Origin of the sequence: Bacillus sp. J14TS2 (genome assembly GCF_018333015.1) — a bacterium.
GTDB lineage: Bacteria > Bacillota > Bacilli > Bacillales > Bacillaceae_C > Lederbergia.
Genome location: NZ_BORE01000010.1, coordinates 173015 through 230685 on the forward strand (window position 1 = coordinate 173015; position 57671 = coordinate 230685).

The 57671-nt window shown below is 37.5% G+C and carries 66 protein-coding genes and 1 riboswitch (2 of these 67 running past the window's edge); of the genes, 16 read left to right on the forward strand and 50 right to left on the reverse strand.

Annotated features, from left to right (window positions below; genetic code table 11):
* The 4 genes from bla to KI375_RS16550 form a co-directional block, all read right to left on the reverse strand.
* Positions 1-464, reverse strand: partial view of a class A beta-lactamase gene (gene bla / locus KI375_RS16535; RefSeq protein WP_212974644.1) — the start only. Its footprint begins 466 nt before the window's first position; only the first 464 of its 930 coding nucleotides appear in the window; it begins with the start codon at positions 462-464; its stop codon lies beyond the left edge, outside the window.
* A 207-nt stretch (positions 465-671) separates the two neighbouring features.
* A complete protein-coding gene (locus KI375_RS16540) occupies positions 672-1505 on the reverse strand; it encodes a TrmH family RNA methyltransferase (RefSeq protein ID WP_212974566.1) in 834 nt (277 codons plus the stop codon).
* A gap of 139 nt (positions 1506-1644) precedes the next feature.
* Positions 1645-1911, reverse strand: coding sequence for a CD3324 family protein (locus tag KI375_RS16545; protein WP_207449082.1), 267 nt, complete (start codon positions 1909-1911; stop codon positions 1645-1647).
* A 531-nt stretch (positions 1912-2442) separates the two neighbouring features.
* A complete protein-coding gene (locus KI375_RS16550; RefSeq protein ID WP_212974567.1) occupies positions 2443-3219 on the reverse strand; it encodes a GNAT family N-acetyltransferase in 777 nt (258 codons plus the stop codon).
* 257 nt (positions 3220-3476) lie between these two features.
* Here KI375_RS16550 and KI375_RS16555 point away from each other — a divergent pair, with 257 nt between their 5' ends.
* The 7 genes from KI375_RS16555 (at position 3477) to KI375_RS16585 (ending at position 9060) form a co-directional block, all read left to right on the forward strand.
* The gene (locus tag KI375_RS16555) at positions 3477-4370 is read left to right on the forward strand and encodes a hypothetical protein (protein ID WP_212974568.1); all 894 of its coding nucleotides are present in this window, start codon (positions 3477-3479) and stop codon (positions 4368-4370) included.
* Positions 4371-4373: 3 nt separating this feature from the next.
* Positions 4374-4769 carry a GntR family transcriptional regulator gene (locus KI375_RS16560; protein WP_212974569.1) on the forward strand — a complete coding sequence of 132 codons (396 nt, stop codon included), beginning with the start codon at positions 4374-4376 and terminating at the stop codon, positions 4767-4769.
* Positions 4759-5490 carry an ABC transporter ATP-binding protein gene (locus KI375_RS16565; protein ID WP_244852761.1) on the forward strand — a complete coding sequence of 244 codons (732 nt, stop codon included), beginning with the start codon at positions 4759-4761 and terminating at the stop codon, positions 5488-5490. The genes KI375_RS16560 and KI375_RS16565 overlap by 11 nt, the downstream gene beginning before the upstream one ends.
* Before the next feature lie 488 nt (positions 5491-5978).
* Complete coding sequence (locus KI375_RS16570; protein ID WP_212974570.1) at positions 5979-6386, forward strand: DUF6220 domain-containing protein; 408 nt, start codon at positions 5979-5981, stop codon at positions 6384-6386.
* A 179-nt stretch (positions 6387-6565) separates the two neighbouring features.
* On the forward strand, positions 6566-7402 hold the full coding sequence (locus KI375_RS16575) for an SGNH/GDSL hydrolase family protein (protein WP_212974571.1): 837 nt from the start codon (positions 6566-6568) through the stop codon (positions 7400-7402).
* A gap of 118 nt (positions 7403-7520) precedes the next feature.
* Complete coding sequence (locus KI375_RS16580) at positions 7521-8285, forward strand: SDR family oxidoreductase (protein WP_212974572.1); 765 nt, start codon at positions 7521-7523, stop codon at positions 8283-8285.
* A gap of 133 nt (positions 8286-8418) precedes the next feature.
* The gene (locus KI375_RS16585) at positions 8419-9060 is read left to right on the forward strand and encodes a DUF2306 domain-containing protein (RefSeq protein WP_212974573.1); all 642 of its coding nucleotides are present in this window, start codon (positions 8419-8421) and stop codon (positions 9058-9060) included.
* Between the two features lie 289 nt (positions 9061-9349).
* Here KI375_RS16585 and KI375_RS16590 read toward each other — a convergent pair whose 3' ends face one another.
* Positions 9350-10822: an ATP-binding cassette domain-containing protein gene (locus KI375_RS16590; RefSeq protein ID WP_212974574.1), complete on the reverse strand. Its 1473-nt coding sequence runs from the start codon at positions 10820-10822 to the stop codon at positions 9350-9352.
* A 362-nt stretch (positions 10823-11184) separates the two neighbouring features.
* Between KI375_RS16590 and KI375_RS16595 the strand changes: the two genes are divergently transcribed.
* A complete protein-coding gene (locus KI375_RS16595) occupies positions 11185-12177 on the forward strand; it encodes an NAD-dependent epimerase/dehydratase family protein (RefSeq protein ID WP_212974575.1) in 993 nt (330 codons plus the stop codon).
* 205 nt (positions 12178-12382) lie between these two features.
* Here KI375_RS16595 and KI375_RS16600 read toward each other — a convergent pair whose 3' ends face one another.
* From KI375_RS16600 to KI375_RS16625, 6 genes are all read right to left on the reverse strand, one after another.
* On the reverse strand, positions 12383-13216 hold the full coding sequence (locus tag KI375_RS16600) for an alpha/beta fold hydrolase (protein ID WP_374706859.1): 834 nt from the start codon (positions 13214-13216) through the stop codon (positions 12383-12385).
* 142 nt (positions 13217-13358) lie between these two features.
* Positions 13359-13622 carry a CD3324 family protein gene (locus tag KI375_RS16605; RefSeq protein WP_212974576.1) on the reverse strand — a complete coding sequence of 88 codons (264 nt, stop codon included), beginning with the start codon at positions 13620-13622 and terminating at the stop codon, positions 13359-13361.
* Positions 13623-14036: 414 nt separating this feature from the next.
* Positions 14037-15218, reverse strand: coding sequence for a macrolide family glycosyltransferase (locus KI375_RS16610; protein ID WP_212974577.1), 1182 nt, complete (start codon positions 15216-15218; stop codon positions 14037-14039).
* Positions 15215-15655 (reverse strand): helix-turn-helix transcriptional regulator, encoded by a 441-nt coding sequence (locus KI375_RS16615; RefSeq protein WP_212974578.1) that lies wholly within the window; start codon positions 15653-15655, stop codon positions 15215-15217. Before KI375_RS16615 ends, KI375_RS16610 begins: the two co-directional genes overlap by 4 nt.
* Positions 15656-15791: 136 nt before the next feature.
* Positions 15792-16388, reverse strand: coding sequence for a TetR/AcrR family transcriptional regulator (locus tag KI375_RS16620; RefSeq protein WP_212974579.1), 597 nt, complete (start codon positions 16386-16388; stop codon positions 15792-15794).
* 21 nt (positions 16389-16409) lie between these two features.
* Entirely contained in the window at positions 16410-16874 is a 465-nt protein-coding gene (locus KI375_RS16625; protein ID WP_212974580.1) for a hypothetical protein, read from the reverse strand.
* 235 nt (positions 16875-17109) lie between these two features.
* Between KI375_RS16625 and KI375_RS16630 the strand changes: the two genes are divergently transcribed.
* The gene (locus tag KI375_RS16630) at positions 17110-18270 is read left to right on the forward strand and encodes a DUF418 domain-containing protein (protein ID WP_212974581.1); all 1161 of its coding nucleotides are present in this window, start codon (positions 17110-17112) and stop codon (positions 18268-18270) included.
* Positions 18271-18718: 448 nt separating this feature from the next.
* On the opposite strand, the gene abc-f is transcribed toward KI375_RS16630, so the two are convergent.
* The 4 genes from abc-f to KI375_RS16650 form a co-directional block, all read right to left on the reverse strand.
* Positions 18719-20359: a ribosomal protection-like ABC-F family protein gene (gene abc-f / locus KI375_RS16635; RefSeq protein WP_212974647.1), complete on the reverse strand. Its 1641-nt coding sequence runs from the start codon at positions 20357-20359 to the stop codon at positions 18719-18721.
* A gap of 274 nt (positions 20360-20633) precedes the next feature.
* Positions 20634-20987 (reverse strand): VOC family protein, encoded by a 354-nt coding sequence (locus KI375_RS16640; RefSeq protein ID WP_212974582.1) that lies wholly within the window; start codon positions 20985-20987, stop codon positions 20634-20636.
* Positions 20988-21172: 185 nt separating this feature from the next.
* Positions 21173-21814 (reverse strand): GNAT family N-acetyltransferase, encoded by a 642-nt coding sequence (locus KI375_RS16645; RefSeq protein WP_212974583.1) that lies wholly within the window; start codon positions 21812-21814, stop codon positions 21173-21175.
* Positions 21815-21989: 175 nt separating this feature from the next.
* Entirely contained in the window at positions 21990-22289 is a 300-nt protein-coding gene (locus tag KI375_RS16650) for a hypothetical protein (protein WP_212974584.1), read from the reverse strand.
* 207 nt (positions 22290-22496) lie between these two features.
* Positions 22497-22593: riboswitch (guanidine-I (ykkC/yxkD leader) on the forward strand.
* Positions 22594-22655: 62 nt separating this feature from the next.
* Between KI375_RS16650 and KI375_RS16655 the strand changes: the two genes are divergently transcribed.
* From KI375_RS16655 to KI375_RS16665, 3 genes are all read left to right on the forward strand, one after another.
* Entirely contained in the window at positions 22656-22997 is a 342-nt protein-coding gene (locus KI375_RS16655) for a DMT family transporter (RefSeq protein ID WP_212974585.1), read from the forward strand.
* Complete coding sequence (locus KI375_RS16660) at positions 22997-23311, forward strand: DMT family transporter (protein WP_212974586.1); 315 nt, start codon at positions 22997-22999, stop codon at positions 23309-23311. Before KI375_RS16655 ends, KI375_RS16660 begins: the two co-directional genes overlap by 1 nt.
* A 137-nt stretch (positions 23312-23448) precedes the next feature.
* The gene (locus KI375_RS16665; protein WP_212974587.1) at positions 23449-24441 is read left to right on the forward strand and encodes an arsenic resistance protein; all 993 of its coding nucleotides are present in this window, start codon (positions 23449-23451) and stop codon (positions 24439-24441) included.
* 162 nt (positions 24442-24603) lie between these two features.
* Here KI375_RS16665 and KI375_RS16670 read toward each other — a convergent pair whose 3' ends face one another.
* The 14 genes from KI375_RS16670 to KI375_RS16735 all read right to left on the reverse strand — a co-directional run bounded on the left by KI375_RS16670 (position 24604) and on the right by KI375_RS16735 (position 38622).
* Positions 24604-24930 (reverse strand): AzlD domain-containing protein, encoded by a 327-nt coding sequence (locus tag KI375_RS16670; protein WP_212974588.1) that lies wholly within the window; start codon positions 24928-24930, stop codon positions 24604-24606.
* A complete protein-coding gene (locus tag KI375_RS16675; protein ID WP_212974589.1) occupies positions 24927-25652 on the reverse strand; it encodes an AzlC family ABC transporter permease in 726 nt (241 codons plus the stop codon). Before KI375_RS16675 ends, KI375_RS16670 begins: the two co-directional genes overlap by 4 nt.
* Positions 25653-25899: 247 nt before the next feature.
* Entirely contained in the window at positions 25900-26727 is an 828-nt protein-coding gene (locus KI375_RS16680) for a dihydrodipicolinate synthase family protein (protein ID WP_212974590.1), read from the reverse strand.
* A gap of 623 nt (positions 26728-27350) precedes the next feature.
* A complete protein-coding gene (locus KI375_RS16685) occupies positions 27351-27689 on the reverse strand; it encodes a hypothetical protein (protein WP_212974591.1) in 339 nt (112 codons plus the stop codon).
* Between the two features lie 142 nt (positions 27690-27831).
* Positions 27832-28701 (reverse strand): arginase family protein, encoded by an 870-nt coding sequence (locus KI375_RS16690; protein WP_212974592.1) that lies wholly within the window; start codon positions 28699-28701, stop codon positions 27832-27834.
* Positions 28702-28950: 249 nt separating this feature from the next.
* Positions 28951-29115, reverse strand: coding sequence for a helix-turn-helix domain-containing protein (locus tag KI375_RS16695; protein ID WP_212974593.1), 165 nt, complete (start codon positions 29113-29115; stop codon positions 28951-28953).
* Between the two features lie 295 nt (positions 29116-29410).
* Positions 29411-30031, reverse strand: a complete 621-nt coding sequence (locus KI375_RS16700) for a sugar phosphate isomerase/epimerase family protein (protein WP_212974594.1) — start codon at positions 30029-30031, stop codon at positions 29411-29413.
* A 126-nt stretch (positions 30032-30157) separates the two neighbouring features.
* Entirely contained in the window at positions 30158-30955 is a 798-nt protein-coding gene (locus KI375_RS16705; protein ID WP_212974595.1) for an HAD family hydrolase, read from the reverse strand.
* Positions 30956-31009: 54 nt separating this feature from the next.
* Positions 31010-32245 (reverse strand): MFS transporter, encoded by a 1236-nt coding sequence (locus KI375_RS16710; protein ID WP_212974596.1) that lies wholly within the window; start codon positions 32243-32245, stop codon positions 31010-31012.
* Between the two features lie 249 nt (positions 32246-32494).
* Positions 32495-33502, reverse strand: a complete 1008-nt coding sequence (locus KI375_RS16715) for an ROK family protein (protein ID WP_212974597.1) — start codon at positions 33500-33502, stop codon at positions 32495-32497.
* Between the two features lie 452 nt (positions 33503-33954).
* Positions 33955-34992 carry a sensor histidine kinase gene (locus KI375_RS16720; RefSeq protein ID WP_212974598.1) on the reverse strand — a complete coding sequence of 346 codons (1038 nt, stop codon included), beginning with the start codon at positions 34990-34992 and terminating at the stop codon, positions 33955-33957.
* Entirely contained in the window at positions 34989-35666 is a 678-nt protein-coding gene (locus KI375_RS16725; RefSeq protein ID WP_212974599.1) for a response regulator transcription factor, read from the reverse strand. Before KI375_RS16725 ends, KI375_RS16720 begins: the two co-directional genes overlap by 4 nt.
* Before the next feature lie 21 nt (positions 35667-35687).
* A complete protein-coding gene (locus KI375_RS16730; protein WP_212974600.1) occupies positions 35688-37853 on the reverse strand; it encodes an ABC transporter permease in 2166 nt (721 codons plus the stop codon).
* Positions 37843-38622, reverse strand: a complete 780-nt coding sequence (locus KI375_RS16735; protein WP_212974601.1) for an ABC transporter ATP-binding protein — start codon at positions 38620-38622, stop codon at positions 37843-37845. The genes KI375_RS16730 and KI375_RS16735 overlap by 11 nt, the downstream gene beginning before the upstream one ends.
* A 475-nt stretch (positions 38623-39097) precedes the next feature.
* On the opposite strand from KI375_RS16735, the gene KI375_RS16740 reads away from it, so the two are divergent.
* Positions 39098-39763: a hypothetical protein gene (locus tag KI375_RS16740; RefSeq protein ID WP_212974602.1), complete on the forward strand. Its 666-nt coding sequence runs from the start codon at positions 39098-39100 to the stop codon at positions 39761-39763.
* Between the two features lie 89 nt (positions 39764-39852).
* Here the strand turns inward: KI375_RS16740 and KI375_RS16745 are convergent, their stop codons facing one another.
* The 7 genes from KI375_RS16745 to KI375_RS16775 form a co-directional block, all read right to left on the reverse strand.
* On the reverse strand, positions 39853-40209 hold the full coding sequence (locus KI375_RS16745; protein WP_212974603.1) for a cupin domain-containing protein: 357 nt from the start codon (positions 40207-40209) through the stop codon (positions 39853-39855).
* An 87-nt stretch (positions 40210-40296) separates the two neighbouring features.
* Positions 40297-41352 carry a DNA glycosylase AlkZ-like family protein gene (locus tag KI375_RS16750; protein ID WP_212974604.1) on the reverse strand — a complete coding sequence of 352 codons (1056 nt, stop codon included), beginning with the start codon at positions 41350-41352 and terminating at the stop codon, positions 40297-40299.
* A 35-nt stretch (positions 41353-41387) separates the two neighbouring features.
* Positions 41388-41876 (reverse strand): DinB family protein, encoded by a 489-nt coding sequence (locus tag KI375_RS16755; RefSeq protein WP_212974605.1) that lies wholly within the window; start codon positions 41874-41876, stop codon positions 41388-41390.
* 94 nt (positions 41877-41970) lie between these two features.
* Complete coding sequence (locus KI375_RS16760; RefSeq protein WP_212974606.1) at positions 41971-42918, reverse strand: helix-turn-helix transcriptional regulator; 948 nt, start codon at positions 42916-42918, stop codon at positions 41971-41973.
* A gap of 442 nt (positions 42919-43360) precedes the next feature.
* Positions 43361-44047, reverse strand: coding sequence for a hypothetical protein (locus KI375_RS16765; protein ID WP_212974607.1), 687 nt, complete (start codon positions 44045-44047; stop codon positions 43361-43363).
* A gap of 156 nt (positions 44048-44203) precedes the next feature.
* Entirely contained in the window at positions 44204-44656 is a 453-nt protein-coding gene (locus KI375_RS16770; RefSeq protein WP_212974608.1) for a DUF5946 family protein, read from the reverse strand.
* A gap of 184 nt (positions 44657-44840) precedes the next feature.
* The gene (locus KI375_RS16775) at positions 44841-45536 is read right to left on the reverse strand and encodes a CPBP family intramembrane glutamic endopeptidase (RefSeq protein WP_212974609.1); all 696 of its coding nucleotides are present in this window, start codon (positions 45534-45536) and stop codon (positions 44841-44843) included.
* Positions 45537-45622: 86 nt separating this feature from the next.
* Between KI375_RS16775 and KI375_RS16780 the strand changes: the two genes are divergently transcribed.
* Positions 45623-46357 (forward strand): MerR family transcriptional regulator, encoded by a 735-nt coding sequence (locus KI375_RS16780; RefSeq protein ID WP_212974610.1) that lies wholly within the window; start codon positions 45623-45625, stop codon positions 46355-46357.
* A gap of 202 nt (positions 46358-46559) precedes the next feature.
* On the opposite strand, the gene hxlR is transcribed toward KI375_RS16780, so the two are convergent.
* Complete coding sequence (gene hxlR / locus KI375_RS16785; protein ID WP_212974611.1) at positions 46560-46925, reverse strand: transcriptional activator HxlR; 366 nt, start codon at positions 46923-46925, stop codon at positions 46560-46562.
* A gap of 205 nt (positions 46926-47130) precedes the next feature.
* Here hxlR and hxlA point away from each other — a divergent pair, with 205 nt between their 5' ends.
* Together hxlA and hxlB are read left to right on the forward strand one after the other, a co-directional pair.
* Positions 47131-47763 (forward strand): 3-hexulose-6-phosphate synthase, encoded by a 633-nt coding sequence (gene hxlA, locus KI375_RS16790; protein ID WP_212974612.1) that lies wholly within the window; start codon positions 47131-47133, stop codon positions 47761-47763.
* A gap of 10 nt (positions 47764-47773) precedes the next feature.
* Entirely contained in the window at positions 47774-48331 is a 558-nt protein-coding gene (gene hxlB, locus KI375_RS16795; protein ID WP_212974613.1) for a 6-phospho-3-hexuloisomerase, read from the forward strand.
* 219 nt (positions 48332-48550) lie between these two features.
* Here hxlB and KI375_RS16800 read toward each other — a convergent pair whose 3' ends face one another.
* The 13 genes from KI375_RS16800 to KI375_RS16855 form a co-directional block, all read right to left on the reverse strand.
* Positions 48551-48961, reverse strand: a complete 411-nt coding sequence (locus KI375_RS16800) for a DUF3021 family protein (protein ID WP_212974614.1) — start codon at positions 48959-48961, stop codon at positions 48551-48553.
* 1 nt (position 48962) lies between these two features.
* Positions 48963-49412, reverse strand: coding sequence for a LytTR family DNA-binding domain-containing protein (locus KI375_RS16805; RefSeq protein WP_212974615.1), 450 nt, complete (start codon positions 49410-49412; stop codon positions 48963-48965).
* Between the two features lie 31 nt (positions 49413-49443).
* The gene (locus tag KI375_RS16810) at positions 49444-50190 is read right to left on the reverse strand and encodes an ABC transporter permease (RefSeq protein ID WP_212974616.1); all 747 of its coding nucleotides are present in this window, start codon (positions 50188-50190) and stop codon (positions 49444-49446) included.
* A gap of 16 nt (positions 50191-50206) precedes the next feature.
* Positions 50207-51106, reverse strand: coding sequence for an ABC transporter ATP-binding protein (locus tag KI375_RS16815; RefSeq protein WP_212974617.1), 900 nt, complete (start codon positions 51104-51106; stop codon positions 50207-50209).
* A 531-nt stretch (positions 51107-51637) separates the two neighbouring features.
* The gene (locus tag KI375_RS16820) at positions 51638-52102 is read right to left on the reverse strand and encodes a DUF3995 domain-containing protein (protein WP_244852764.1); all 465 of its coding nucleotides are present in this window, start codon (positions 52100-52102) and stop codon (positions 51638-51640) included.
* A gap of 640 nt (positions 52103-52742) precedes the next feature.
* Positions 52743-53144: a pentapeptide repeat-containing protein gene (locus KI375_RS16825; protein ID WP_244852766.1), complete on the reverse strand. Its 402-nt coding sequence runs from the start codon at positions 53142-53144 to the stop codon at positions 52743-52745.
* A gap of 25 nt (positions 53145-53169) precedes the next feature.
* The gene (locus KI375_RS16830) at positions 53170-54048 is read right to left on the reverse strand and encodes an RNA-guided endonuclease InsQ/TnpB family protein (protein ID WP_306419832.1); all 879 of its coding nucleotides are present in this window, start codon (positions 54046-54048) and stop codon (positions 53170-53172) included.
* Entirely contained in the window at positions 54014-54328 is a 315-nt protein-coding gene (locus KI375_RS27815; protein ID WP_306419836.1) for a helix-turn-helix domain-containing protein, read from the reverse strand. Before KI375_RS27815 ends, KI375_RS16830 begins: the two co-directional genes overlap by 35 nt.
* Before the next feature lie 132 nt (positions 54329-54460).
* A complete protein-coding gene (locus KI375_RS16835; RefSeq protein WP_212974618.1) occupies positions 54461-54808 on the reverse strand; it encodes a permease prefix domain 1-containing protein in 348 nt (115 codons plus the stop codon).
* Between the two features lie 15 nt (positions 54809-54823).
* Positions 54824-55153, reverse strand: coding sequence for a PadR family transcriptional regulator (locus tag KI375_RS16840; protein ID WP_212974649.1), 330 nt, complete (start codon positions 55151-55153; stop codon positions 54824-54826).
* A gap of 304 nt (positions 55154-55457) precedes the next feature.
* Positions 55458-56060, reverse strand: a complete 603-nt coding sequence (locus KI375_RS16845) for a class I SAM-dependent methyltransferase (protein WP_212974619.1) — start codon at positions 56058-56060, stop codon at positions 55458-55460.
* A gap of 107 nt (positions 56061-56167) precedes the next feature.
* Positions 56168-56791: a TetR/AcrR family transcriptional regulator gene (locus KI375_RS16850; protein ID WP_212974620.1), complete on the reverse strand. Its 624-nt coding sequence runs from the start codon at positions 56789-56791 to the stop codon at positions 56168-56170.
* Between the two features lie 173 nt (positions 56792-56964).
* Positions 56965-57671: the 3' portion of a DUF899 domain-containing protein gene (locus tag KI375_RS16855; protein WP_212974621.1), read on the reverse strand. The gene runs 100 nt beyond the window's last position; the window shows 707 of its 807 coding nt (coding positions 101-807); its start codon lies off the right edge, out of view — the gene reads right to left on this strand; it ends in the stop codon at positions 56965-56967.

Here is a 57671-nt window from a genome sequence, read left to right on the forward strand (position 1 = left end):
TTTCCTGCCGTATTGTCGCTATAACGAATGGCGGCATCACCAATTTCTAATAACGTCATTCCTGTGTCTACATGCTTCTCTGTAATTGGTGAATATGTAACCAAGTCATCTTCTGTATACATAATGGTTTCGTTTAACTTTTCAATTGAGTTTTGCTGTAGCACTACTCCCGCTGCTAACGGTTTGAACGTGGATGCAAAAGCAAATCGTTCATCAGATTGATAAGCAACAATTTGATTCGAACCCGTGTCAATCGCATAGACACCAAGCCTAGAGTCATATTTGTTCTCCAGTTGAGCAAAGTCTTTTTCTATCGTCTGTTTCAATTCTGAATTACTCGCTTTGACCGCAGACTCATTTGGGGTATCTGCTTTCGCACATCCAACCAGAGTGACGAATGCAATTAGATAAACCAATACCAAGAATTTACCCTTCCTAATACTATTGTTTTCTTTCTTCAAAATTTAACCTCCCATATAAATTGAACTTGTCGACAACCTTAATACTACAATTGTAGTATTAAGGTTGTCAACTACTTTTAATAAACTTTAAGTTGGAAGAGAGATATTGACACAACGAAAAGGGTTGGAACCCAGTTGATTCCAACCCAACAAATATTCTTATAACTTCCTTTTCGACTTGCTGCATTATGTCATATCAAGAGTATTCGTTCACCGCTTCATACATATTTCATAGATACATATTGACGTTGCGGTACCAACATTTAACGAGTCGCAAACACCAAGCATTGGAATAACCAGTTTTTGAGTTTCAGTACTATACCATTTGTCTGAAACGCCATATTTTTCACTTCCTACGACAAGAGCTGATCTCCCTTTGTATTCAAACTCCTTAAAGGTCTTAGTTGACCTGGTATCGGCCAGATAGATATTGAAATGATATTTTTTTAACCACGAAATACAGGCAGCTGTACTGGAAAATTCAATGATTGGGATAACAAAAACTGCTCCCATGCTACTTTTTATAAGTTTGGGATTGGTCATTCGCGCCCGTCTATTACATATAAAAATGGCATCCACTCCAGCACCATCACAGGTTCGCAAAATGGTTCCTATATTTCCTGGATTCTCTAAACCATCTAATATAAGAATGACAGCGTCATCTTTTAGTTCCAAATCTTCCTTCTTATAAAAAGGAATCATCCCAACAGATAGCAAACCGTCTGGCTTATCCCTTTCACTCAGTCGCTCAAAGACACTTCTAGAAACAGCATAAACATCTGCATCTTTTTCAGTAAATGTCTTCACTAATTGAGTGGCTTCATCGCTATAAATACATTCAGGACAAAGTATAAATGATTTTATCTCAATCTGGGTATTCACCAGCCTTTGATGTGCCCAAATCCCCTCAGCCACAAAAAGCCTTTCAGAATCCGGATAATTTCCCTTTATCAAACGCTTAATTTCGGTAATCTTATCGTTTTTCGCACCGATCCATTTTATATTAGTTTTCTCCATAATGCGCTTCATGTCCAGGTTACCCATGTTAATCATCCCATTTCTTATTCCTTATAGGCCTGATTATAGGGACGATATCACTTGAATAATATATAAAGAACAATTGCCAACCATACTATACACAAAACTGGCTCACAGCTTAGACAGCTGCGAGCCAGTTGATTCATTATTTTTTAGAGTACACAATTTTTTTGATACTATCAGGGGAAAGACAAAAGAGATCTGAAAGTTGGTAGATAGTCATTCCCTCAGAAAAATTCTTACGAATCTCTTTGTTTCTTTGGTCTAGATATTGCCTGCTTCCGGAATTCTCTCCCCACTTTTTTCGTTCCCCTTCTAGGCTTGGAATATAAATGGTTTCACCATGTACATACTTCTGTATTTCCCTTAATAATTCTTTTGGAAAAATAACATCAGCTTTAATATAGCTCATTCTAACTCCGCTCCTTAAAATTAATACTTTTAAGGGAGCAAAGCCTTACATTAGAATGAAAGCTGGCTTTTATTTATTCGGCTCCATGCAAACAACCAGCTCTGTTTATAATGCAGACTTTGCATGGAGCTTGCCTAGTAAGATATATACATCCCATACCATTAGATACATAGGATCCTCTCCTTCACCATTTTTTCAGAACAAACTTGTATGAAGAATAGCAATACTTCTCGGAATTGTCAATATAATCAATTTCTTTTATTGAAATGCAGTGCGAAAATACCCTTCCTTCACTATCGTTCATTGATACATTTTTTGTCATTCAGTGGTAAAAACTTAAACCTTCTTCCACAATACCTCAGGAAAATCATTAAAAGGTTCATACCCAACTGTTGCTTCTAAATCTGAGTATAAAGAAGCTATTGAAAACCCGGAAGATTCATTATGGTGGGAAACAGAAAAAAAAGAGGATTAAAGCTATCAGTGGGGATTTTCTTCATCCCCACAAATGGTTAGCATGGTATCGGGGTCTTACGAAGGGTTGCACTCGATAAAATAAGTATCATATGATTCTTTAAATATGTACCCCAGCTTTTTGGCTAATTCAACAGACTGAAGATTCGCTGCATCCCAATTAGGGTACTTCCCTCTATCCAAACAATCTAAGATCAGGGCCGAGGCCGTTATAGTCGCTAAACCCTTTCTTCTATATTGGGGATGTGTAGCAATTTCAATCTCTATCCCATCATTGTATACACTAAAAGATGTCGCTGCAGAAACAACTTTTCCATCATGTACAATTGCATATCCTACACCCCTATCAATAAAATCATCAATAGAATCAAATTGACTGACAAAGTCTTCCGAAAGCTCATGGAAAGATGGGTCATTTGCTATATGATGATCAACTTTCTTAATTTCGTAGTCTTCTGGCAATGAAGACAAAAGGTTCAGTAAATGTGGTCTATTTAAATGATTTATATCCTTTTCAAATCTATATCGTTGAAACTTCTCAATCGCACCACTATGAACGGATTCTATACGAGATTTCCATTCATCAGAATGCACAATGGCGAGCGTAAATTCAGGTAAATTATTAAGTAATTCCTCAGCTTCCTTTGTATGTGCATCTCCAGCAAAATACGCAAAAATTCCAACCGTTATCTGTGCAACGCTTGGATTCTCAAGATCATCGACATAAGCCGTTCCCATATGTCCTTGGAGACATGAAAGAATAATAGTGCTATCAATATTTTCAAACATTGGTGCTATTTTTTTCCTTACTTTGTTATTCGCATTATAGATCATTCAATTCCTACTTTCCTATAAGTATTAATACATCTCTTCTATTTTATCATAATTAACGCACTAATACAGCGGAGCTCCATTAGTGTGGGGAGATTCTTCATCCCCAACTGATCAAATATTGATTTCCACTAGCCCCCTCATTCTTTGAATCGAGATATAAAAGCATACCATGAGCAACTTTCAGAAACACGGAAATGGCCCATTCCGTTGAAGACCTCGCCGAGAAAAAATCTAGTATTCTAGCAGTTATCATAAATATGATCATTCGTCTTGACATTATCAATGAGCCAGTGTACTATCTAGATATCACACCGATACAGGAAAGGAACATGTTTATGAATGCGTGGTGGATCTTATTTAAAAAGGAATTTCGGTTAACACAATCTTTTTGGGCAATAGCTGCTCTGGTCGTAATCATTGCCGAGATGATTGGAGCGTATTTTGCCCTTCAATTTCATTCCGGAATTCCGAGTTTGGTATTATTTATGCTAATGTTTTTTCAGTCTTTCTTTTTGCTCCTATATTTGCTTGTAAGTTTTCAAATGGAAAAAAGTCATACTCCTATTTGGATTCAGTCCCCACAATCCGGGGCTTTCTTGCTTTCCGTAAAGCTTGCGGCCGGCTTTGTTTTAATGTCACTGTCGCTTATTTTAAACCTAATACTCTGGTTATGGGTTGTGAAACTCGATTTTCAAAGCAGCCTATATCAAGGCGGAGAGTATTTTCAGTCATTGCTAGCGATTGAAGGACTAATCAAACAACACTGGTTTTTGTCGTTTATTGTTTTTGGTCAACGAGCACTTTTTCTCGCTGCGTTAGGGATGCTGATTTATTTTCTCATCGATTTACTCAAGTATGCCATCAAAGGATGGCGTTGGATCATAGGTCTAATGTTATTTTTTGCCGGAATCCTTGTCATTATATGGTTCAGTCATACCGGGCTGTTTGCTCTAATCTTCCATTGGGGGAAGTTGGATCTTTCCGATTTTTCAGCACTTCCAACCCTCGGTTCCGTTCCCGGACCTCCTGTAACCGTGATTTTTCAGCGTTTTTTCCCAGTTTATGCTGGAGACATCGTATTTAAATTTCTGTTTGCGACTGCCGTTTTTTTCATTTCGGCCTGGCTATTGGATCGGAAAGTAGAGGTGTAGGCTGTGGTAGATGAATTTACTGGGAAAGCTCCGATTTATTATCAAATTGTACAAAAAATATGTAATCAAATCGTTCGTGGCGAAATCAACCCAGGTGATAAGCTTCCTTCTGTAAGGGAATTGGCTGTCCAGTATGGAGTCAATCCGAATACGGTAAAAAGAGTCTATATGGAACTCGACCAAATGGAAATATCAAAAGTACAGCGCGGACAAGGAACATTTGTCACTGAAAATCAAAAGCGACTGGATGAACTTCGGGAACAACTCAAACAGGATAAAATTGAAACATTTGTGTCGGATATGAAAGAAATGGGATTTGACGCCGACGAAATTGCAAAGGGAATACAGCTCTATTTAAACAATGCAAAAAAGAAGGAAGGAAAGATGGATGAATCATAAAATAATTCAATTTGAACATGTTTCGAAAAATTTCCCAGGAAAAATGGCGCTCGATGATGTCAGCTTTGAACTTCCAGCAGGGAAAATAATTGGAGTCATAGGGCCCAACGGAGCCGGAAAATCCACTTTACTCAAACTCATTGCCGGTCTGCTCCGTCCAACAGCAGGAAAAGTGATTGTGAATGGTAAACCGGCACAACGACGTATATCAGCGGAAGTAGCCTATTTGTCCGAACAGGAAGGAAGTTACCCCTTTTATACGGTTGCGGAAACTTTGAACTTTTATAATACCGTATTTAGCGATTTTGACAGTAGCAAAGCAGAAGAAATGATTGATTTTATGGAGCTGGATAGAAATCAGAAGGTCCATGCCTTGTCCAAAGGGGGTAAGGCACGCTTAAAAATGATTGCAGTACTCTCGAGACGCGCCCCGGTTGTGTTACTGGATGAGCCTTTGGCCGGGTTAGATCCGATGATCCGAGATTCTGTCATTAAAGGGCTTGTTGCCTTCGTCGATCCTTCAGAACAGACGGTAGTGATGACAACACATGAAGTATCCGAAATCGAACCAGCCCTAGATATGGTTGTCGCCATAAAAGATGGGGGGATTGTCAAGCTCGATGAGGTGGAGAATATTCGTGCCATGTATGAAGACGGCCTTGTCAGTTGGATGATGGAAACCTTCGGGTCCACTCGTTTTTCCTTTAAAGCTTTGGAATAGATTGAGTTGATTAGAACAAAAGCGCAAGCGCCTTGATCAGCCCCGACAAGCAAATGTTCCTGAACCTAGGAAGGGGCTTTTTCCCTTCATAGGTTCAGGGTTATTTGACCTCGAGGGGCTAGGCGCTGGAGCTGGATGACAAAACTCAAAATTATAACTTATCCACAAGCCAAGAATTTTATAGTTTCCTTAACAACAAGAAAAGCGCAAGGCGCCCGCCTATCGGCGACAAGCAAATGTTCTGAGACAAAGAAAGGCGTTCTTTGCCTTTCATTGGCTCAGGTTATTATGCAGAACATCGGCTAAGTTCGCGCCGTCCTGGCAGCAGACTCAAACGCGACGTCCTGTCGCTTCGTCTGCACTAGTAGATCCTGTACATCGCAACGCCGTTCTGACCAACATGCAAATGTTCTTCTAGACTGGGGAATGTCCGAAATCGTAAAGACAAATAGGAGGCTTTAAATCAAATTAACTTGGAGGCGAAAAAAATGGAACAAAGAAATGTGGCAACTGGCGTGCAAATTTCACGTTACGCTTACACAATTTTGGCAATGATTTTTGCAGCTTGTCTGTTAATTCAAGTGTTTTTATCCGGTATGGCAATTTTCTGGAATGCAACAAACTGGCAGTTACACATAGCGTTCGTCAATTTTTTTCAGTACATCCCGATTATTTTGCTGATTCTGGCATTTACCGGGAAGATCAAAGGAGGACTCCGTTGGATGCCGGTTGGGTTAATTGTGTTGGTCGTGATTCAATACGCTACTGTGAATATGACTAATTATATCGCTGCTATTCATCCGGTGACCGGCATGGGAATGTTTGTGTTAGCGATCAACACTGCCCAGGCTTCATGGGGACTCTCTTTTCAGCGTACCCATGAGCAAGTTTCTTAAGATATGAGCTCTCTTGACACAAGTTTAGCAAAACGGAGGTGTTGTTAACACAAGAAGATTTAGCTGCATTTCTTCGAATACTGGTATCTATCAGAAGATTGGTAGCGTTAACCTTAAGGACAGTTGGACTGGTTTAAAACACGTTCATTCATAAATGACCATAACGAGGAGATGATGATATGGAGAAAGATCAGATGAAAATGCAATGGAAAAAGATGATTCAGATGCAGCATCCAGAAAAGCTTCTAAAGTTCGCCCGTCAGCTTGATGAAGAAACATTAGCAACTCTATACGGTATGGACTTGGAAACATATATAGACATAAAGAGTCAATTAGAGCAAGAAACAAAAGAAGCTGCAGACCAATTGCTTGCAAATCCTGAATTTGCTGACAGGGTCAATCGTCTGCCGTTCAAAGTAGGGCAAACTGTGATTGGAGTTGGCGAAAGCACAACGGATGATCTCCTCTCATGGTTCGAGATTTTGCGCCGTTTGCTAGAAAGACAAAGACCTCAGGATAATATTCGTATGATTAACGAAGGGATTTCAGGAGATACCTCCACTCAACTCCTTGGACGATTCAACGGTGTTGTCGCTCAAGAACCCGATTGGATTATCTGTATGATTGGAGGCAATGATGTCCTTCGGTTTGGTCCAGAGCCTACAAAAACACAAGTTAGTGCAGAGGAAACCGCTAGGAATATTTCCGAAATTAGACGGATCTCTACAGTAAATAGCGCTGCCCAGTGGGTATGGATCACGCCAACACCTATTAATGATGAAAGAATGGCCGCTTTCCCATACTTTCGGCAGCTACGTTGTCGGAATGAAGATATTCATGTTGTAAGTGATATGATTCATCGTCTATCTGATCCTGTTATTGATACACAAACGAGATTTGGAATGCCTGCTTCACCAGAGTGGATGGAAGTGGACGGACTGCACCCATCAATCTCTGGTCATAAAGCAATAGTGACTTGGTTGGTTGAAGAACTTACGAGAGAAACTGGAATGTAACTCGTTATATTTTTGCGTTATGAGTAAGTTCTACTGTCAAAATCAGCTCATAAAGTGAAACTTCAATCAGTGGGGGTTTTACAGCCAGTTAATGCGGGATAAACTCAGGAGGGGAAAAATGAAACCATTAGAGGGAAAGATTGCTGTAGTGACGGGAGCAAGCAGAGGAATAGGTCGTGCAATTGCATTGCGCTTAGCAAAGGATGGGGCTCTGGTAAGTGTTCATTACGCCAAGAATGAAGAGGCTGCAAATGAAACGGTGCAAGAAATTGAAGCAACGGGTGGTCAAGCATTTGCCATTCAGTACCCCTTCGAATTAGCAAGTAACATGCAAGCATTTTTTGAAAAGCTGGATTCGAAATTGCAGGCAATAACTGGGAATACCACCTTTGATATTTTGGTCAATAACGCCGGTATCTCTTATATGGGAACCATTGAAGATATTTCAGAAGAAGCGTTCGATCAAGTAATGGCTGTTAATCTAAAATCACCATTTTTTTTAACTCAACTGGCTCTTAATCGGTTACGGAATGAAGGTCGAATCATCAATATTTCTTCTGCTTCAACTCAAAATAATTTTCCGGGGACCCTCATTTACAATTTAAGCAAAGCGGGACTGAACACATTAACACAAAATTTAGCGAAGCAGCTGGGTACTCGTGGAATTACAGTCAATGCCCTTTTGCCTGGGGTTGTTGAAACTGAAATAAATGCCGAAAGATTAAAAAATCCAGAAGATAAAAAATATGCAGCACAATCTTCGGTTTTTAACCGCCTGGGGCAGGTGGAGGATATTGCAGATGTTGTAGCATTTTTCGCGTCTCCCGACAGCCGCTGGGTAACCGGCCAAATTGTTGATACTTCTGGAGGCGGAACTTTATAAAGCGATAGGGGTGTTAGCGTCCGTTATTCCCTACTTGGTCTTCTTGAAAGATTCATAGTCTTGAAGTGCTGGAGTTACGGACGGTTGCACCTAGATAATTAAGCTAATTTAAGGATCGAAGGAGTATGAAATAATGGTAAAACACAAAAAGAGCTGGTGGATTTTAATTATTGTGTCAATCGGGGTAATGCTGCCTTTTATGTATCCTTACTTGACTCTTGATCCCGCCAAAAGTCGTGTGGCGATTACATCCACCACTATTCAATATCCGGTACTGGTCACGCATATTGCATTAGCTTTTATCGCCTTGGTGGCAGGTTTTCTTCAATTTGTCGATCGTATTCGTCTTAAAAACCCCAGGCTTCATCGCAATATCGGCAGAACTTATATCGTAAGTGTCTTTATAAGTGGACTTCTGGCTTTTGTGTTGTATTTTTATGACGAAAATTTCACAAAAGCGTTGGCCTTTCTTGTATTGGCTATTGCATGGCTGTTTACAACCTTGAAAGCCTATCGTAAAGCTATACAAAGACATTATGACGAACATCGGAAATGGATGATCCGCAGCTTTGCTCTAACATTAGTAGCTGTCAGTGCACGAATACTAGTACCGGTTATTCTGTTTAGTTATGTTATTTTTCATGGTTTCACTCTTCCAGGGGGGAGAATGCAGATGATTGAAGAAGCTTTAAAGGTGAACATTTGGGTAGGGCTTATTTTGAACATTACGATTGTTGAGTGGATAATTTTAAAGCGGCCCCTTAAAAAGCTTTAATTTTTGTTTTCTATTAACTTCTGAAAAAAACTATAAATAACAGGAAGATAAAAAGAATAGCCTTCTCCGGTCTGATTCATGGCGAACTTCAAAAGCTAACATAAAGCGAAACTTCATACAGTTAATTTAATCCCCACTGATTTGGGTGAGCAAAATCCCGTTGGAAGTATCAGACAGCAAGATCCTTGTCGCTTAAACGGTACTGGCTGGTAATCCCCCACCTACGCTTCTCCATATCCTTTCATGCGTTGAGCTGGGGGATGATTGTTCCTTAATGTGGGAAAAACAACTAAAAAAAAGAAGTTAATTCAATTTTTTTAGTAGCGACAGAATTAACATAATATTCATTGTGGTCTACAGCGATCATAGTCGGCTGGTATTTCTTTACCGCATCTATTAGTTGATTAATCACGAACATATCTAAATAATTGGTCACCTCATCCCAAATGAATAACTGATTGCTTCCTAATAATGCATTGGCTAAAAATACTTTTTTCTGTTCACCCGAACTCCAGCTTTTACTTGATTTATCAGAAAAACTGGCACGCTCAATCCCTAATTGGTATAAAAGATGCCAATATTCTTCTTTTTCCTCTTTCGCAGCCTTTTTATTTAGCAATGAGGAATAATCTTCTTCCTCTTGATTTTTTTGACTCAATATCGATACATTTTGAGGTAAACTTATTCGAAATTCCCCCATTGTTTCTAGCTGTTCTGTCCCAAGGATAAAATGTAATAAAGTAGATTTGCCAATTCCATTTTTTCCTTCGATAAAGAATCGTTCATTTGGATATACATCTATATTAATTGGTTTAAAAAGCGGGATCCCATTTCTTAAAATTGCAAACTCACGAAAAAATAAAACCTGCTTTCTTGGCTGTTCAACAATCATCTTAAGTTCAGAAACATTTTCGGTATTATCAAGAAGACTTTCTTTCTCTTCAATCATTGCTTCTGTTCGTTTTTTGATTGCTTTTGCTCTCTTCATTTGCTTCGCAGCTAGTCGGCGTTCAGTTGCATCTGTTGTACTATTCTCTCTTTTCAGCCCCCAATTATTTACTCGTCCGGAAACATCATTTAGTCGGTTAATCTCCGTTTTTAGCTTGATATTCTTTTCTTCCGCAAGCTTATCCGCGTTTGCCTTTTCGTATTTCCATGTGTCTACATTGCCATTAAACAAGTCGATTGATTCTTTATTGATTGCTAGGATATGATCAACGAATTGATTTAAAAAAGCTTCATCATGACTAACAACAATATACCCCTTTTTCCTTTTTAAGTATTCCCCAACGATTTTTCTCCCTTGTAAATCTAAATTATTGGTCGGTTCATCAATTAAAGGAAATGAATTTTCGTTTAAAAACAACTCGATCAATAAGAGTTTGGTTTGCTCTCCACCACTTAGTTGCTGAAAACTTTTCTCCAATAGGTCAGATGGTAAATCCATATAAGTCAACTCACGCTCAATTTGCCAAATATCGATATGTGGATTATGCTGCTGGAGGATTTCTAAAGCGGTTAAGTTCTCATGAATGTCTGGGTAGGAAGGAAAGTATTGAAAATCTAAGGTTGACTGTATAGAACCTTCATACTCTAGCTTGTTTAAAAGAATGTTCAAAAAGGTTGTTTTTCCTCGACCATTTCGGCCTACTAATCCTAATTTCCAATTTTCATTTATATTTAAATGTACATTTTTAAAAATTGGCTGGACCATCGACAAGTATGTAAATGTCAGATTTTTTATTAGAATATTATCTGTCATATGATCACCTTACTTTCATGTCATTCTATCTCAATACGTATTTTACAAAGCATTAAGGTTAGTTCTTAACTACTGTCAAGATGAGGCCTATTTGTTAATCTCATAAAACTCAGTATCAACTAGGAAGATTCGTTCGTTTTTTAATATAACAATGAATCTCATAATCTTCAACTCACCTTTTAATAATGCTGTTGGATGATTATAACTTCCCCTCACTTCTGCAGAGGAAAAAACATAACTCAAACATCACTTGTGAAACATTTCACATTATTGCCACACTCTATACGTACCCACCCAGTTTTGCCTGTTATACTAAAGATAGAAACATTGATCAACTATTCACAAACAAGGAGACGATCCAGATGAAACATGTTTTTATTTTAGGAGGAACAGGGTTGCTCGGTTATCATACAGTTCGAGAATTGTTGAAACGAGAATACGCTGTATCTACAGTTGCATTACCACCTATGCCTACACCAGAACTATTGCCACCAGAGGTAGAGTGTCATCTTGGAGATATCAATGAAATGAATGATAAACAAATCTTAGACATGTTAGCTGGTAAAGATATGTTTATCTATGCTGCTGGTGCGGATGAACGAATGGTTCCAGAAATACCAGCGACTCGTTTTTTCTATGAAGCAAATGTCATTCCAACACAGCGATTAACTCGACTCGCAAGAATGGCAGGGGTAAAAAAATTCGTTATTTACGGTTCTTACTTTGCACATTTTGCTGAAAAGTGGCCAGAACTTAACTTAAAAAAGCAAGCCTATCCACGAACAAGATTATTACAAGAAGAAGTAGCCTTCATGGAAGGGGAAGGTCAAATGGATGTCATGTCTCTTCGTCTTCCATATATTTTCGGTACAATGCCTGGACGTACGCCATTGTGGGCCATGTTTCTTCCTCAAATCCAAGGAAAAGAAGTCGTTCCGGTACTTGGTGGAGGAACAGCTATGGTTACTGTTCAGCAAGTGGCTGAAGCGACAATCGGAGCATTGGAATACGGAAAGCATGGAGAAACCTATGCGATCTCAGATACAAACATGAAACACAAAGATTTTTTCCAAATGATTGCTAATGTGCTTGGACAAAAAGATACCGTAGTCCAAGTGGTTCCACTCGAACAAATGAAACCTGCTATGGCACAGTACGATGAAAAAACAGCAGCTGAGGGCAAAGAACATGGCATCCATCAAGCCGTTGCTGCAGAGATTCAAAATCGAGATGCGTACATCGATTCAAACGATACAATGCCTCTCTTAAAATACAAAGAAGCAGACATCCGTAAAGCAATTGTTGAGACGATTGAACGGTGTATCGAGGATGGGACAAAAGTGCAAGCACCATGATATAGGAAGGTTCGCAACGTCAAGCATCGTCTGCACTAATACATCCTGTACGGCGCAACGCCTTTCTGATCAACATCCTGTTGCCCTCCGACAAGCAAATGCTCTTGAACCAATGAAAGGTGTCCTTTCTCTTCATTAGTTCAAGGTTTTTAAACGGAACATTGGCTCCGAGCAAAACTGCTTCCAGTGAGGGTATTAATGCCCGTTAATGTGGGATCCCATTCACCAAAACGTTGTGCAGCTGGTTAGCAAACTCTTTATGTGTCGTTGAGTTGTATCCCCCATGATCTCCAGGAAATTCTACGATTTCTATTCCCAGTTGCTCCGCTAAAGCGACTGCGCAACGGTATGGAAAAAACTCCCGTGAAGCAGTGCCACCTGCCGGGACCATCTGTATCGATGCAGATGCTAACACTGTCTTTATCCTATTAATGTTTAACGTATAGTTAAGGATCCCCGGGATTTCATGTTCAGTAAAGTACGTTGAATTACTGAGAAGCAGCTCTGTTAACATATCCATAGATTGTCCGGGTTTGAGATCATCGGTTTGTAAATTTGATAATAGCTTTATGACCTGACTTCGATGATTCTTTTTAAGCTCCTCCATGAATAGCTCTGCCTGTTTTAGCTCATTTCCATCTAAAAGCTGTAATAGGATCGGTTCATGTGGAACCAGAACTTGTATCTGCTCCGGATGCCGTATGCACAGATCAAGACCAATAACGGCACCAGAACTGCTTCCGAATACGTATGCCGGTTCATCGGTCAGTTTGGCTAGCAGAAGATGAGCGTCATCACTGTGTGTCTCTACATTGTAATCCTCCGTTCCATTAGTAAAACTGCTGCGCGAATGGCCACGCCGATCATAGGTAACAACCGTATAGCGGTCAGCAAGATCGGCGACGACATGATGAAATTTGTCAGCATCACCTCCTCCACCGTGGATCAAAAGGAGGATTGGCCCTGAACCATGCATCTCATAGTAGATGTTTGCTCCGGCTACTTGTAATGTTTCCTTTTTTATTATTGTTATTGTCATTGTCATTCCTTCCTTTCTTCTATCATCTTTCTTTAAACTTTATACGATTTACAGATGATATAAAATGTCGGAATTAACTCTAAAACAAACTCGCCATATGTAAAAGCACTGATCAACATCATGATCAGTGCTCCACTGCTCTTTATTTTGAATAAATAATTTTTTTAATCGTTTCCACTGAGAGATGATATTGATCAACTAATTGATCAATAGTCCTGCCGTTTTTATATTCCCTCTTCATAACAGCATTTCTATCATCGATCCTTTTTCTTGTCCCAGAACATGTTCCCCATTTTTGATGAGAGGTTTCAGGTTTAGGAATATATATTGTTTCACCTTGAACATACCTTTGGATTTCTGATATCAGCTTTTCAGGTAGAATTGTAGTTGCTTTTACATATGACATTTTGTCAGCTCCTTATTCTTTAATAACAAAATAAGGTGCAAAGCCAATGTATTAGAAAAGCTTACTCAGGCGATTTTTCCAAATCACCCCATACAAATATCGCCCTCCTAGTAATCGGCTCTGCATGGGGTACTACGGGAAACTGACATTCTTATTTTACCTGTCAATTTCAACACCTCCCAATAATTTTAGGTATAGCAGCTGATTTACTCGCAATTAATCCCTTGCTTTATATCTATGTTCTATTAATTTTTTAAGTATATCACATATGAACATTAAGTATTTCTTCTCGGTTAACTGTAAACCCCTAATGTTGGAGGACACTACACCCAACATTAGGAAGTCTCCAGCTCTTTAAAGCAAAGTTTGATCATATTCAACCTATATTGGAAAATTTATTTTCAAAAAGAACCATTAAGATTTATCAGAAATTCTCGCCAAAATCGCATTAGCTGCTTCTCCCGCACCGCCAGCTTCTCGAAGGGTTTTTGACAGCTTTTGCGCCCCCTGCTTGTAGGTCTGCTTCGAGAGTATCTCCGCTACCGCAGCCAGCAAATACTTTGACTGCTTCCCTTTGAGTTTTATCCCTGCATTCAATTCAACAACCCGGTCAGTAACCATTCTTTGTTCACTATGTTGTGGAAATAAAACCATCGGCACCCCAAAATACAAGCTTTCACTGACACTATTCATGCCGCTATGAGTAATAAATACCTCTGCTGACTGTAATACCGATATTTGATCTACGGAGTGTTTCACGGTGAAATTCTCTGGAATGTTACCAAGAGACGAAATCTTCGTTTTTTCACCAACCGACATCACAACATCAAAGTCTTGTTTTGCAAAAGCTTTGATACAGTTTTGGTAAAAATCAGCATTTTTATTAAGGATGGTTCCAAGGGAAATATAAACTATCTTTCTTTCTTTTTTATCCTTCTGTTGCAGCGTTGGTTGATTGATGGATGGCCCCACAAATGCATAGCGCTCAGAAAAGGTATCCGCTAGCGGCTGGAATTCCTTTGACGTGTAAACAATGGTGTCTGTTTCATTATCATTTTGAACAAGTGATACAAAATTCTTTACTTCGTAACCATGTTCCCTGAGTAAGCGAATCTTTCTATTAATTCGTGGCATCCCTACAATCATCTTGCAAACTTCCAACAGACTTTGCTTCATTCGTTTTGCTGTGTACTGATTTATAGCAAAGGTAGTAGTTGAACATATATAGGGAATTCTCAATTTCTTGGCAATTAATTTCCCCCAAAAGCAGATCGAATCTGATACAATACAATCCGGCTGGATTACGCTTAATTCCTTACATACCTTTTCATCCAAAGCAATCGTCGTATCGACAACCATTTCAATCAATGCGGCGAAGTCTTTGCCAGCCTTGCGATCCAATTCCGCTTGTGAAACTTTAGGTAGAAATTCATCACAAGCAATAAATGTCGCACCAGCGGATTCTATTCTTTCTTGAAATTCTAGAAAAGAATAATACCAAACTTGATGGCCCTTATTTACTAATTCGGTAACGACTGGAAGCGTGGGATTGGTATGACCGTGTGCTGGGATCGAAAAAAATACGATTTTCTTCATTCTGAATCAGCTTCCGTCGGTTTGGATTTTTGGATTAACTCTGCAAATTCTAAGAACCCCTCACTTTTTAAAACGGCTATCCCCTTGGTTGCATCTTCCCCCAACACCACTAGCTTATCACCAGCATGAATCTGATACATATCCCGTGCTTGCTTGGGAATCACAATCTGGCCCCGTTCTCCTACCTTTACAACACCAAAAAAATGCTTTCCCTTAGGAGCCAGTTGGTTTGTCTCTTCTTCACTCATATTCTGTGATAATTGGTCCAAGGTGACTTGGAAAATATCACTAAGGATCTTGCATTTATGGATATCAGGCAAAGCCTCCCCATTTTCCCACTTTGCTACGGTCTGTCGTGATACATTTACCTTCTCAGCCAATTGTTCCTGGCTAAGTTTGGTCTTTTTACGTAAAACACGAATATTCATACCAATCATGTTTTTCATCTCCTTATATAGTTAAGTATACAGGAGACATAAGGTAATTCTACCAACAACACTTACCACCTTTTGTTAAAAATTGTGGCAATCCTTCATGGAGAGTATCCGTCCTTTTAACTCAAATAGGCATTTTTTATTTCACCATTTTCGTTACCGTGTTTATCAATTCATTTTTGTAGCCTTCAAGATCAAATTCTTCTCCGTTCATGAGAATACTTTCAGCAATAGCCCCTTGTATCATAATGGAAACAAATCTCGGATCGAATGTATCTGAAAACTCTTTGGTCTTTTGCCCATAAGATAAAATCTCTTCTAATTGTGTATACAATGGATCTTCATCATCATTGGATACCTTATAGTAAGGAACATTTTCAGGCGTACGTGCATTAAAAACGATCTCAATTAATGCGATATTATTGACACTATGTGTGCCTTGATAAGCTAAAGATGCATCAATAAAAGAAATCAGTTGATCATATGCAGATTCCTTTTTTTCAGCTCTTTCTTTAATGTATTCAAATTGCTTTTCAATTAAATAGAGCAATGTTTGGTTCAACACGTCTTCCTTATGTTCAAAATGATAAGAGACTAAGCCCGTACTAACCTTAGCCTTTTTCGCTATTTTTGCAAGACTGACATTGACATACCCAATCTCATCTAATACATCAATGGTAGCTTTGATAATTTGTTCTTTCCTTGCTTCTGCTATAAAAGATATTTTTTCCCCCATGACAATTCCTCCATTATCCGATTACTTTTTGCTTTTTTTCAGCTTATCAACTATCCACAAAACACCTACTATAAATAGCACTGACAATATCACGATATCAAATTTGCTCGGATAGTTTTCCAGAAATATTCGAATTGGCTCAGGAAGACTTCCTGCAAAGACGGAGCTGATCCCAGTTTTTATGATATGAATAAGAAATAAGATAAGTTGCAACAACAGCAGTATTGGTAATAATGTTAACCCACCAACCAGCCATTTCCAAGCTAATTCATCGTTAAAAAAATAAAAAATGGTCGAGAACAGTAACACTAGTCCCATAATGGCAAAGATGATCAAACGAATCCATTGAACAAACACCAATGATTCTTGGTTGTATAGATACATACTATATGAAAATGCAAGTATGGCTAGAATCAGACTTATTAATGGGAGAATGCGTTGAAGCCAACGAGGAAATTCTGTAAATTCATCTATTTTATCACTCATAGAAGCAACACCTTTCTGATTGGACATTTTTTAATTTGATTGATCAATCAAATTTTATCATTGAGCATCTCTCTTGTCAAAATAAAATAGAAGGAAATTTCTACTCCTTCCCTAACACAGTCACTGAAGATAATGCTTTTTGCTTATTAGGAAACACCTTAATTTTTTGTATACATGTTTTTTGGTTGTGCGACCAATTTTTATATTGTATAATCAGTCAGGAGGTGATGATCGCATGTATAAACAACAACAAAACAAGCATTCTTCTAAAAAAAGAGCTATTTCACTTGATCTTGCAAGAGGATTTATGCTTTTACTAATCATTCTCGCACATGTGCCATTGTTATTATACGGATCTGAACCCGGGTTGATGAGTCGAACAGCGAGTGTCACTTCACTAGATCGGCTTTTTAATGTGTTTGGTGAACTTTTTATCGATAATCGTGCGCGCCCTTTATTTGCCGTTTTATTTGGTTACGGATTAGTTATGATCTTCGAAAGCCAGCTTTCAAAGGGCTATTCGCAAAAAGAAGCAAGGAAAACTGTCAGACGGCGCTCCCTATATCTAATCTTGTTTGGGGTTATATTAGCAGTATTGATTGGCGGCCAAGATATATTAATGGCCTATGGTACTATCGGACTCTTAGTAGGTTGGTTGTTATTACGCTCGAATAAGGTCCTAATAACAGTAACAATTATTATCACTTCCATCTTCATCTCCTATATTCCCATTCTATGGGGTTTCATTTTATATGAAAATGGCAGTTATGGATTTGGTACAGAGTTTTCTGCAGATTATCATTATATACAATCGCTAGTGGAAGCACTACTCTACTTTCCGATCATCCCACTCTTTATCCATTTTCTTTTTCCAATCCTTCCATCTGTACTTGTAGGGATGTGGTTGGGACGAAAAAAACTGTTAACAGCTCCGCAGCAAAATAGCAGATTAAAAATGATTGCTATCATTTGTATTACAATCTCCCTGCTAGGAGCGTTACCATTAGCGTTGATTGGTGAAACGTGGATGCCAAGTTTATTTTCAACTGGGGTTTTAAACGGAATTCAAATCATAACAGGAACTGCCGGTGGGATCGGGTATGCAGCGTTGTTTGGGATTCTTGGTAATCTGATTAAAAGTCCTGGTTGGTTGACGAACGCATTAACAGCATTAGGAAAACGTTCACTCACTTTTTTTGTCCTAAATGAAACCTTGTTAGTTATCCTTTTTTCCCCTGTTGCATTCGGTCTAGGAGGAAAACTCACTAACACTGAAGCTACATTTATCGCTATTTTTATATGGTGTTTGGGTGTGTTCATTGCGTATATGCTGGAAAAGTTCAAGATAAATGGACCACTCGAATCATTAATGCGTCATGCCGTTTATAAAAAATAACCCGATTTCTACTTATGTCCAGCATCGGATTGTATGACTATAACATAAAGTGAAACTTCATTCAGCGGGACGAATGAAGTTTCATTTTTAAGTTTCTTACTTGAATCAATTTCATAATAGAAAATTCAGTATTAAAATCCGAACAAAGTTGATTTCCGCTCTAGGCGGACGCTTTCCGGGGGCGTGCGGTGAGCTTCCTCAGGTCAACAGGAAGTTGATCACGAAGACGTTGCGCCAGGACGGCGCGTATTTAGTCTTTGTACATTAATGCCCTGTGGGATCTCACCTCCCACGCTTATCCCCCAGGAGTCGCCGCCTTCCGCTCCAATCAACTAGTGTGAGGTTACAATAAATATTTGAATCACCATAACGTTCGTGTTTTATCTTTTGATCCATAATTATGAAATTGACCCACTTATAAATTGTAAATCTCAACATTTCACACCAATCATTGTAGCTCCTTTATTAATTGTGTGAGCTCCCTAAATCTAAGATCAAGCTCCTCATATTCTTTATGAGTTGGCGAAATAAAACTAAGCTTTCCTAAAACCTCTTGTCGTTCTGTTTCAAGTGTTAAACGCAGTTCATCATGATTATCTCTTTTTACTGGCACTTCTTTTTCATTAAATTGCTTAAAGATCGTATTGTTTGCAAAGACCAGCTTAGTGTTTGTAATCCTTTCAAGAAAATAACGATCATGTGACACGACCAATAGAGTGCCATTATATTGCTCTAATGTTACCTCAAGTTGTTCACGGGAAGGCAGGTCTAGATGGTTTGTCGGTTCATCTAGAATAAGCACATCTTTTTCTTCTAAAATGTATTTCATTAACTTACATTTCACACGTTCACCCATGCTCATATTCTCAATAGGTTCCGTCCACTGAAACTTATGAAATCCTAAATGTTTCATTAGATTGCGTACATGCCCTCTCTCTGCAAATGACTCTTTATCGAATAATTGCTGGGGTGTTTGATCAAGCGGCAAGTCAAATACCTGCTGAGTTAAATAGCCAATATTTGCTGATGGCGAAATCCATATCTCCCCTTGAGTAATGGCTTCTTTTCCAGCTAGCATATTCAAAAAAGTCGTTTTGCCGCAACCATTTGGACCTGTAACAGAAACCTTTTCACCATGCTGGATAGTAAAATGAGTATTTTTAAAAAGTGTTTGTTTCTCAAAAGACTTTGCTAGATTTTTCACTTCTAAAAATCGCTTTCCAACTTTATCGTTTGCTTTTAATGAAAAATCCACTTGGTATTCCGGCTTGGGCGCCTCAACTTTTATTTTCTCAAGTTCCTTTTCAAGACGTTTTCGTTTTGATTTTACTTGCGAGTCCATCCGTTTCGCTTTTGCACGATAATATTCTTTAAATCCTCCCTGTTTTGTCGATTGTGCATGGGCTGATTTTGACCATGATGTAAGTTGATTCATCTGCCCTTCAATACGTTCTATCATCTGTTGCTGTTTCTCATATTCATGTTGCTGTGCCAGTCTTTCTCTTTCACGAAATTTCATATAACTCGTGTAATCACCGCTATGACTAATCAGCGTTCGGTTTTCAATTGCCCATATTTTTGTGACAACCTTGTCTAAGAAATAACGGTCATGTGATACAAGGATAATCGTACCTTTATAGCGTTTAAGCTGACTTATTAGGAAGTTCAAGCTCTGTTCATCCAAATGGTTTGTTGGCTCATCCAATAATAAAATGTCAGCATCTTTAGCTAGAACCTTTGCTAGGCGCGCTTTTAATTTTTCTCCACCACTTAAGCTCAAAAAGTTACGAATTGGCACATCCCACTTATTTAATAACGCTTCCTCTTCAGATGTAACCTCACCAAAAGAATAAGATTCCGTTTCTTGTTCAAGCATCGTAATAACGAGGTCATACTGGATATGTTTAACATGGCCTTCTGTTAAAGGAAAGCCCCCATTCAATAGTTGCAATAAAGTTGATTTACCAGCACCGTTTTTACCAATGAGGCCGATTCTGTCCCCTTGCTGTACGTTCGTATTTATATTTTCAAAAATAAGCTGATCCTGAATTTCAACTTTTATATTTTCTAATTGCAGTAATTCTAATATAATGAATCATCCCTTCTTTTCAGGGAGAATAAAAAATCCTCCCAAATAAATTTGGAAGGATTAGTCACATAACATTTTTACACAGTTAAATAAGCTATTCACCATTATATAGCTATTTAGTATATAGAAAAATGGACAGACTAATCCTAAGTTTTTATTATCTGAAATATTAAATTTCAAATGTAAACATTAGGTTAGTTACTCATTGTCCACCCATCATTCCTTTCGGTTAATATAATTAAAATTTTAACATTTCAAAATAAAGTATGCAAGATTATTCTAGATGGGTAAGGATATTGATAAGCTTCCCGAATGGATCTCTTACAAAAAATCGCCGAACTCCCCATGGCTCCTCAGTTGGTCCATACTCCATTGGAATCTTCGCTTCTTTTACGCGCATTAATACCTCATCAAGATCATCCACTTCAATAGACAAATCAGGCACAGGTGTGCCAGAACCCCCCTCTGAAAGAAAACTAATTTGAGTATCCATTTTCTCATGCGAGCCATAAGTGGTAATAAACCCCATATCCATCAATTGTTCCAGCCCAAGTACTTCTCCATAAAAATATGATGCTTTCTCAACGTCCCGTGTCTCAATATTAGCAACAATTCGTCTAACCTTCATTTCTTAACCTCCTAGAATCAGCAATATTTTTATTCCATACTCTGGAATGCTAGTTCCATAACAATTTATTCTTTACCTATCACCCACTTAACAGCTTCTAATTTGGTGGATGAGCTCCCACTTTATTTAACATTAAGATCTTTTCAGATAATCTCCCATAACAGATTAATCTCTCCTGATACCAGTTAAAATTCGTTTATATCTGTACTATCTACAGCGTCAAGAAAAAACTGTGGGGCCTGAGCAATCCGAAGGTTTTCGAAATCTGACTTCGGCATGTAGTGTGCCAATATAGGCAAACATTCCTCTAAATCATTATGTCTCTTACCTATAATCGGGTCTGACAACAAACTAAAGCCGAAATCGGAATACAGTTTAATTGCTCGGTAACTAGATGGTTGGGTATGAAGAAATAATGGATAATCTTCTTCCGACAAGGATTCCATTACAATAGAAAGAAGTGCCCTTCCTAATCCCATGCCCTCATATTCTTTCAAAACTTTAAACCAGTGTAACGTACTAATTGTTTGATAAGATTTCCATGCAAAGCACGTCCCTACAGGCTGATCTTCAGCATTACATATAAACAGGCATTTTTCAAAGAACAAATCCCCCTTCGGTAAATAGACCTTATTGACATAATCCGTCATAAAATCATGATATTTCTTTGCCAGTTCAGGGGTATCAAAGTGCATGGCTTTCCATTGATCTAACTCGTTTTTTTGGCAATGGCGTACATGAAATTCTTTAGAAAGTTTTTTGATAGCCTGTGTATTCAATGCGTAACACATCATAAATAGGTTTTTATCTGGTATCTCCTCCGCCATACTATTGTTCTCCCTTCTTACTTACACATAAAAAAATTATAATTATCAATAAAGAAACTGCCTTATATCTTAACTAGAAAAGATCCATTTTTTAGATGGACCTTTTCTTTGTGAAAGTATATACAAGATTGTTAAATCTACCATTGTTCATCTGAAAACAATCATGCTCGTTTATTTAAGTCAATTGACCCGTTTTCTGATGTAAAATGCTTTGTAGTTTTTTCTCATATCTATTGGTAAAAGACTTTTTCTCAAGTTTGTTACTATTGAATTTTCCGATCGTTTTTCTTACCTGTTGATCATGAATGATTAATTCTCTGTACATTCCATTCCTGAGCAAGTCTTGAAACCATTGATGCTTTTTTAAATGTTTGATATTTTCTCCGATGTCTTCTTCATTGACTCTGGGTATAAGAGGAACAATTGCAAACAGATTAATTCCGATAACTAAAATTCCTAGAATTATCGTTTTCATGTAATATCACTCCTTTAATTTTCAACCCACTTTTTCTAAAATTATCTGTATAATTTTTCCTAGTAAGGTAATTATAGCAAACGTAATTCGGCTTCTCAACACGTCCAGCTTTTGTTTTGTATTAGATACTTCACATCACCCTAAAGGATGATACACTCACCTTGATTTGCATATAAAATTGTGTATAATACAAGGTAATTGCATAAGTAAAATGTTTTCTAGGGTTCCGCAATATTTATTATTGGTCTGGTCCGAGAGAAAACTCACGCTCGGCGTGTCACGGAAGGATAAAAGCCTGGGAGAAACTGTTTACAGTTTTCTCTCGGGCTTTTTTATTTTTAGGAACAAAAGCGGAGGTGTTGTTAGATGAATAAAGATTGGATGAAAGTATTGATTGCTGCTTTTTTTGAAGTTATGTGGGTTATTGGGTTAAAACATGCTAATGACTTTTGGACTTGGACTGGAACAATTATTGCGATTATCATTAGCTTTTATGTGATGATCATGGCTGGGAGAAAACTTCCTGTCGGTACCGTATATGCAGTTTTCGTTGGATTAGGAACAGCTGGAACTGTCTTTTCTGAGATTCTCTTCTTTGGTGAACCCTTTAAGCTTGAGAAAGTACTGCTAATTTTAGCTTTATTAGCGGGAGTCATTGGTTTGAAATTAGTTACGAAGGACAAGGTGCAGGAAGGAGAGGAAGTTTAATGGCTTGGATTTCTTTAGTCTTAGCAGGTCTGTGTGAAATGTTCGGGGTTACTATGATTAATAAATTGCACCAAGACCGTAATTGGCAATCATTGGTGCTTTTAATCCTTGGATTTGGAGCAAGTTTTATATTTCTTGCTTATTCAATGGAAACACTTCCTATGGGTACAGCTTATGCCATTTGGACTGGAATTGGCGCTTCTGGTGGAGCTATTTTAGGCATGATTTTATATGGAGAATCTAAAGACTGGAGAAGGCTTATTTTTATAGGAATGGTATTGGGGGCGGCAGTCGGGCTCAAACTGGTCTCTTGAGCCTCTTCCACTCTTTCGATTGCAAGTTGATGTCTTTAACACCTCATTGCCCCATTAAACGACTTTGTTTTATACTAATCTATACAAAATCATTTACTTAAAGGGCAAATTATCATGAAAGAGGAATTGTTTTAGACATGAATATCGCGAGAGAAAAATTAGAAAATCAACAAATTTGGATATATGGTATCTCTCTTCTCTTTGGAGGCATCCTAGGTATCGGAAACGAGGATTTAGGAAAAAGCTTAGATTGGGCGATTTCGCCACTCATAGCCCTTCTCTTATATGCTATGTTTGCTCAAATCCCATTCTTAAAATTACGTGCGGCTCTTTCCAACCTCAGATTTATGGCGGCATTACTAATTGGGAATTTTATAGCTGTTCCAATCCTTGTATGGATATTAATAATGATATTCCCACAATCTCCACCAATTCTATTAGGGGTTTGTTTGGTTTTATTAACGCCATGCATTGACTACGTCATCGTCTTTACTCAACTTGGAAAAGGTAATGAAAAATTAATGCTAGCTGCCACGCCTATTTTGTTTGTCGTACAAATGATCTTACTCCCATTGTATCTATGGCTAATCATCGGGGAGGAAATGGCAGAAGTTGTTCATATGGAGCCATTTTTAGAAGCCTTTCTATTCCTTATCGTTGTGCCTCTGATCTTAGCACTCCTTACTCAATTATGGGCAAAAAAGAAAGCTTTGGGTAAGAAGCTCTTAGATATGACAACATGGTTCCCTGTTCCATTTATGGCTTTAGTATTAATTGTCGTAGTTGCATCTCAAATTGGTAAAGTATATAGTGATTTCGGAATAATTGTACGTGTGATTCCAATCTATATTTTGTTTTTAATCATTACACCACTTGTCTCAAAGGTTATCGCCTATGTGTTCAAATTAGACTCAGGTGCAGGTAGAGCATTAATCTTTAGTACTGGAACTAGAAACTCCCTTGTTGTTCTTCCTCTAGCATTAGCATTACCCAATTCCTGGGCAACACTAGCTGCAGCAGTGATTGTGACACAGACAATTGTCGAGTTGATTGGTGAATTATTTTATATCAAGGTTATCCCTAAATGGCTATTAAAAGATCCTACTGATTCCATGAAGAGATTTATGTGATCTTAGAAAAATGATTATCTCTTTGGCTTATTATGACGAGACTGCTTCAAAGACGAACAACATATTACCTTAGCGGAGTATATTTCCTGGACAATTTTTATACCCGCTAATAGTTTTTTCTCTTTGGTGAAAACAGCTTCGTTCCAGCCTCCCTACGTTTTTTTAGAATAAAAACCTTATAATAGCCATACATACTATTCCTACTATAACTGTAACGGACATGCTCTTTGTCCATAAAGCTATCATCAGTGTTGGTATAATAGCCGCAAGTACCCTCCAATCAATGGCTAGCATAGGCTCATTGTCTTGGATGATAAAACTATCCACGATAAGCGCAGTAAAAATACAAATAGGAATATAGGATAACCATTTGATTACTATTCCTGGAAGCTGAATATTCCTTATAACAATAAAGGGAATAATTCTTGGTATAAAAGTTACAATTGCACAGCCTATTATGATTAATAATATCGATAATTGTATACTCATTTGTCTTTTACCACTCCAATCGTTGCCACAATTATAGTTGATAAGAGAATGGCTAGATAAGAGGGAACGAACATACAAAGAATGAGCATCAATAAAATTACATACACAATTAAAGATAGATAAAGCTTCAATTTACCACGCTTCATGTTTTGTAATTGCAACACAAGCAACGCCAAGAACATTGCTGTTAAAGAAAAATCTAATCCTAATATTTCTGGATTTGAAATCCATTTACCAAAGATTGCTCCAAGCACACAGGATAAAATCCAAAATATATATGCAGTGACATTTAACCCATTCATCCATTTGTCATTAAAAGCTGCTTTTTTTACAATTTTATTAATCGCCACACCAAATGATTCATCTGTTAAAAGGGTCCCTATCGCAATATTTTTCATCAAGGAATACTTTGTAAAATAGGGAGCCAATGTCATGCTTAATAAGAAGTGCCGTAAATTTACAATAAAAGTTGTAAATACTATAACTGAAATCGGACTCCCTGCTACTAACAAGGCACAAATTATAAATTGAGCTGCACCTGCGTATACAATTGCCGACAAAAGGGCAACTTCTAATATACTAAGATTGGATGAAGCTCCCACTATCCCCATCGCAATTCCGATACTGATGTAACCAATTAAAGTTGGGACACAATCTTTTACTCCCTGATAAAATGTCGAGAGATTTTCTGTTCTATTGATTTCTTTATCTAGTTCATTCATAGCTGCACCTCTATTGTTCCGTTACATCATTTATATTTAATGCAGAAACTCGATATATATATATTTGGCTAGAATCTACATCCTTATTTTTATTCAAATTAATATTTATGTCTATTTGTTATGACTAACTGCAATTTTTATCCAACTAACTGTAGTTAGTCTGATAAGCAGTTTTTATTTAACTCCCCTACATTTTACTAGTTGCTATAGATTGCTTAATCATCTGTCTAAAAAATGTACTAGCTATTTAATTATTTCCTATTGGGCTTCTGCAAATCCCCAATGGAACTCCCTTATCATTTATGATTTTTTTCAAATTCACAATAGCATTTCCTTGATAAACTTGTTCTAGAATATTTTCGATTGTTTCGCTTTTTTGCTTACTTATTTTTTGTTTCTTAAGCATTCTTTCAAACCACTGACTAATTTCTATTGGTGAGATATTTCCAGCAATGGAAGATAGTCGATCATATCCATATGATACTTTTTCTGTTAACCCCACTTCTCCACCAGCATAAAAATAGAAGCCAGTTCTATGTAAATCTCTTTTTATTCGTTCAATTTTTTCTTTATCGCCGGCATCTTTTATTCCAACTATTAAGTCTATCTTACTTAATTGAATAATACTTTTATCTGATAAATCAAATCCAGTTCTCCTTGGGTTGTTATATAAAATTGCAGGTTTATTACTAAGCTGTATTATCCTTTTTGTATAAACAACCGCTTCTTCTTGTGACGGTATAATATACGGCGGATATCCAAGCATGATACCTGATATTTTTGATTGACGAATTTTTTCAGCTAACGCTTCTGCCTCTTTCTGTCTAATAGAAGCTACTCCAAAAATAATTTCCATATTACAAATAAGTTCTTCTTCCTGCTCTAATCTGTTTATTAGCTGAATTTTCTCTTGTAAGGTTAAACTATGCTGTTCTCCAGTAGTTCCAGAAACAAGAACAGATTTTACTCCTTGTTTATACAGGTTGCTTATATGTCTTATTGTCCCTTCAACATTTAAGGATTCATCTTCAAAAAAAGCTGTCGGTACAGAAATATGAACATTTTCTGTTAGCATCTTATCATCCCCTTATTCAGCTTATACCAATCTACTTCACTATATTGAATAACCATCTTGTATAAATATTACTATCTATTTTCGTTGAAAATATAACTTTTTTGCTAAAGTGAACTTTCAATCAGTGGGGGGTTTCTTTCATCCCCACTGATTGAAATCGCGATGCCCTGTTGCTTCGTCTGCACTAGTACATCCTATACGTCGCTGCGCCTTTTTGTTAGGCTGAACCAATCGGGCTTTTACGGGCAGTGTATCCCCCACCTATGAGTCTTGAGGTGGGGGGGATTACTGCCCGTTAATACAGAATAAATTTATTGTAATCTAACCGCCTTTTTAAATGTTAAATGCCCCTTCTCTGCTGATAGGCTTCTCTTTTTTGCATGACATCTGTAGTTTAGATTAAAGATTGTTCAGAAATGTGTCGTCTATCTTCACATTTTGCGTTAAATTAAAAGAATCCGTTTTGATAAAAGATTTGTTCCAAACGGATTCTTCTATGTGAAGCATTTTATATGGAGTTTTTAGTTTGATTTTTTTCTATCTCTGCTTTCTATATCAAGGTCGGTTTGTACCTACTTTTATATTTTTCCTTCTTTTAGCTTGAAGCCACAGATTTTCCCTCTTTAGTAGTCTAACTGCCGCAAATATAAAAGGAGATCATCATCTTTCTGTTTAAGCGTATATTTTCTGAGTTTACTCGCTATCTTCTTTTGTTGCTTACTATCTTTGCTGAGAAAGTTTATTAATTGAAAGAGTGGGCCACTAGTAAGCTCTGCACCACCATGAAAACCCAATTCAAGTCCCATTTGCTCTAATTCCGTTAATGGTAATTCAGCATGCTCTAAAAATTCCTTTTTGTAGAATTTGGTAATTAAGATTAATGGTGCCTTTTTCTCTAATGCAGACAGCAATTCTTCTGTGCTATTCACGACAAAACAATTATCTGAATCCTCTGGCTTCATTTTTAATCCCCCTTACATTTCCACTATTTTATTACTTCAAGCTAAGTTGACTATACTAACCACTTCATAAATTAATAGGAAAAATATATAAATAGCCCCAAGATGAAAAGATAACTACATACACCAGTTGTTTTCATTTTGTTCAATCATTAAAAATGGATATTTCAGAAAGCGCTTTTCGAAGATTAATCGCATCCCAAGGAATATGTTCTGCGATCCCAAGCCCAACAATTTCAGCTTTTGTAGAGACATCATTCAACACACGAACAATTTGGGGAAGGGTCATTTCTCCGATTGCAGCAGGAAAATCTTCCAAGTATGGTTCCGCTGGTAAAATGGAACGGAAATTTTTCGGCGTTAAGACATCTAGGTCAAAGTGCACAGCTAAATATTCGATTTGGTTTTCTTCAATCCAATCCATAATAGGTTGACTATTTTCTTTTAATTCATCTGGGCCAGCAAAACGAATATTTAATTCTTTTACTGATTGGTCCTTATCACGCAAATCCTTCTCTATTAATCCCGCATACATCATATGGCTCAAAGAAACGGGATTTTTTACTTTAGCGGCAAATTGCGGAGCACCATGTCCAAGCAAATTCCCTGCCACCATCTCGTGATCATGTGACGAATCATTTGATGAGGCAATATCGGGATGCGCATCCAACCATAAAACTCCGAGTTTCCCAGCATATTTCCCATTTAAATAATCAAATGGAACTTGATCCATCGAACAATCTCCACCAAAAATAATGACTTTATCAGGTTGCTGTTCTTCCAAAATTTTCTCTGTTTCTTCCATTTGTTTGCATAAAGCTTGCTCAGCAACAATGCCATTTTCAACTTCTAATTTCTTTTCAAAGTCTTTATCTACTGATACTTCAATTGTCTCACTTGTATGATGACTAGGGGCAATATGAGCTAATAATTCAGCTCCAAAAGCATAGTTTGGATTATTTCCACCTTGCCATTGTGGCAACAAAAGCCTTAATGTCTTCTTATTTTGTCTCATTTCTATCCTTCCTTTCGTTGCTTTCCTATATCATATAGTGATTGAGCATTTGATTTCATGATAACAATTAATGCTCATTCCTTCTAGTCAAGCATACTCCTGCAATCATTAAGTTGACTCATGTTATCAATGTATCTGTCAACATTAAATGAATCAAACATAAAAAATCGATAGTCTACTGATTTGTGTATCAGGAAACTTCGATTCTAAAATGTTATATAATTCTATAAGATTCTTTAAGCAACTCCCTTATTCCACAAGTCTTTTAATATTTTGTATATCCTTTTCGCTCATCCGAGACTGTATGCTATTATTAATCAGCATGCGCATTTCTTGAATAAGTTGTTCTCCTTCTTTTAGAAGAAAGATACCCACAGATCGTTTATCTTTTGTATCTGTTTGGCGTTCAACCAATGATACACCTGACTAGGACCGTAAAATAGTTTATTTAAAAATGACAGAAGGCAATAATGCCCTATTGTCATTTTTAAATAAACTTGATGTCAATAGCCTCTGGCACCAAAACTGGATTGTTTTAAATGGTTTTACTGAACCCAAATCATGCTCTTAAGCCTAGTCTGGTTAGATAGTGGTAGCTATCTGTAGCGCAGTCAAATGCATCCGTCAGCCACTGCTCCTGCTCTGCAAAGATCCATTTAACCTTTGCTTCTTTGCAATCATTAATAATTGGAGCCCAGTCATGAGTGCCTTATCCCAAAGGCATTAGATGATTTCCCCCATCCGGTTGCGGGGCAGAATCCTTGAAATGAACCAAATCGATACGACCGGTGTACGCCTTCAAAATCGAGCTCGGTTCAAATCCAGCGCTATGCGCAGCGTAGACACAGAAGGTCAGTTGAATATCTTGCGGTAGTAAAGACATCAAACGTTCAAAGATCGGCTGGCCGTCCATTAATCGAAAGTCCGGTTCGATCGGGTGATAGTTAAACTGCAGACCCGCCGCCTTGACTTTTTCGTTAATTCTACAGATAGTTTCGGCAAATTCTTTTAGCTTGTCCACCGAATTCACTTCTTGCGGGATAATTGCAAAGGTTAGATATCGACTGCCACAAGCCACGGCTCGCGAAATGGCGCGGTCAGGATTAGCTCCAAAGCCTAAGGGAATATCCTCCTGAGTCGCAATGCAACGCAGTCCAGACTCCCGGAGGGCTGCTACAATTTCGGAATCGGGAAGTTCTGCTGGCACTCCTTGCAACTGGATGTCGCGATATCCTATGTCTGCAAGCTTCTGAAAAGAATTGTGAAGATGGTCGGGTGTGTCTAGGTAAGGGGTAATGCTGGATACTTGAAATCCAAGAATCGGATACATAACATTTTTCCTCCAATTTGTTTTATATTTCAAATCATATTGCAACTAACTGAATAATCTCTGGAAGAATCTTACATCTACTCTACTTAACCTTCTTCAGTTCTCCATTTCATTTTCAATACCTATCTACTGTAAAGATAATATTTGTATTATTGTTTTCATTACAGCATCTTCTTCATTTGAACGTGTAATAAAATTAGCAGTATCTTTTAATTCACTTACCGCATTTCGAACAGCAAAGCTATATGCAGCTCGAACCATAAGCTCTAAATCATTGTAACCATCTCCGAACGCCATTGTTTCCTCGGGTGTAACATTTAGTAGACTCTGTAAGTGTTCAACTGTCTTACCTTTATGAACATTCGCATTCGTAATATCAATCCAGGCTGCTTCAGATGCGACGAAATATGCAGATTTTGAAAACTGGGACAATTTTTCCTTTGTTTCAAAACAACGAAGAAAGGGATCATGGATTGTAATTTTCACAAAATCATCTGTTATCTCACTAAAATCATAGACGTATTTTACTTGAGCATAGGATCTTCTAACGATAGCTATTTCTTCAGAAGATAAATGATCTTTAATAATTGCTCCACTTCTTGTACAAGCAATAATGGTATGGTCAAGACTGATCTCCTCAAGCAACTTAATAATTTCCTGTCCCACCTTATTACTAAGCAGAGATTCATAAATAAATTCTCCATTATGTTTAATTCGGGTGGCACTGTCCCCCAGTATCCACAGATCATCGGCATCATCAGCAAACAGCTCTTCTACCCGTTCACATTGCTTACCAGTAACAGGTGCAAAAACAACTCCCTTTTCATTCATTAGCTTCTTTACATCTTCGAAAAGTTCTCTGTTAAAATCACCGCTATTATTCAAGAAGGTTCCATCCATATCAGTTAAAACTAATTTAATCAAGTAAGCTCCTCCTACTGGAAAACATTAGTAAATACCCTTTCGCATTTCTTACGATTAAAGTACTGTTGAGCCTTTGTTTTCGTCTTGTTTTACAAAAACCTTGTTTTTCAGTATACGATTCAGTTTTTCTGAACTTAAAAGCATGGCTATAACAAAGAGAACAACACATATTGGGAAGATTCCAATTGACAAATGAGATGCCATTAATCCAAGAAGGGGCGGCATGAATGTAGTACCAGTATAGGCAACCGCCATTTGATAACCCATTATTGTCTGAGAATGTTTTTTTCCAAACCGTGCTGGTGTTTCATGCAACATACAGGGAAAAATTGGTGCTAGTCCTAGTCCAACAATGATAAAGCCGACAAGCGAGAAAAAGGACGGCAATGGTAAAAATAGAATAATGGCGCCAATTAGGGCAGTTAGCTGTCCTACTCGAATAAGAGAACGGTTATTCATTTTAAAGGTAATAAAGCCTGTAACTAGTCTACCAACAGTTATACCTGCAAAATAAAAGGAGACCCACCCAGCGGCAGTGGCGGCGTTTACCCCTTTGATATCTACCAAAAAGCTACTTCCCCATAGATTCACAGTCGCTTCAACCCCACAGTAAAACAAGAAGGAGACTAGCCCTAGTTTGACTCCTTTAATTTGTAATGGTTTAAGATCATTATCTTCTTTGGCAGCCATTTTCTCTATAATATCTTCTTCATTTTCTTTCGATGGACTATGACCAACTTTGGCTACTTTTTTCCATAAAGGAAGAGTAAAGAAAAGAATGATCACTAACACGAACTGAATGATGGCAATAACAAAATATCCGCTTCTCCAGGAATTATCCCCAGAAATAAATTGAGACATAATGATAGGACCAAGAGTAGCACCAACTCCCCAAAAACAGTGTAACCAACTCATATGGTGGGCCTTATAATGTGTAGCAACATAATCATTTAATCCTGCATCAACTGCCCCTGCTCCTAATCCTAATGGAATAGCACATAAAATCAGCCAGAATACAGATGGTGATAAATGAAATCCTAGTAGAGCAACGGCTGTCATAAAGACACTGACAAAAGTAACTTTTCCAGTTCCAAACCGTTTAAGTAACTTTCCGCTCATTAAACTAGAGACAATTGTACCACCTGCAACTATCATAAAGAGGTATCCAGCCGTCTCAAGTCGTGCCCCCAAGTCTGGTTGCATCGCTGGCCATGCTGCCCCTAACAAAGAATCTGGTAAACCTAAACTTATAAACGCCAAGTAAATAATGATTAAAAGGAATGTCACCATGTTGTAAATCCTCTCTTTAATGGTTTCATAGACTTTAATTGGGGGAATTATTTCGCCCTATTAATAATCTAAACAGTAGTGTAAATGATAGATATAAGTATGTTCTTGTATAATCTTTTATGTTCAATTTCTTTTCGCTGGCCTATTTTTTGGCCAAGCAATTGATAAATTGAAACTTTAATAGTGAGTTTTTTCATCTTCCACTGATTGATGGAAGTATTACTACCCGTTAAGGCGGGATAAGGTTGCTTAGTAAATTTTATATATAGTATCCTCTGTAACTAACCATCTCAAGCCCATTGTCATACTTTGCTGAAAGTGTCGATCAAAATAGATGATTGGTTTGTTTGGTTGTCTTGAAAGACTTTTATCAGATTCAATAGCTTGCCTCATTATTTCGATATCTACATTTTCAGAAGAAATTACAAAAAAACTAGGAGCAATAACTACATTATAAATTGCTACAATTTCTGAAAGATTCCTTGCTAACTCTATTTCCGTATCTGGAGCAGTTTTTTCCATGATGTTTGGCAGAAACTTTGCTTCACCCGCCAGTCCCTTTTGCCCTTCTATAAGGGCTCCATTTGAAAATATGGTGATTCCTGGCATACTTTTTTCTGGATAAAAGATTCCTACAACACTTTCATTTATAAATAGATTATTTTCAACACAAAATCCCATAGTCATGATATGTGCATCATTCTGAATCTTTATAGGAATATCTGTCATTCGTTTGAGCTCTTCTTCAATATTCCATCCATCAAATACATTTTCCCAACTTGAGGTAATAACACCTTCAAAGATTTTCCCAGGTATCGCTAGTCCTATTTTTCCAACTTCATATTCTTCATGTATATATTTTTCAATGATGCTTAGAAGGTTTTCTATGTTTATTTCAGGAAAGTCGATTACTTCAGAAACTTTCTCAACGCCTTCCATATTTACGATTTTGGCAATAACTTGTAGTTTTCTTTTCCTCTCGGGGCTCTTTTTTTCTTGAATTGAAAGGAGAAGGTGAAATGTTTTGTCATAATTAAACATATATTCTACTGCTGGTCGTCCCGTCTTTTGTTGAATGAAAGATCCTTCAATAAAAGTATTGTCCCTCACTAATTCTTTAACCAATGAATTAATAGTGACTACACTTATGCCAGTGTCCTTCGCCATTTCTGCTTTAATGGACTTTCCTTTAATAAATAGCCAAGCTTTCAACTTTTCTAAATTATTTCGTCTAATAAGATTGGTTTCTTCACACAATTAAAGAACCTCCATTATTAATTAAGGGTCTTAATTAACCCTCTTAACTAAGAATAGATCATTTTTTTAAAATTGTAAACACACTTCTTTTTATTGTAAAAAATCTGTCCTTGATTTCGTGATACTGTGGCAAGGGTACATTCATTGAACGGGGTATAAAGAAGATCCAAACCGTAAAAAAAGACTGGATCCAATATCGGATTTAGTCTAAATTTATATTGATTTTTTTGATTGATAAAATTGTTTAAATGAAGATTGGATAAGCTCCATCCTTTCTTCGTCTCTCGTCGTTGTTATTCTAAATTCAAGCCATTGGCATAATTGCTCAAGAGCGTTTGCGATAGCTTACCATTATATTCTCAGAGGATTTTTGATACTTATTCATGTACGATTTTATCTGTATCCCGTTCATCAAGTAAGTGTTGACCGATCCAAATCAATAAGTTGACAGCTTATTGTTTCACATTTGGAAATAGCAGGGAGATGGTCAAGCCCGAATCATGTTCTGATTTCGCATCCAACTGAATAGCTAAATCATAGGCCAGCTTGCTTACTAAGAAGAGACCCATCCCCGTTGCCTGCCTTGTATATGTACCACGCCCTCCAGTAAAGCCTTTCTCAAAAATAAATGGTACATCCTCTTCGGACACTCCAGGGCCATTATCATGAATATGTAAAATGATTTGATTCTCCACCTTATCAAAGATCGTTTCAAATACCAATATTGGACGATCCTGATTCTGCTGGACATATTTCGTACTATTAGCAATTATTTGTTCTAACATAAAAGCTAATCCTTTGCGGTCAGACAAAATTTCTATTTCTTCTCCTATGAACTGTATTTGAAAACCGGATTCATCTAGTAGTGATTGATGTTCTTCAATTGTCTGCTTACAAAATGCCAGTATGTTTATGGACTCAAAAATATAATCTTTATGAGTAGCCTCAAGTCTTGCAAAATACAAAATTCGCTCGACATCGCCATGCATCTGATCTCTGACATGAAGCATACGCTGCTTCACAAGCGGAGACATTTCGTCACTACGATTATCTAATACCAATGTCATCAATGACAGTGGCTTTTTAATTTCATGAACCCATCCTTCTATATAATTTTCATAATCGTTCAACTGCGTGACTTGCTCATTACGTTCCGACCGAAAGGATCTTATAGCACTTCCTGTCCTACGGATATATGACCAATATATCTTCGGAGATACCTGACATAATCTTTCTTCATTTGTCTCATTTGCTTCTAACAAAAAATCTTGAAAGACAGCTTCGATTATTTTTTGCCTTCTAATGATCAGGAACATGGCTAACGTTATCATGGCTAGAGTAAAAGCGATCATAAGCCCTACTAATACTTTAAATGTTTCTGGGTAAGCCAGCCAAGCTAAAAAACTGAATAGGAGATTTGTTGAAATTAATATAAGAAACCACTGTCTATAAGCATGAAAATAACCATAGATTAGTTTTAACCATTTCATGGCTTCCTCTCTCCTCTAAGCCGATACCCCTGCCCCCTTATTGTTTCAATTTGATCTTCTAAATTACATTGTCGCAGTGTTTTTCGTAAACGAGTCAGGTTTACTTGTAATGCATTTTCGTCTATATATTGGTCTGTTCCCCACAAATGCTTACTCAGCATGGACTTAGGTACAATCTTAGATCTATTCTGCACTAAAGCTAATAATATTTTCCCTTCATTAGCTGATAATCGTATTGACTTGGTTCCCTTATACAAAGTAAAGGTATTTGGGTCTAGCGAAAAGCTGCCACCATCAACCAAGCCCAGTTGACCTTCAAACCTTCTGAGCAGGTTGTGAATACGCGCTAATAATCGATCACGATTACATGGTTTTGTGAGATAATCGTCTGCCCCTAAATCAAGACCATGTAATTCATCTTGTAACTTATCTCTTGATGTAAGAATCAATATCGGGCCAATCCCTTTTGCTTTTAAACTTTTGCATATTTCAAAACCTGATTGTTCTGGTAAATTGATGTCTAATAAGACTAAACCAGATGCCGAAGCGGCAATTTGAGTAACTACATCATGAAAATCTACAATTGCCGTCACTTCAAATCCGGCTTTTTGTAATATATCCATTAACTCCTCTCTCATTAATGAATCATCTTCAACAATTGTAATCCTCGTCACTTCAGCACCCCCTTTGACATGTTAATCTATATTCGGTTTCCAACGTAATTTATCAATCTCATGATCGGCTGAGCGGGCAACTGCTACTCCATAAATCACTAAAATGGCAATGACAATAGCTGCAAAGGTAAGGGCAATAGGATAAAGTAACACTTCATCATCAACGTTAATCATAACAAAGGAAATCATTGCCTTTATGCCCACAGCTCCACTGACAGCTGCAATAGACATAGGTAATAGAAAGGTCAACATTACCTGTTTATGCATCGACTTTTTCATTTGCTTACGCTTTGCCCCTAACATGGAAAGTGTTACATAGCGCCTGCCTGTCTGCTTCATCTGTGTCAAAAATTGTAAAGCTAATACCGTGCAAGCAATAATCAGGAATAAGAAACCCACATAGAGTGTTGCATAACTCCCAGCAACCACATAAAAGAGTTTTCGTCCAAAATTTTGTAAATAACTTTCAAACCCAAAGCCTGAAGATATTAGTATCTCTCTAGCTTCCATCATTGGAATCATTAAACCTTGCTGGTCTTGTAACCTTTGAGGAATGCGAAAATTCCAATATGACGCATAGGTTTCCGCATTTAAGTATTGTTCGAACATAGGATCAGAGACAATAAATGCTGAGGTAATTTCTGCGGAACGATCAGCTACTAATCCTTTCATTGGAATAGATGGACGGATATACATCGCCTGATCATTAATACTCAACAAACTTTGTCCGCTATTTTCAGCCTTTTCTAAAATATGATCTAGTACAGGAAAGCTATCTACATTATCCATAGGCATAAAATCAGGATTAAAGTATAAAACCATTTCATCCGCCTGTAGATTTAATGGTTTTGCACCAATTGTTTCTAACAATTCATTATAAGACGATTCAGGAATGAGGTAAGGTGTTGTTGCATCAATTTCTAGGATCCCGAACAAATTTAGTGCTTCAGGGTTTTCCGAACTGATTGTATAACCTTGCATTTCTCCAGATAAAAGCTGCTCTTGATACTTGCTTGGCAGAGCCATAATTAGTTGCTCCCTTAATTCAGACCAATCTACCAACGACAAAGGCAAATCATTTTCCCCACGTTCCCCTTGATCTTTCATATGTCCAATTTCCAAATAGTTTAAATCCTCTACATATGATACCATTTTTTCTGATGCTAGAAATTGCTCAACTTTTTGGTCATTTCCATTAACTGTGAAATCATATATCGAGGAATTCCTTGTAAAAGTACTTTCTAAACCAATAAAAGTCGAAGCACCATCTGCTAGCAAAATGATAGACAACGTAATGAGAATAGATGTCACAGCAACAGAAGTAGACTTATTAGCAACGTTTTCCTGAAACTGCCTTAATGTAAAGGTATGCAGTGCTTTCGTAGATTTACGTTCTGACAAGCCTGTGAGTAGACCAAGTAATCTCCCAAATCCGCTCATGAAAAAGATCGTTCCCAGAATCCCGAGAGCAAGTGCCACAAACAAAAGCAGTCCACCAAAATCCATAAAACGATACAAAACGAGCCAATAAGCAACACCTAGTAAAGCAGCACCTATGAGTAAATTGAAGACATTACCTTTTAAATGGCCCATATCCTGGATCTTGTCCATTTGCTCATAAAGTAATTGCTGGACCTCTTGATGAAATAACCTCCTACCAAGAATAATTAATGCTAGCGACTGAATGAATAAAAAGCCAATAATGGTAAATATTATCGCACTGATCGAAAAGCTGATTTGATGACCGATAATGCCCTGTCCGACTATTTTTGAAACCGTTAAGCTGATGATTTCTGCTAAAAATCCGCCTATTAAAATGCCGCCTATAAGGGCCAAAACAGAGGTAACAACCCCCTCGGCCAAAAGTTGAAGAACAAGGCGTTCTTTACGCATTCCTAACATAAGATAAAGTCCGAACTCTTTGCCTCTCCGATTCAATTGATATCGATTAGCAAATAAAGTTAAGAAAAATAATAAAAACAATGCAAACAGATAGACAATTGGCATCTGAGCTAAAAGTTTATCAATCGCATCACTTTCAAATTCTTTTAAGAATAAAATAATATCTTGTCTCCCAAGGGAAAGAATAATATAAAACGAGGCCACTGCTGTTACCAAGGTTGCAAAGTAAATAACATTTTCCTTACGGCTTCGTTTCGCATTGCGGTAAATCAGCTTAGAGAACATTGGCGCTTCCTCCCCCAAGCTGAGCCAGTAACTGCAAAATTCTTTCATAAAATTTCTCTTGAGACTCATCGTGTTTGCGGCGCAGTTCATGAAAGATGACACCATCTTGAATAAAAAGAATTCTTGAGCAAAAACTTGTTGCATTCGGATCATGGCTAACCATTAAAATTGTTCTTTCACTATTTCTATGAATCTCTGCCAATTTATTCATTAAAGTTTTTGCAGAACGTGTGTCCAATGCGCCTGTCGGTTCATCCGCCAGCACGATGTCTGGATCAGAAATCAAACTCCGTGCAGCTGCTACCCTTTGCTTTTGTCCGCCAGACATCTGAGCTGGGAATTTATCGAGAATATCTGTAATGTCTAAAAAACCGGCTAACTCATTTAACTTAGCTCGCGCTTTAGCAAAATCCATCCCATGTATTGATAGGGGTAATAGTATATTTTCTTGTCCTGTTAAATTATCTAATAGTGCAAAATCCTGAAACAAATAACCAATGCGGCTTCCCCGATAATCCGCTAAATCCTTACTATCAAAGGCACTGATGTTTTTCCCATTTAAAAGCACACGCCCTGATGTTGGCTTTATAATCGTGGCAATACAGTTTAATAATGTCGTTTTACCTGAACCGCTTGGTCCCATTATCCCTAAAAATTCTCCTGAGAGAATGTCAAAACTAATTCCCTGTATAGCTTTTGTTAGATTGTTGTTCTTTCCGTAGTTTTTTTGTAAGTCTTGAACCTCTAGTAATTTTCCTTGTCTGACCATGTGTATAACGCTCCTTTTTCATTATCATCTTCCAAAACGATCGAATCTGAGCTATACACATTATAACCAGTATAGATGACTAGAAACACTTACAAATGATGTAAGGAAAAATTTCTGAAGTAAAAGGCCTTAGCTATATCTGATCCCCTTGCGACTATGTTATGCTTTATTTTGGGATTTTGAGGAAGGCTAATAACTTACTGGTCCTAATATCCCAGCATTGCAGGTTTTAGAAAGGAGAATGATTATAATTTGTTATGATATGGTGAAAATAAAATAAGCATTAATAAGAAGATGTCATGTTTGTGCTTTTGGAAAAGTTTAAGATATCCTTAAGTCATAAACTTAATTTTTTAGGTGTAATAGAACTGGTAATATTCATTTAAGTTCGGGGGAAGGTTAATCAATGTCCGGAATTATTTAATAAACTTACTTAACTTTTTAAAATGTGAACAAGCTGAAGGGAGAATTTGACATGAAACTATTTCAAGTAAGAAAAGGACAATTTGTATATTTTAACAATGAGTTGCACAGGGTATATTCTGTGAAGCCTATATACAAACAGTCCGTCCACCTTATCAAGTTGAAAGATCTAACACAGCATTTAACTAATGCTTCAAAGGTTGAAAGATATAGACCAACACATCTTGACAGCTTTATTTTTAACCATAAGGCTTATACACTTCATAAAGATAAACAAGCTGAAGAAGGGGACTATATCTTAATTACAAATCCAAGTCCCGATTACATGGATCATTATTCATTGAACGAAATTGAAATTGTATCAAGTGTTGAAAGCCGCGGAGTTATTACAACGAAGTCGAATGGAGTCAAGCATATCGAATATTTACTGATGGTTCCAGGCCGTGATAATGACAGCCACCCAATAGATTATTTCGATAAAAATATGGCAGATAGTGATTTAACGAGCAGCGATTCTGATCAATCTACAAAAGACAGCATAGGTGAAATGCCGAATATTGGTGATGTATATAAAAAACAAGATGGTGATCATGCTATTGAAGCGATGGTAGTCGCCATCAATGGTGAAACGATCTTTTTGGGAAATAACTTAGAAGTCTCCTTAGATGAGTTAGATGAAATATGGGAGTTTCAATATAGTCTCTTAGAGGATGACTAATCATGGGCGACACAGAATAAGCCGTCTGGTGGGGAGATTCCATCAGACGGTTTATTCCTGTGTGACAAACTCGGGCCATATCTGTTTTTCTATTTCTTCAATGGCATAAAGGATAAGGGGGTTAGTTCTTCACTTTCTATTACGATTGCCGTTAACCTTGAATGTGTTTTGGTTTCATGCCATTCATCTTTTTTCCAAAATACTGCATCTCCAGCTTGCACGTGGGTGAATTCCTCTTTTTCTCCTCTAACACTCCCTTCACCCTCTATAATTAAAAGCAATTGAGGTACAGTTGTTTGGTGATAACCAATGATTCCATTTTCTTCTAAGTACATACATCCAATATGAGCCGCCTTTTCACTTTGGACTATACGAGACATAATAAAATCGGAATTAAATTTTTCAATCCTTTTTCCCACTTCTTTTTTAAATTGATATATTTCCATTTAATCCTCCCATGCTGATTTAAAATTTATATTCAAAATGGTATCATCTTTCAACAAGTTTATTTTCAACTTTCGTTATACTTTTTACTAAAGAGCTTCCCCGTTATAGTGAAGAATGGAGGTTGTGTCTTCAGAATAAAATTGCCTGATGGCAGCAATGATTTCTTTTTTTCTATCCTCCGCTTCTTCCTTGACGAGGGATAATTCAACATTATCAATATCATGAGGACCAATTCGCCAATGCCCAAGGACTGCCCCCTTAAACTCTCCATCAATCAAAAGATATTGCAGAACTTCACGTCCTTTGAACATCTCTTTTAACTCATTCAAATATACCCTGACCAAGAAATCCGAGTTATCAAGCATGAAAACCGATGAAGGTATTTTCTCGTCATTCAGACCTAGGTCTTCCTTTAGTATAAATCCTTCACCAAGATCATTGATTGTCATTTTAACAATCTGTCCATGCTCCATTAGCAGGTCTAGAGCACTTTGTATCGTTTTCAATTTTAACTGCGACCAGCTTCTAATTTGCTCTAAGGTAGCAAAGACAATCGCATCAAAAAAACGCAAGAGCATGTCGGAAACTAGAGATACGGTATCTTTCTGTATTTCAATTTCTCCCCATTCAGTCCTAAAGTCAAACCAGCCCGTATTCCAGTCAGTATCAACCTGTGATTCATATACCAAAAAAGCTTCTTGCATCCTTTTCAACGCAGCGGTGATTTCCTTTGCTTTATAGGGCAATTCTTCCTTCAATTGGTCCTTGGATACACCACCAGAAAGTTGAATCATCGCTAAAATTTCTTCATGAAGTAGTGTTGCTTTTTGAATTGGTTTTTGATAAATAGTAGCATACAGGCTCAAGTCGTCTTCCAAAATATATCCGATTCTCCCAGCTTGGAAACGCCCTTTTACTAACCTATGTTTCTTGCGTAAATTGCCCGCTATTAAGAAATCATCAAAGGCTGTCCTGTGTACCAACTGTGGAGGGTTGCCGGGACGACTATTAGAAACAGGGGCGACAGGCTGTAGTAAACGAAATAGCTGTTCATAGGCTTCTACATCATGAATGTCCCTTAGCGGCTCCACCAACTTTTGCCTTTTAAGCCGTTCGCAAATAATTCTTTCCTTATTCAACATGCACTCACCTCCAATCATTACTTTTTTAAATCTTTTTAGACATACAAATCAAACATATTTACATCATAACCAAGCTGCTTCAGATAATTGAAAAATTGCCCTCGATGATGAAAGAAATGGGAAACTTCTTCAACAAGCCAATGTGCTTGGATAGCGCCTTCTTCTAGATAAAAGGGCTTTGACTTTTTAGTTAAAAAGTCTTCGTCAGACAAAGACTGCATAAAAGTTTTGTAGCCTTGAAAACCGTTATTCATGGCCTCAATCATAGCATCTGCTGATTCCAATTTATCGTACTTTGCTTCCAACTTTTGAATCGTCGCTTGATCTTTTTCCTGCCAAATATTAAGATCTACCTCCGGAATGGCTACAATATGTTTAGCTAATTCTTCTAGATTCCGCATATTGTCTGCTGGCCGATATCCCCAATCCCGTGCTTGCACTTTCCTCAGTAACCCTCCCATAGAACAGACACCTACTTCAAGCTCATCCAAAAGTTCATTTTTTAAAATATGTATTGTATTCATTGCACCCATCCTTCCATTTATGATTTCCTTCTCAATCTATCATGGAATAGTGACAAATCATGTCATTATTAATGTTAATTTTTTGAAAAGAGCGTCAATGGTATTGTTCTATAAGCATGTTCAACTTTTGTCTCATATATGTAATAGCTTCTGGTGGTTCCTTTATCATGGCCTCACAGCCAAAATTCCAAATAAGATCTACAAAATAGATCAATTCTGATTTGGGGATTTTCGTATTAATCAAACCTGTTCCATCCTCATATATCTTCAAAAAACGTTCCAAATCCAACTCCGACATCGCACGACGGGCACCCTCTCTTGTAAATTCCACAGATAAAGTAACTGGATCAGGACAGCCCTTTTCGGATAATTCAATCCAATCCATAACTGATTGATATGGCAAGCTCTGCGGCGTTTCCTTGTCCGTTTCTATCGCTTTTACAATGCGGTCGGCGCGAAACAAGCGTACATCCTGGCGTAGAAAGCAATATGCCGGACAATACCAAAACCCATTATAGCTGTACAAACCTATTGGTTGAATTGTTCTCTCCCTTACACCATCCCGACTATCATAATGAATAGATAGGGCGGATTGATCAACAGCAGCCTCCAATATGACCTCCAAATGATCTACAGGCTGAACACGGTTTGGATTCCAAAAAACAATCCGATCCTTCATTGAATCAATACGAATTTTTGCATCTGCGGGTAAATATTGATAAAGCTTCTTTAAAACATACTGTGTTTCCGTTTCAAATGGAAGCGAGCCGAAAAATTGCAGGGACTGGAAAGCAAAATACAGGGCAACCGCTTCCGATTCTTTTAAAAAGACCGGAGGAAGCATGCGTTCGTTTAATACATAATAGCCACCATCTGCACCAACCTCGGAATAAAGAGGAACACCGATTGCACTCAATTCATCTAAGTCACGAAGAATGGTACGATAAGAAACTCCAAATTCCTCTGCTAACTCCCTTGCCGTGAACTTACGCTTGGTATTCACCGTCATCATTAATTCGATTAAACGCTGTGTTTTGGACATTATCGTTCCTCCAGATTTACATGGATCTTGTTTATAATAGATAAAAGTATGGTTCCATAAGATAAGATATTAGGCGCTATTATAGTCAAAGGTTTTTCACTCTCTAGTGATAGACTTTTAGAATCATATACTACTTGAATAAGCTGTGAAGACAATCCAGAAACACCAACTGTTTTATGAAATTTGTCAACTCAATACGATCATAATGTCCAATGGCCTTTGCTTTTCGTCATCTACTTCTCCTCCCAGGTAAAATCGTTCATAACCTAGCTTCTCCCTTATATTTTTATAATCACAAGAGACTTTTGACAGTATAGTTACAGCTGGTAAAGCGAGGCTTCAATCGCTAGGAGGATTACGGAAACAGCAAGATAAAGATTTATTAAGATGGAGTTCGTCTTAGAAATAATGCGAGAATCGTATAAAGCAATTGAATTTTTTACTATTCATTCAAAGTAGAAGTATTGATATCCTTTAATTTCAACTGATTTACAATAGACGCAATTAATGTATCTAACGGATTTATGAGAGAATGAGCTGTCATAAGTTCAGCTTCTCTGACAGCGTCTACCATAGATAATTGAGCAACTGAAATAACTTTATCTTGCGCAAGTTTATGTTGCAAAAAATCTAATATTGCTTGATTATAAGCTTTTTTTTGGCCATTCATCAGCAATTCAAAAACATCGTTAATCACCATTACTTCAATGTCTAAAATTTTTTGATAGTTTTCCGCATAGTAACGAAGCCGCTCCATTGTCCCTTTAACAGTTGCAGGGTTTGTAAATAGAATGATTTGCGGCTGCTGAATATCACAGATATGTTCAAAATACGGTTTATCCACTTCTATAATTGGTATTGAAATGTAGAGCTCCTCTTCCTGTAAAAGTGCAATATAGTTTGTACAAGTAATTAGAATGGCATCTACATTGCAACGAGCAATCCATTTCATCTGCTCTTTAACTTTATTTTTGGCCTCTTCTGCTGTGAAATTTTCATTGGATGTAATTTGATACATTAACGAAGGATCAACAAAATGGATTAATTCAATATCATATGAGGAAAGTGAGGTGTCTATATATTCAATATTTGAATAATGTGCATGTAAGCATCCTAATCTCTTCTTCAAATCCTCTCCACCTTTGGAGTTATTTTCATTATTCTAATAGTAATTATATCAGAATGCTTTACATATAGATTGGCACCTAGATAAAAAAGACTGAATCATTATGGATTCCAGCCCGATTGACAATTCAATCAAAATTATCCTACTAATGCTCCATTATCAAGAATCTTTACCTTTGAGCAAAGGGGTCATCTCCTTCCATGTTCTTCGCCCCCATTCAGTAATTAATTCACCATAACTTTCTGAATCGTACATTTGTTTGTCCACATCTGCGATCGTCATAGACCAAGACACTTTCGGTAATAGCGGCGCATCCTTAAGCCTTTTGACCTCCCATTTCCGTATACTCGCATCAGTATCTTTTGCAGCTAATTTGCGGATCTCTGGTCCATTGAGGTTATTCATAAAATAAGCACTTAATTTCGCTTCCACCCATACAAGTGCCTCATCACTATAACCATGATGTTGAATCATATAACAAGCAACGGTAAGGAAATGAACTCGACCGTACCCAGGATTAGAGAACTCTAAAGCCATGAATTCGTGATAAATAGATTGGCATGTCCTGCCTTCTGAATGGGCAGCACCACAGTCTGCACAATATTCTCTCATGCCCTTTCCTCCCATGTTCCAACTAAGATATGCAATATTATAATCTATAACGCAGCGTCAGGGTCAAAAAAATTCTTTCTAATACAATGCTCATATAGTGTAAATAAGTCAACTAAATTTTAATAGCGATAGATATAACGTTATTGATCCCCGACACTTTGTTTAACTATTCATATACCTTTCTTCATCCTAAGACTGTCAACAAGACCATGATTCCATTCGTTCCCCCGTGAATAATAACTGATGGCCAGATCGAATTAGTTCTTTCATAGGCTAAGGCAAAAATAATACCGCTAAAGAAGTTTACTGGCATGACATTATATGTTGGGATATGGACAACCGTAAAGATGAGTGAGCTGAGCAAAATGGCTCCAATAAACCCTAAACGTGTACGTAACCAGCGATACAGAAAGCCTCGATAAAAAATCTCTTCATATATTGGTGAAATAACTGCCGCAGAGATAAAGCCAATGAAAACAGTAAAGAAAGTTACGTTTTTTTGCATGGCATCTGTTTTACTGTTCTCCCATGAGTTTCCGATAAAACTAGTAAGCACCACGAAGATGATGGCACCCGCCATTAAAATAGCAGAAAGCAAAATAATGATTTTCCAATCCTTCACAGCAAATTTTTTTACCCCAACTTCACTCCATGAAAGCTTTTTGGGGAGTAATGCAATAAAATAAACACCGAGAATGAGAATTATTGCTATGGTTAACCCCATTAATGTTCCAGCATACAGCTCATCGTCAAACCAATTAGAATAAATGGGCTGTACAACAAACTTAATACATCCAATTACAATGACAAATTCAAGTAACATTAACCAAATAAATTCTTTCACACCCCAACAGTCTTTCTCTTTCCAATTCTTCTCCATGCTTTATCCCTCTTTCTCTATGATATAATTCCACTATAGTTGGTTACGTAACGTCATCCACAAGGTTTTTTAGAGGAGGGAATGAAATGAAACAATGGACTACTGGGGAGGTATCTAAACAGCGAAATATATCCGTTCGCACACTTCGCTATTATGATCAAATTAACCTTCTCACACCAAGTTATAAAGATGATAATGGAAAACGACTTTATTCAGAAAATGACTTGTTTAGATTAGAGAAAATTATCATTTTAAAATCTCTTTCACTTTCATTGGAGAATATTCGCGATATCTTAGATAGACTATCTTATAAACAAATTCTAATTTCACACTATAACTATCTACAGGAACAGCTCACAGAACTTCAAACAAATATTGCCAATACGACCTCATTAATTAATATGCTTGATCTAGAAGAATCTCTATCTTGGGAACGAGTCTCCACACTTGTTCAAAATTCACAAGACAACACTAAAAAATGGGTGGACTATTTTCAAAATGATGAAAAGATGTTCTTAGAAAATACGCTTCCAAATCTTAGCAACAGTGATGAGACCACACAGCAATATATTTCTTTATTGCGTCGAATTGAATGGTGTATAAAACTTAATATTAAAGCTGAATCAGAGGAAGGTATACACATTGCTTCTAAGTTAATAGAATTATCAAATGATACTTTTCAAAGAGATACAAAGTTAATGGATGAGTTCTGGGAAGTCCGAAAACTGCCCGCCGAAGAAACCGGGCTATATCCGATTTCGGAAGATGTGCTGGAGTTTGTAGAACGGTGTATGGCTGCATATACTAATGAAGGGCAATGATGGTCCCCTATAGCTAAAAATCAAAGGGAAATCGAAATTTATCTATTTTAAAAAAATGACACAATGTGATCTTCCCCCCAAAATTAGACTTTTTGGGGGAAAGTTACTACTCGCGGCCTATTATTACTCTGATCTTTAACTTAAAAACTTTTTCAAAGTAATTAATTTACAATAAGCTATTATAATCTTAAAATTTATTTTTCTATTTCGCGGTTGATTGTTCCTCTGTTTCCTTTTCTAACACATTTTCAATATAATCTTTACCCCATTCATACATCGCATCTAAAATTGGTAAAAGTCCTTCTCCGTGCTCGGTAAGTGAATACTCTACTTTGGGCGGGACGACAGGATAAACTTCTCGATGGACGATTAAATGATCTTCCAGTTCTCGTAATTGATTGACTAGCATTCTTTGGGTAATACCCGGCATAAGGGATTTTAATTCCCCGAATCGTTTCGTTCCTTCTCTACCTAGATGCCACAAAATTAGCATTTTCCACTTACCGCCAATCACTGCGAGTGTTAATTCTTTTTCACAATTAAATGTTTTCTCTCCCAAATTTGGCATTCATGTCACCTCCGCTTTGTTTTGGCCAATAGTATACTTTTTATCACTATATGAGGAAAAAGTGCGTACTTTTCATTCCAGAACATACTCAGTATACTAGGGAACATGCTGATGAGTAAATAGGTTTTTTTCCAAGAAAACAGGCAAATCTATTTTAACAGCTACTTAACACATAATTAAACGATGATATAAGGGGCGAATAGAAATGAAATTACAATTAGCATTAGATCTTGTCGATATCCCAGGAGCAATTGAAGTTGTAAAAGAAGTAGAAGAGCATGTGGATGTCGTAGAAATTGGTACACCTGTAGTGATCAATGAAGGGCTTAAAGCAGTCAAAGAAGTAAAAGCTGCATTTCCAAACTTAACTGTATTAGCAGACTTAAAAATTATGGACGCAGCTGGATATGAAGTAAGTCAGGCATCCGCTGCTGGCGCTGACATCATTACGATTCTTGGTGCGGCAGAAGACGAGTCTATTAAAGGGGCAGTAGAAGAAGCAAAAAAACAAGGGAAGCAAATCCTAGTCGACATGATCGCTGTGAAGGATATTGCAACTCGCGCCAAAGAGCTAGATGAACTCGGTGCTGATTATATATGCGTTCACACAGGTTATGACTTGCAAGCTGTCGGAAAGAACTCCTTTGAGGACCTACAAACGATTAAGAGTGTTGTCAAGAACGCGAAAACGGCTATTGCAGGTGGAATCAAATTAGAAACACTTCCCGAAGTTATTAAACAACAGCCTGATTTAGTGATTGTGGGCGGAGGAATTACAAGTAAAGAAGATAAAAATGCTGCAGCTCTCGAAATGAAAACATTAATTAAACAAGGTTGATTGATTTACTATGAAGACTACTCAATATTTAGCTGAAATCGTACAAGAACTAAGTCAAACCGCCCACTTGATTTCTGATTCAGAAGCAGAAAAGTTAGCGGACCAGATTTTAGAGTCCAAAAAAATCTTTGTAGCTGGTGCAGGCAGATCTGGATTTATGGGGAAATCTTTTGTCATGCGATTGATGCATATGGGATTAGATGCCTATATGGTTGGTGAAACAGTAACAGCAAACTTAGAAAAGGGCGATCTATTAATTATTGGGTCAGGTTCAGGAGAAACAAAAACTTTAAGTGCTATTGCCCAAAAAGCTAAAAGCTTAGAAGGAACAATTGCAGCAGTAACCGTTTCTCCCAACTCCACTATTGGTGAATTAGCTGATATTATTGTAAAATTACCAGGCGTAACGAAAGATCAGTCTGAAGGTGATCATCAGACTATTCAACCAATGGGATCTCTATTTGAACAAATGATGTTATTATTTTATGATGCCATCATCCTGCGTTGCATGGAGAAAAAAGGCTTGGATTCTAATAAGATGTATGGCAAGCATGCTAATCTCGAATAAAGTGAGACAGCATCAGTGATGATTTTCTTCATCCCAACTGAAGATTAGCGAGAATTATCGGGGTATTAGCTCCCGTTATCCTTACTTAGTCTTCTGTGAAATCTCCTCGTCTTGAAGTGGGGGGCTACGGACGCTTGCACCGGGGTAAAGCGAAGCCATGGAAGAGCCTGGTGCTAACAGTATATTAGCACCAGGCTGAATGTTGACCCAATTCCTACATCATTTATTTTTTTGCAAATGCTTATTTAATGCCGTTTCAATCTTTTTGAAGTAAAGGTACCAGCCAAGACAATTTAGCAAATACAGTAGGATGAAAAGCAAACTACTCCATAAAATAATTGTTCCGGTCAGTGGTATCCAACCGACGGTACCAGCGATGATGAGCCAAACACTATAAGAGAGAATAAAGTGAATAATAGACTTTTTAATGATATTGCTATCGCTATCTCCAAAAATAAGAGAGGATATGCCAAAATAGATACCTATTAAGAAGCTTGCTCCCATATTAATCCATATTTCCGAGACAGTTGCCTCAAATGCATTGAATTTCATTATGGTGAGGGCAATAAATGTCAATATACCCCCGATAGCGATGCCCACCATAGAACGCTTTAAAATTTCAAGTATCATTTTACTGCCCTCCCTGCATCAGTTTTTCTTTAATGGCATTGACATATTTTCGCGTAATATATTCCTTGTTGCCAGATTGAAAATAAACACATAGATTTCCGTTAAAAGAGGCTTCAAATTTTTCAATACTGTGAATATTTCCGATAACAGATTTTGAAAAGCGCATAAAACCATGGGGGATTAAGAAATCTTCCACTTCATATAGCTTCATTCTCACTTCAAAACGCAAGTTTTTGGCCACAGCATATATCTTTCTTTTTTCGGCATGAATAAAATCAATCTCCTTCGGCTCTAGAAGTATAGTTTGATCTTCATCAAAACCAAATAAGCGTTGCTGTTTCGTTTTTTTTACAACACTCACAATTTCTTCCAGTTCCTGTGTCCATTCCTTTGCTAGGATGGTTATCTGCGTTTCTTTATGATTTTCATCGATATCGATGTTTATTTTCATTCTCATCCCCCTAAGTGCGCTTCATCCTCCGCTAGTTTATCGCTCGTTTCAGAAAATATGAGTAGCGGATGATGGCAATAATAAAGGCAGCTAATCCAATTCCAAATAATATTCCCAATGTTTGAAGTAACTCGGAAACTTGAGTGGTTCCTGCCATGGCATCCTGAAAAGACTGATGGGCCCAATACTGAGGCAAGAAGCGGCCAATTGTTTGCATAAAGCTCGGCATCATTTCGAATGGAATCCATAACCCACTTAGCATTGCCCCACCGAGAGCGATTATTTGAGTAATCGCGATCCCCATATTTTCCGTATTTACGGTAAGTGCCATTGCCAATCCAATTGCTGTAACGGTAAACGTAATGAACAATGATAAAATCAACAGAATGATTGGCTGTCCCAATGAAACATCATAAACTAATTTTCCAAATAAAAATAACACTACAATCTGAATAAGCACAATATACATAAATGGAATCCACTTTCCAAGCAAATAATAATAGCTTTTGAGCGGTGTGCTTGCTAGTCTAGCTGTCATCCCTTTATCCCTGTCTTTGATAAACACCTGCACCATCGAAATCATAATAAAAAATACAAACATCACAATGTATCCAGGAACAATCGACTGGATCACTTCCTGCTTTGTTGCAGCGTCAGCACCTGCTGTAAATATCGAAATAAATAAAATAGTAAACAGGATAGGCAGGATCAACATCCAAAAAACTAGACCCTTGTCCTGTACATGTTTCTTTAATTCTACTTTCATAATTGCATTCATTGTATCACCTCCCTATTTAGTCTCTCAAGTTACTTCCGGTTAACCTGAAAAATACATCCTCTAATCGTGGTCGGACTAACTCCAACCGTTCTACCTCGATACTATTCTTTCGGCAGTATGAGCTAATATGTTCCATTGCTTTGAGCGGCTCTTCTGTATAAAGGAAGAAAGCATCGTTTTCTATTGAAACAGTACCGTATAGTTCCAGTTTTTCCCGAGTAAGGTTGCGTGCTTTTACACAAATGGAAGAAACGGCATATTGTTGAAGCAATTCATTTATCGTACCAATCTCCACCATTTTTCCTTGATCAAGAAAAGCAACATAGTCACAGAGACTCTCAACCTCTTCCATATAATGACTGGCATAGATCACTGTCTTTCCGTCCTTTTTTAGGTTTTCGATCATTTGAAAAATATATTTTCGTGATTGAGGGTCTATACCGACAGTCGGCTCATCCATAATAATCAGATCCGGATTATGCATCAGTGCACACCCAATATTCAGTCTGCGTTTCATCCCTCCTGAAAAGGTAAATACTTTATCCTTACTCCTTTCCTGAAGGCCAATCAATGTAAGCACCTCAGTTACCCGCGTATTCAATTGGCTTCCTTTTAAGCCATATAGTCCGCCAAACAGTTGTAAATTGCTGGCAGCTGAGATATTTTCCTCCAAAATGATATCTTGAGGGACATAACCAAACCTCTGCTTTGTTTTGTCTGAGAGTTGTTTTTTGTCAAACGTAATGCTTCCTTTGTAGTCACGAATTATGGATGTAATCATTTTAATTAATGTAGATTTCCCTGCTCCATTAGGACCAACCAGACCATAACAGATTCCTTTAGGAATGGTAATGGAAACATCTTTTAAGGCCTCTGTCTTACCATAGTGCTTTGTTACATTACGGATTGTAAGCATTTCCACCATCTCCTTTCACATATATTATGGCAAAGAAGCGGGGATCTGCGTTCAGTAATCGCATAACATGCAAGACTGTATGTATGAAAAGCAGAAAACTCTACATGAAAAATATCTCTTACTCGCCACTCGAGAAATTTTATTTTTAGATTGCATGCAAAAAGACAGAGAAAATTACAATATTCTCTGTCTTTTTGAGTATTCCTAAAACAATTTATCCCGCATTAACTGGTGTAAGACTCCCACTTCAAGAATTGCAAGTGGGAGTCTTACAGCCAGTAAAAGCCCGATTTGTTCAGTCCTGCAGGACGTAGATCACAAAGGCGGTGCGACGTACAGGACGTACTAGTGCGGGCGAAACGACAGGATGTCGTGCTTTGAGCCTGCCAACAGGATTTTGCGAATTTAGGCCAACAGGACGTTGGTCAGAACAGCGTTGCGCCAGGACAGCGCGAATTTAGCTGTTCATCCACTTGATCCTTACTAATCTGTGGGGGATGAAGGAAAATCCCCACTGATTGAAGGTTCACTTTATCTTTTAACGGAAAAAAAGTAACACACACCACCAACCATCCAGAACGGTTCCCAAAATGCTAATCTCCAAAATGTGGCATAAGAATCCAAGTTAAAATCTAAGATATTGAAGGCGCTCATAGAAATAGTGATAAAGTTTAATAAGCCATAAAAGAATAAGAAAACACCTGCGGTTTTAGTTACAAAATAAAGTATTTTTGCTATAACATCATTGCTCCACCGTACAAAAAGCAATAATAACAATGCACCACCAAGTAATTTTATTACTCCAGTAAGCCATACAACTGCGATAAAGGAAGGTTCAGGGTTGATGGACATCTCATATATTGCCCCACCTAGAGACCTAACACCAAGCATACCACCCATTGCCCAGTAAAAACTCATCCCTGCAAAAATCACTGTCCAAGCTATCCCTAAAGCAACGAACCAATGATTACATCTTAAATAAAAAATTTTCTCCACTTTCCTCCCCCTTCATTGCTGAGTAGATGGAAGTCAATTACGATAACACCTCATATATTCTGCCCTCCTATATTTGCTCCAGTTTATCACACACTATGTCTATGGACTTCTTCTCGATTGCTGAAGCGACTCCTTCAAGAATCTCAAAGACAATAACTCTACTCTAGATATATATTTAACTCACATCGCTAAATAATATCAATATTGAATCTGCAACTTATTTTACAATAGAAAAAGGCACATGTTTCATTACTATTGTAAGTCAAAACGTGTGCTTTTCAATTAATTTTTGGTTGTAATCATTGATCAGTTCCTACATTTCACTACTCCGTCTAGCAAGATGAAACAGTATCAATTGCCGGAATGAATACAGTACGGAAAGCAGAAGGACCAATGTATTTTCACTTGTTACATTTAATTTAATAATAATGATCTTTTAGCTATCCCCCATACTCATACCCTTTAATTCGACGGCCGTAATAAATACTGCTACACTAATAATTGAAACAGATACAACAATCGCTGTTCCTATACTCATTTTAATTTCTCCCCTCAATTAATTATAGTCACATTACTAAGATCTACCTTTGCTCCCTTTAAAAAGTTATAGGTTAATTTATCCATCTTAGCACCTTCAAAATCAACTTTCTTCAATAAACAGCCCTGAAAAAATTGTTTGATAAAACGTTTCTCCATCCAAATTCAGTCCAGATAAATTGCAGTTTTTGAATTGTGCCTGATTATAAATTGCAGTTTTTAAAGTTGCTCCAGCAAAGTTAGCATTCTTGAATAAGGTTCCAGTCAAATTAACATGTTCAAAAATGCAATTTTCCAAGTTACTGTTTTTGAATGTACTGTTTGTTAGATCAGAATGGCTGAAATCCGAACCCTTCAGGTCACTAGCGATGAACAACCCCTCCTTACCAGTCCTTACAGACTGCTTGAAGAAGGGGCTTCCTGATTCACAGATCTTTGCGCAATGGAGGAATCCCCCTTCCGTCTTACATGATCTCCACAGGCGTTGATTATACTGTTCGGACATGACCTTGCCCTACAGTTTTATTGGATTAGGCGATCTGAAGTTGTTCTAGACCTTTTGCTAAGATATTCAGAGCGGCATTATGGTCTCTGCCTAATACAGCACCACATCCCGTACAGATATGGGTGCGTACAGACAGGGACTTTTTCACACGGTTTCCGCAGGTAGAACAGTCCTGTGTTGTGTATTCAGGCATCACCTTCACAAGAAGTCCGCCATTCCGTCGGCATTTGTAACCAAGCATATTCCGGAACATGCCCCAGCCTGCATCCGAAATAGACTTCGAGAGTTTACGGTTTCTGACCATATGACGGATGTTTAGGTCTTCTACGCAAACAACAGAGTGGTTGATCGCAATCCGGTAACTTTTCTTGTGCAGAAAATCCTTCCGTTGATTGGTAACCTTCATGTGAAGCTTCTCCACTTTAGCTGCCTGCTGTCTGTAGTTCGTAGAACCACGGGTCATGCGGGATAATTTCCTTTGCGCCTTGCGTAATTGTTTTTCAGCCTTCCGGAGATAGCGCGGGTTCTCAATTTCCGTCCCATCGGAAAGAACCGCATACTTATTCAGGCCAACATCGATGCCGACAGCCTCTACAATACGAAGGGTCTGTGGTTTCACTTGTCCTTCGACACTAAAAATGGCGAACCACCGACCGCCTTTCCGCTTGATGACAACCTGTTTGATGACTCCTCCTTCGATGGGACGATGCATCTTGATGTCAACGCTTCCAAGTCTCCCATTGAAAAGCTTCCCATCTTCCGTGAACGATAAAGCCATCCGATTCCCTTTCTTGTTGTAACCGAACTGGGTAAAGGTAAGGCTATTGTAGTCCTTGTATTTCTTGATTTTTGGATACTTAGACCGTTGGTCAAAAAATCCATTGAATGCTTTTTCCAGCCGCACGAAAACCTCTTGAAGGGGTTGAGAAGGGATTTCGCTTAAGAAAGGGAATTTTTTTCTTATCTACAACCAATTGCTTCTGCATATCGTAACGAGAATAGTTTGTCTTGTCTTCCTGATACATACGATGCTTATCAATCAGGGCGGAGTTGTAAAGGTGGCGACAATAATGAAGCCAAGTATCGAGTTTTTCCCTTTGCTCTTCGTTTGGATAGATTTCATATTGATAGTTGACAAGCATCTCTGTTTCCGAAGCGAACTTCTCTCCAACCTTCTTTTTCATGATCGTCACCTCGCCACTCCTATATGTTATGTTTAGTATACCAAACTTATGTTCTCTATAACAAGTGGGAATAGAAAGAGAATAGAAAAAATTCGGTTTACACCGACCAAAATTCATCCCCTCCCTGTTCGCTTAGTTTCTTGAGGAAGAGGACTTCTTTCGGAGGGCTGTTAAATTTACGTCATGAACCGACACAGAACGAAAATCCAAACCATGCAATACTTGTCTGGAATAGTCCATACGAACAGCCTGTTCCAATTCATCATGCTGCAGATTAATTGAGTCTACCAGTTCAGAAACTTCGCCAATCGAAGCAACTGTATGATTATATGCTTCTTCGTCACTATATCCATTTTGTTTGTAATCCTGAAATTTCTCTTTTAAGTTTTGTGTCAATTCTTCTTCTAATTCCTGTGCAGATTTCACATTGTGATATGGTGCAAAAATACCATGAACATGTGCTTTTAATTGTTCAATCATATGTTACTCTCCTTCTTATAACAGGCGCTCAAGAATCTTTTTAGCCTGTTCCCAATTTAATTTATTTTGTTTATACGTTTGTTCACCACTTGGTGTGATCTTATAATATTTCCTACGGCCGCCTTGTGTCGCATCTCCCCAGTAGGAGTGAATGTTACCATCTTTCTCAAGACGTTTCAGACTGGAGTACATGGTTGCCTCCTTTAATTCATACTGTTCACCTGAATTCGCTAGGATTAATTTGCTAATTTCATAACCATATTTATCTCCATCAAGCAGGAGTTTTAGGATCATTGTATCGGCATGTCCGCGAAGCAGGTCAGAGGATAATTTAGCTTGCAATATACCCTCACCTCCTTATGTACATTATTAACCATATTACTATGACTGTCAATGTAACTCACAAAAAAATTCTACTATCATGTTTGTGAATTAAATATTTGAGAGCAGATAATCAGGCATCACAAAGGAAAACTTTATTTTTCGCTTGTATTTTAAATCATTATTTTCACATGAAAAAATCCAAAAATTTATCGAAAAATCCCTGATAAATCCTCAGATTTGAAACATTCCCCTTATATCCCATACTCTACACCTTGCCCTTTATTCATTATAAAACCACTTCTCTTTTTTTATTTTATACACCTTATTAACCTGGTTTTGCCCATATCAAATATAAAGAACCTGCCAAGTAACGCTCCTCTCTAATAGGCTCTACATTAGACTTTTCTACAATAGCAGATATATTTCTGTTCTGATGACACCCTACAACCCTCAAGGCCAGCGGATCCACCATTTTCTGCATTCCTGCCAAAAACTTATTAGTACTAATCCCATGCTCCAGCAAGAGAATTTTCCCTTCTGGCTTACACCATTTTTGAAATTTATTTAGGACAGCAACTGGTTTTTGATAAGCACAAAAACTAGTAGAAGATATAATGGTGTCAAAGCTGTTCTCATCAAATTCAACTATTTCAACATCTTTTTGGAGAAGTGTCGTTTGAAAAGGAAAGTCTTTTGCCGCCCGCTCTGCTGTTTTCAACATTTCATGACTAAAATCCACCCCCGTCAATTCAATATCTCTACTATAGCAAGGATAATTGAGACCAGAACCAATCGCTACCTCTAAAACTTTTCCAGTTGCTTCTTGAAAAATTCGTTGACGGAACGAATACAATTGGTCGTGTCTTCGTCGTTTATCATATTTTTCTGCCTGTTTATCAAACTTTTTGATTAATGATTGTCGGTTCATATTATCCCTCGAGTTCCGATTTATTTAAACCGTATCTTTACTTAGCAAAATCTGCCCTATAATTTTTAATATCATGCTGTACAATTACAAGCCCAAGATTGCTAAAGTCATTTATAAAAAACTTTTCTGAGTTCATCAAGGTAGCCATCGAGTTCTGCAAGAATATGATCATAATCTAATTCAGAAGCTTTCGTATTCCTCATCCCTTCTAATATCTGGTTTGTAAAACCAACATTTGACCATAGAATAAGCTGCTTCGATTTTTCAATGTCTAATCCTTCTCTGAATTTAGACTTATCCACATTATTAAACAATGTCTCATGGCATGAAGATCGTTTCTCATTAGTCCTTTTATCCAGCTCCCTATTCACTTCATCAGACTTCGTAGCAGAAGAAAGATTAATAAATTCGAAAATCCAAGGATGCTTTTGTATCAATTCAAGCTGGAGCAGATAAGATTGGCGCAGTTTTTCAAAAATATCCTGTTCATTAAAATTCATTAAATCAAGATACTCTTCGTCAATCAGCTTCGTACAGTAATCATAAAGGAATAGAAAAAGGTCTTTTTTGCTATTTACATAATGAAACATTAAACCCTTTGAAATTCCTGCCTCTTTTGCAATCATATTTGTCGAAGCATTATCAAACCCCTTTGTGGCAAATTCTTTTAATGCCGCATTTAAAATAGCATCTTTCCTTTTTGATTCTAGGTTCATTATTTTTGAGAGCATAGTATCACCTTTTTATTTTTACCTAATAGGTTAAACACATTGTAACTCGATTTACCTATAAGGTCAATTTTTTTCAAAAATGGACTTTAATCATATGAATGGTCCACATAAAAAGAAACCATTTTAAAAAAATCACTCAAAATGGTTTCCTTCTTTGTGAGATATTGTATTATTTATTCATGAACTTCGCCTTTTGAATGGCAACAAGAAGCCGACTCAGAAGAGTATTCATATTCATCATGCCGACGAAGCCAGGTCTTCCCATTACCGTCACTACGTCCAGGCGGTTGTTCCCAGTCCTCCTGCCTGCCAAGAGCTGTTAAATCAAGGTAGTTGAAGGTGCCAATTAATAAATCAGTGCCACGGGCATAAGTCGTATACGTATGAAAAATTCTTTCACCATCGCGAAGAAAGATACTGAAACCTGGAACTTCCATCGATTGTTCAGAATCAAGAGGCACCCCCTTCTGAATAAGCTCGTCCTTAGTCAAATAGTTGTATTCGATCGGAGCAACGGCTTCGTCCAGCGTAGCATGAAAATCATAGTTAAAGTCGCTATTGAAAGACGAGTACCAAGGAATGTTCCAACCCATGCGTTTCTTGTAGCGTTGAAGCTTTGAAAGCGGAGCACGGGATATCATAACCAGTGCCGTGTTTCTAGCATATAGATGGGCGAGATGACCGATGTTGTCCGTAGCAAGTGAACAAGCTGGACAGCCTGCTTCCCAATCAGGATCGAACATAAAATGCTGCACGATAAGCTGCGGTTGCCCCTTAAACAGATCAAGTAAACTTGTTTTACCCTCCGGACCATCAAAGACATAGTCCTTGTTAATCTCTACCATAGGAAGTCGGCGACGCTCAGCGTTCAGCTCATCCC

Bases quoted from the DNA above. Each gene is read 5' to 3' on its own strand.
- KI375_RS16540 (WP_212974566.1), bottom strand. From the start codon at position 1,505: ATGGGTAACCTGGACATGAAGCGCATTATGGAGAAAACTAATATAAAA.
- KI375_RS16545 (WP_207449082.1), bottom strand. From the start codon at position 1,911: ATGAGCTATATTAAAGCTGATGTTATTTTTCCAAAAGAATTATTAAGG.
- KI375_RS16550 (WP_212974567.1), bottom strand. From the start codon at position 3,219: ATGATCTATAATGCGAATAACAAAGTAAGGAAAAAAATAGCACCAATG.
- KI375_RS16555 (WP_212974568.1), top strand. From the start codon at position 3,477: ATGATCATTCGTCTTGACATTATCAATGAGCCAGTGTACTATCTAGAT.
- KI375_RS16565 (WP_244852761.1), top strand. From the start codon at position 4,759: ATGAATCATAAAATAATTCAATTTGAACATGTTTCGAAAAATTTCCCA.
- KI375_RS16570 (WP_212974570.1), top strand. From the start codon at position 5,979: ATGGAACAAAGAAATGTGGCAACTGGCGTGCAAATTTCACGTTACGCT.
- KI375_RS16575 (WP_212974571.1), top strand. From the start codon at position 6,566: ATGGAGAAAGATCAGATGAAAATGCAATGGAAAAAGATGATTCAGATG.
- KI375_RS16580 (WP_212974572.1), top strand. From the start codon at position 7,521: ATGAAACCATTAGAGGGAAAGATTGCTGTAGTGACGGGAGCAAGCAGA.
- KI375_RS16585 (WP_212974573.1), top strand. From the start codon at position 8,419: ATGGTAAAACACAAAAAGAGCTGGTGGATTTTAATTATTGTGTCAATC.
- KI375_RS16590 (WP_212974574.1), bottom strand. From the start codon at position 10,822: ATGACAGATAATATTCTAATAAAAAATCTGACATTTACATACTTGTCG.
- KI375_RS16595 (WP_212974575.1), top strand. From the start codon at position 11,185: ATGAAACATGTTTTTATTTTAGGAGGAACAGGGTTGCTCGGTTATCAT.
- KI375_RS16600 (WP_374706859.1), bottom strand. From the start codon at position 13,216: ATGACAATAACAATAATAAAAAAGGAAACATTACAAGTAGCCGGAGCA.
- KI375_RS16605 (WP_212974576.1), bottom strand. From the start codon at position 13,622: ATGTCATATGTAAAAGCAACTACAATTCTACCTGAAAAGCTGATATCA.
- KI375_RS16610 (WP_212974577.1), bottom strand. From the start codon at position 15,218: ATGAAGAAAATCGTATTTTTTTCGATCCCAGCACACGGTCATACCAAT.
- KI375_RS16615 (WP_212974578.1), bottom strand. From the start codon at position 15,655: ATGATTGGTATGAATATTCGTGTTTTACGTAAAAAGACCAAACTTAGC.
- KI375_RS16620 (WP_212974579.1), bottom strand. From the start codon at position 16,388: ATGGGGGAAAAAATATCTTTTATAGCAGAAGCAAGGAAAGAACAAATT.
- KI375_RS16625 (WP_212974580.1), bottom strand. From the start codon at position 16,874: ATGAGTGATAAAATAGATGAATTTACAGAATTTCCTCGTTGGCTTCAA.
- KI375_RS16630 (WP_212974581.1), top strand. From the start codon at position 17,110: ATGTATAAACAACAACAAAACAAGCATTCTTCTAAAAAAAGAGCTATT.
- KI375_RS16640 (WP_212974582.1), bottom strand. From the start codon at position 20,987: ATGAAGGTTAGACGAATTGTTGCTAATATTGAGACACGGGACGTTGAG.
- KI375_RS16645 (WP_212974583.1), bottom strand. From the start codon at position 21,814: ATGGCGGAGGAGATACCAGATAAAAACCTATTTATGATGTGTTACGCA.
- KI375_RS16650 (WP_212974584.1), bottom strand. From the start codon at position 22,289: ATGAAAACGATAATTCTAGGAATTTTAGTTATCGGAATTAATCTGTTT.
- KI375_RS16655 (WP_212974585.1), top strand. From the start codon at position 22,656: ATGAATAAAGATTGGATGAAAGTATTGATTGCTGCTTTTTTTGAAGTT.
- KI375_RS16660 (WP_212974586.1), top strand. From the start codon at position 22,997: ATGGCTTGGATTTCTTTAGTCTTAGCAGGTCTGTGTGAAATGTTCGGG.
- KI375_RS16665 (WP_212974587.1), top strand. From the start codon at position 23,449: ATGAATATCGCGAGAGAAAAATTAGAAAATCAACAAATTTGGATATAT.
- KI375_RS16670 (WP_212974588.1), bottom strand. From the start codon at position 24,930: ATGAGTATACAATTATCGATATTATTAATCATAATAGGCTGTGCAATT.
- KI375_RS16675 (WP_212974589.1), bottom strand. From the start codon at position 25,652: ATGAATGAACTAGATAAAGAAATCAATAGAACAGAAAATCTCTCGACA.
- KI375_RS16680 (WP_212974590.1), bottom strand. From the start codon at position 26,727: ATGCTAACAGAAAATGTTCATATTTCTGTACCGACAGCTTTTTTTGAA.
- KI375_RS16685 (WP_212974591.1), bottom strand. From the start codon at position 27,689: ATGAAGCCAGAGGATTCAGATAATTGTTTTGTCGTGAATAGCACAGAA.
- KI375_RS16690 (WP_212974592.1), bottom strand. From the start codon at position 28,701: ATGAGACAAAATAAGAAGACATTAAGGCTTTTGTTGCCACAATGGCAA.
- KI375_RS16700 (WP_212974594.1), bottom strand. From the start codon at position 30,031: ATGTATCCGATTCTTGGATTTCAAGTATCCAGCATTACCCCTTACCTA.
- KI375_RS16710 (WP_212974596.1), bottom strand. From the start codon at position 32,245: ATGGTGACATTCCTTTTAATCATTATTTACTTGGCGTTTATAAGTTTA.
- KI375_RS16720 (WP_212974598.1), bottom strand. From the start codon at position 34,992: ATGAAATGGTTAAAACTAATCTATGGTTATTTTCATGCTTATAGACAG.
- KI375_RS16730 (WP_212974600.1), bottom strand. From the start codon at position 37,853: ATGTTCTCTAAGCTGATTTACCGCAATGCGAAACGAAGCCGTAAGGAA.
- KI375_RS16735 (WP_212974601.1), bottom strand. From the start codon at position 38,622: ATGGTCAGACAAGGAAAATTACTAGAGGTTCAAGACTTACAAAAAAAC.
- KI375_RS16740 (WP_212974602.1), top strand. From the start codon at position 39,098: ATGAAACTATTTCAAGTAAGAAAAGGACAATTTGTATATTTTAACAAT.
- KI375_RS16745 (WP_212974603.1), bottom strand. From the start codon at position 40,209: ATGGAAATATATCAATTTAAAAAAGAAGTGGGAAAAAGGATTGAAAAA.
- KI375_RS16750 (WP_212974604.1), bottom strand. From the start codon at position 41,352: ATGTTGAATAAGGAAAGAATTATTTGCGAACGGCTTAAAAGGCAAAAG.
- KI375_RS16755 (WP_212974605.1), bottom strand. From the start codon at position 41,876: ATGAATACAATACATATTTTAAAAAATGAACTTTTGGATGAGCTTGAA.
- KI375_RS16760 (WP_212974606.1), bottom strand. From the start codon at position 42,918: ATGTCCAAAACACAGCGTTTAATCGAATTAATGATGACGGTGAATACC.
- KI375_RS16770 (WP_212974608.1), bottom strand. From the start codon at position 44,656: ATGAGAGAATATTGTGCAGACTGTGGTGCTGCCCATTCAGAAGGCAGG.
- KI375_RS16775 (WP_212974609.1), bottom strand. From the start codon at position 45,536: ATGGAGAAGAATTGGAAAGAGAAAGACTGTTGGGGTGTGAAAGAATTT.
- KI375_RS16780 (WP_212974610.1), top strand. From the start codon at position 45,623: ATGAAACAATGGACTACTGGGGAGGTATCTAAACAGCGAAATATATCC.
- hxlR (WP_212974611.1), bottom strand. From the start codon at position 46,925: ATGCCAAATTTGGGAGAGAAAACATTTAATTGTGAAAAAGAATTAACA.
- hxlA (WP_212974612.1), top strand. From the start codon at position 47,131: ATGAAATTACAATTAGCATTAGATCTTGTCGATATCCCAGGAGCAATT.
- hxlB (WP_212974613.1), top strand. From the start codon at position 47,774: ATGAAGACTACTCAATATTTAGCTGAAATCGTACAAGAACTAAGTCAA.
- KI375_RS16800 (WP_212974614.1), bottom strand. From the start codon at position 48,961: ATGATACTTGAAATTTTAAAGCGTTCTATGGTGGGCATCGCTATCGGG.
- KI375_RS16805 (WP_212974615.1), bottom strand. From the start codon at position 49,412: ATGAAAATAAACATCGATATCGATGAAAATCATAAAGAAACGCAGATA.
- KI375_RS16810 (WP_212974616.1), bottom strand. From the start codon at position 50,190: ATGAATGCAATTATGAAAGTAGAATTAAAGAAACATGTACAGGACAAG.
- KI375_RS16815 (WP_212974617.1), bottom strand. From the start codon at position 51,106: ATGCTTACAATCCGTAATGTAACAAAGCACTATGGTAAGACAGAGGCC.
- KI375_RS16825 (WP_244852766.1), bottom strand. From the start codon at position 53,144: ATGTCCGAACAGTATAATCAACGCCTGTGGAGATCATGTAAGACGGAA.
- KI375_RS27815 (WP_306419836.1), bottom strand. From the start codon at position 54,328: ATGAAAAAGAAGGTTGGAGAGAAGTTCGCTTCGGAAACAGAGATGCTT.
- KI375_RS16835 (WP_212974618.1), bottom strand. From the start codon at position 54,808: ATGATTGAACAATTAAAAGCACATGTTCATGGTATTTTTGCACCATAT.
- KI375_RS16845 (WP_212974619.1), bottom strand. From the start codon at position 56,060: ATGAACCGACAATCATTAATCAAAAAGTTTGATAAACAGGCAGAAAAA.
- KI375_RS16850 (WP_212974620.1), bottom strand. From the start codon at position 56,791: ATGCTCTCAAAAATAATGAACCTAGAATCAAAAAGGAAAGATGCTATT.